The organism is Amycolatopsis sp. H20-H5 (genome assembly GCF_035828755.1).
GTDB lineage: Bacteria > Actinomycetota > Actinomycetes > Mycobacteriales > Pseudonocardiaceae > Amycolatopsis.
Map to the genome: position 1 here is coordinate 1 of NZ_JAYMZS010000085.1, position 42,039 is coordinate 42,039.

Below are 42,039 nucleotides of genomic sequence, written 5' to 3' on the forward strand. Positions count from 1 at the left end.
GGCTAAACGTGCTCGCGCGAGCACGTTTAGCCCGCTAAACGCACTCGGCGGGGGCCGGGTGGGGACGTTTAGCCCGCTAAACGCGAGCGCTAGGGGGTTTGGGGGTGGACTGCTTGCGCCGCGCCGTGTGCATCACGAACACCGTGATCAGGAGCGCGACCAGGCCGCCACCGGCGCCGGCGAGCGCCACGACGATCGGGGTCCAGTCGCGGCCGTCCGCGGGCGGCAGGTCCGCGATCGACTGCACCGGCTTGATCGACGGCATGGCGTCGTTCGACACGTTGGAGGTCAGCGCCGCCATCGGGTCGATCACGCCGTAACCCACGAAGTTGTCCCGCCCGCCCGGCGCCGCCGGGTGCTGAGCGGTGCTCTTGATCCGCTGCATCACGTCCCTGGCGTTCAACGCCGGATACTTCGCACGCACGAGCGCCGCGACGCCCGCGACATACGGTGCGGCGAAGCTGGTGCCCTGGATCTGTCCTGGCTGGTTGCCGCCCTCGATCGTCAGGTTCGCCAGCCCCGTCGAATTGGGGGCCGGGTCCAGCGAGGTGATCTCGGTGCCCGGTGCGGCGACGCTGACCCACGGCCCGTTGACGCTGAAGCTCGCGACCCCGCCGGAAGTGTCGATCGCCCCGACCGACAGCACGTCGTCGGAGAACCACGGCGGGGTGACGATCGTCTTCGGCTGCTGCGGGTTCAACTGGTCGTTCTGCTTGCAGGTGTCGGTGATGTTGCCCGCGGCCGCGACCACGACCACGTTCTTCACCTCCACCGCATAGTGCATCGCGGCCTGCAGCGCACGTTCCGGATCACTGATCTTGCCGTCGGCCAGACGGCAGCTGTCCACCGACATGTTGATGACGCTCGCACCGGCGTTGGCCGCTCTGACCACGGCCTGGGACAGCGTGTTCAGCGACCCCGCGGTACCGGGCTGCGACTGCTGCCTGCCACCGTTCGTCTGGCCGGGCTGCGTCCCGCCGAGATCGGACTGGCCACTGCCACTGCCGGTCGACTTCTGGGTCGGCGGGATCTCCGAACCCGAAGTCGGCTTCTGGCTCTCACCGGTCGACGTCGGGACGTTCGACGAACTCGCCGCCGGAGTGCTGGTCTGGTCTTTCTTGGAGTAGTTCTGGCTGGACTGCCGGATCGACAGGATGGTCGCGTCCGGCGCGACGCCCTTGAACCCGATGCCTTTGTCCTTGTCGGGGTTCGCGGCGATGATCCCGGCGACCTCGGTGCCGTGGCCGTCGCAATCCTCGAGGCCGGGCGGGAGCTTCGATGGGGTCGCCACGTAGTCGCCGCCGCTTTCGACGCGGTCCTGGAAGTACGGGTGCTGCCGGACCCCGGTGTCGATCACCGCGACCTTGATGCCCTTCCCGGCGCTCCCCGTCGCCGCCCGGACGATCTCCTGCAGCTTGTCGATCTGCAGGTACTCCTGGCCCCAGGGCCGGCTCTTGATGTCGATGTGCTCGCCGAGGCCGCTACTGACACAGCCCTTGGACATCTCGTAGGTTTCATCCGGCTTGCCGGAGTCGGCCGGTACCGGAAAGCCGTCGAGCGGTGGCGCGGTGGCGTAGTAACCGCCGTCGTCCGGCGCGACCGTGGTCGGCTGGGCCCAGGCTGGCAGGACCCCGGCACCGGGCGAGAGCATCCCGATCCCGGCCGCGAGCAGGACTGTCGTGGCCCGTCCGGTACGGCCGAGGTGGCGGACGCGCGTCCCCCTGGACTTCCACGCTGCGGCCATCAGTACATCATCCGATCCGTGCGAGCCGGGGTCACTTGAGGTTGAGGTGGCGCAGCGTCGCGTAGAGATCCATGACGCCGAGCGCGAGCGGGAGGACCGTCGCGATGCAGATGGCTTCGATGATCTCCACCGTGCGCCGCAGCGGCGGCGAGAACCGCTGATTCGGGAAGATCACGCCGACCACCAGCGCGCCGGCGCTGACGATGATCAGCGCGCCGAACACGAACAGGACCCGGTCCAGCGCGCTCGACGTCCACAGCCAGCCGAGCAGGATGCCCGCGCCGGAGACCATGCCGGTGGTGAGCAGCGCGACGGCCTGGCTTCCGTTGGCGTACGCGCGGGCCCGCAGGAGCAGCACGAGCGTGGCGACCACGCCCAGGATCTTGCCGAACACGCTCGGCGCGGTCGCGGCGATGATCGAGGCGATCGCCGTGGCGGTACCGCAGCCGATCATCAGGCCGGTCATGTAGTTGTGCGCCACCGCGGTCCGCTGCTCGATGGCCCGGTAGTCGGGGAAGCCCGAGTCCTCCTTGAGCTCCTCCGCGCTGCCGGGGACGTGCGGCAGCGGCAGCTTCGCCAGCCAGATCGTCGCGCGCGGCAGGATCGAGATGCAGCCGAGCGCGACGGCGGCGGTGCCCGCCGCGATCCCGGGCGCCGGGTGGGCCACGAAAGTGGCGAAGAGGAACGCCACGGCGCCGAAGCCCGCCGCGGTGGCCGCGGCGATGAAGGTGGTGATGCCCGCGCCGATGACGAGGATGCAGACCGCGGCGACGATGACGACGAGGGTGCTGCCGAGCAGCAGGTTCGCCCGCAGGGTCAGCTGGGGCACGATGTAGAACCCGCTGACGAAGGCCAGCGGCAGGCCGCCCGCCGCGGCGATCAGCACCCCGGTGGCCTCGGACTGGTAGGCCTTGGCGAGAGTGGCGCCGACCGCGACGCACGCGATGGCGCCGATCCCGCCGGCGACGGCCGCGGCGATCGAGTTGCCGCCGTAGAGCGAGCCGCTCATGAACAGCGCGATCGACGCGAAGATGAGCGCCAGCCCGCCGGCCACGTGGCCGAACCGCTGCGCTGTCTCCTTCGTCCACGGCTTGAAGCTGTCCGGCGAGGACTCCGCGATCGCGTCCACCACGTCGTCGTACAGCGGCGGCGGGGGGTTCTCGTTGCGGCGCCGCAGCTGCAGCAGCTCGCCGTCGATCACCCCGAGGGACGCGAGCGTCCGGCTCGGGTCCAGCGGCGAATCGCCGAGTTTCGCCAATGCCCAGCCGCCGTGGCGGGCGCCGCCGTCGGGCGTCGCCTCCTTCGCCATTTCCAGCAGCATGGGCAACAGGTCCGCCACCGCGACGTCAGCCGGCAAAGCCACGTCGATGCGAGTGCGCGGCGCCACCACCGTCACCCTGCTGAATACCGTCGTGCCCGTTGCCACCTGCGTGTCCCCCTGCCCTGAGAGTCGTCTCCCGGGGCAACTTATACCGAACCCGGGTGCCGACATCATCGACTATCGGAAAATGACTGGCAAAGTAACCCGTCCGGCACCGGAGCGGGGGCAGGCGGCGCGTCCGGGCACCCGCGTTCGCGGTTAGCCCGCTAAACGCGCTCGCCGTGCAGGCGGGACGGGTGGTGGTCTTCTGTCGCTCTTGTCGGTGGTCGGTCCTACACTGCAGAGCAGATCTGTCGAAACCGCGTCCTGCCTGGTCGAGTGCTGTTCTCGACGTTGGCCGGATTTCGCCTGCGAGGTTCGATAGGTTGTCTCGCGCACCAGTACGCGCACAGCACCACATCAAACGGTGGCCGCCATCGTCGAGTGTGAAGAGGGGTCCTTCGATGAGCACGCTGCAGTTCAAGAAGTCACCACGCCTGGCGGCGCCGCGCCCGCCCGGCGGTGAGGTGCACCTCGAGCCGCCGCCCGAAGTGCCGCGCACGATCCCCGGCAGCATCGTGATGAAGCTGCTTCCCGTGGTCATGATCGTGGCCTCGCTCGGGATGATGGTCTTCATGTTCACCGCGGGTGGCAAGAACCCGATGATGCTCATGATGGGCGGGATGATGGTGATGGGCACCGTCGGCATGATGGCCGGCGGTGGCGGCAAGGGCGGCGGGGCCAAGAAGGCCGAGATGGACGAGGACCGCAAGGACTACCTGCGCTACCTCGGCCAGATGCGCGACCGGGCCCGCGAGGCGATGGTCGACCAGCGCGCGGCACTCGAATGGGTACACCCCGACCCGCAGACGCTGTGGTCGCTCGCCGCGAGCCGCCGCATGTGGGAGCGCCGCCAGAACGACCAGGACTTCCTGCACCTGCGCGTCGGCCGCAGCTCGCACCGGCTGGCGACGCGGCTGGTGCCGCCGCAGACCGGCCCGGTCGACGAGCTGGAGCCGATCGCCACCCTCGCGCTGCGCCGGTTCGTGCGCGCGCACTCGATCGTGCCCGATCTCCCCACCCAGATCACACTGCGCGGGTTCGCCGCGGTCAGCATGCAGGGGGACCGGACGCTCACCCGCGGCCTGACCCGCGCGCTGCTCACCCAGCTCGTCACCTTCCACAGTCCCGACGACGTGCTCATCGCCGTCGCGACAGCGGGCCGCGCGAAGGAGGAGTGGGAGTGGGTGAAGTGGCTGCCGCACGCGCAGCACCCCACCCTCGCCGACGGCATCGGCCAGCTGCGCATGATGGCGGGCTCGCTCGCCCAGATCGAGCAGTGGCTCGACGAGGAGCTGCGCGACCGCCAGCGGTTCTCCCGCAACGCCACGCCCGCGCCGGACCAGCCGCACGTCGTCATCATCGTCGACGACGCCGAGGTCACCCGCGAGGAGCAGATCATCCTGGAGGAGGGCCTGGTCGGCGTCACGCTGATCGACCTTTCGGACTCCATCGGCAACCTCGCCGCCCGCCGTGGCCTGCGGCTGGTCGTCGAGGAGGACCGCCTCGGCGCCCGCAGCGCCGGCGGCGTCGAGTGGTTCGGCCGCCCGGACAAGCTCAGCGTCGTCGAGGCCGAGGCGCTCGCCCGGCTCATCGCGCCGTACCGCGTCGGCACGGCCGCGGCGGAGGCCCACGAGGACGAGCCGCTGCTGTCCAACCCGACACTCCTGGAACTGCTGGGGATCCCCGGCGACCCGATGACCTTCGACGTGCAGCAGGCCTGGCGCCCGCGCCCGGTCCGCGACCGTTACCGCGTGCCGTTCGGCGTCGGCGAATACGGCCAGCAGGTCGAGCTGGACATCAAGGAAGCCGCGATGGAGGGCATGGGCCCGCACGGCCTGTGCATCGGCGCGACCGGTTCCGGTAAGTCGGAGTTCCTCCGCACGCTGGTGCTCGGCATGCTCGCGACGCACTCGTCGACGACGCTCAACTTCGTCCTCGTCGACTTCAAGGGCGGCGCGACCTTCCTCGGGCTGGACTCCGCGCCGCACGTCTCGGCGACGATCACCAACCTCGCGGACGAGGTCACGCTGGTCGACCGCATGAAAGACGCGCTGGCGGGCGAGATGAACCGCCGCCAGGAAGCGCTCAAGAACGGCGGTAACTTCAAGAACGTCTGGGAATACGAGAAAGCCCGTGAGAACGGCGCCGACCTCGACCCGCTGCCCGCGCTGTTCATCGTGGTCGACGAGTTCTCCGAACTGCTCGCCGCGAAGCCGGACTTCATCGACCTGTTCGTCGCCATCGGCCGGCTGGGCCGGTCGCTGCAGATGCACATGCTGCTCGCCTCGCAGCGGCTGGAAGAGGGCAAGCTGCGCGGGCTCGACTCGCACCTGTCCTACCGGATCGGCCTGAAGACGTTCTCCGCGGCCGAATCCCGCGCGGCGATCGGCGTGCCCGACGCGTTCGAGCTGCCGTCGATCCCGGGTTCGGGCTACCTCAAGTTCGACACCTCGACGATGGTGCGCTTCAAGGCGTCCTACGTCTCGGGCGCCTACCGGCCCGCCGGGATCAAGGCCGCCGGTCCCGCCGCCGCGGTGGTGCGCGCGGACAAGCGCCCCCAGCTGTTCGTGCCGGACTTCATCGAGCTGCCCAAGGAGCCGGAGCCGCAGATCGAAGCGGTGGCGCCGGTCCAGGAGGAGCGCCAGCCCGAGGAGGCCGTAGAGCCCAGTGAGCTCGACGTCATCGTCGGCAGGCTCGTCGGCCAGGGCCCGCCCGCCCACGAAGTCTGGCTGCCGCCGTTGAACGAGCCGAACTCGCTCGACACCCTGCTCCCGAACCTCAACCCGACCGACGACCGGGGCCTGTCCCCGGTCGGGTTCTTCGGCAACGGCAGGCTCCAGGTGCCGATGGGCATCGTCGACCGGCCGTACGAGCAGCGCCGCGACCTGCTCTGGGCCGACTTCTCCGGTGCCGCCGGGCACGGCGTGCTGGTCGGCGGCCCGCAGTCGGGCAAGTCGACCATGCTCCGGACGCTGATCATGTCGATGGCGCTGACCCACACCCCGGAAGAGGCCCAGTTCTACTGTCTTGACCTCGGTGGCGGCACGCTCGCCGCGCTGTCGGAGCTGCCGCACGTCGGCGGTGTCGCGGTCGCGCGGCGCGAGCCGGACAAGGCTCGCCGGATCGTCGCCGAGCTGACCACCCTGCTGACCGAGCGCGAAGGTCGGTTCGGGCAGCTGGGCATCGACTCGATGAACGAGTTCCGCAACCGGAAACGCCGCGGCGAGATCAAGCCCGAGCAGGACCCCTTCGGCGACGCGTTCCTCATCATCGACGGCTGGAAGGCGCTGCGGGAGGACTTCGAGGAGCTCGAAGCCGCGATCACCCGGCTCGCCACCCAGGGGCTGTCGTACGGCGTGCACGTGTTCATCGCCGCGAACCGCTGGGCGGACCTCCGCCCGGCGATCAAGGACATGATCGGCACCCGGTTCGAGCTGCGCCTCGGTGACACCAGCGAGTCCGACATCGACCGCCGGGTCGCGGTGAACGTCCCGGTCGGCCGTCCAGGGCGGGGCCTGACCAGGGACAAGCTCCACCTGCTGACCGGGCTGCCCCGGATCGACGGGTCGAGCGACGCCAACGACCTCGCCGCGGGCGTGGCCGACGCGGTCGCCAAGATCAAGAGTGCCTGGCGTGGCCGGGTGGCGCCGCAGGTCCGCCTGCTGCCGGAGATGATCAGCCACGAGGACATGCTCAAACTGGACACCCAGCCCAACACGAAGCTGGTCCCGATCGGGGTCAACGAGGACGACCTCGCCCCGATCTACCTCGACTTCAACGCCGACCCGCACTTCTACGCGTTCGCGGACGGCGAGTCGGGCAAGACGAACCTGCTGCGCCAGATCACCCGCGGCATCTCGCAGCGGTTCACCTCGGAAGAGGCCGTGATCATCCTCGTCGACTACCGGCGCACGATGCTCGGGTTCTTCGCCCCCGACGACGATCAGCTGCTCGGCTACGCGGTCTCCGCCAAACAGCTGGAGAGCATGGTCACCGACGTCTACGGCTCGATGACCCGGCGCCTGCCCGGCCCGGACGTCACCCAGCAGGAGCTGCGGACCCGGTCCTGGTGGACGGGGCCGGACCTGTTCGTCATCGTCGACGACTACGACCTGGTGGCGACTTCGGCCAGCAACCCGCTCAAGCCGCTGTCGGAGTTCCTGGCGCAGGCCAAGGACGTCGGGCTGCACCTCATCGTGGTGCGGCGTACCGGTGGTGCGAGCAAGGCCATGTACGACCCGATCCTCGGCAAGCTCAAGGAGATCGCGGCGCCCGGCCTGGTCATGAACGGCTCACGCGACGAAGGCACGCTGGTCGGCAACGTCCGGGCGAGCACCATGCCGCCGGGCCGGGGCACACTCGTCACCCGGAAGTACGGCAAGCAGCTCATGCAGGCCTCGTGGATCCAGCCGGAGTGAGGCCCGCGGGCCCGGATGAGCGAGACATGAAGACGAGGATCTGCGGGGGTTGCTGGTGACGTTGCGGGTTGCGGTGGACTTCGGGACATCAAGCACCTGCGTCGTCGCTTCGATCAACGGCCGTGAGCCGCAGGTCGTGGTGGTCGACGGGCAGCCGCTGATGTCGTCGGCGGTGTACGCGGCCGCCGACGGGACGCTGTTCGTCGGCCAGGAGGCCGAGCGGCAGGCGGCGGTGGACCCGTCGCGGTACGAGCCGAACCCGAAGCGGCGGATCGACGAGGGTGACCTGCTGCTGGGTGACACCGTGCTGCGGGTCACCGACGTGGTGCACGCCGTGCTGCTGCGCGCGGTGACCGAGGCCCGGCGGCTCGCCGGGGACGCCGAGGTCGACCTCCTCGTGCTGACCCACCCCGCGGACTGGGGCGCCATCCGCACTCGGCTGCTCCGCCAGGCGGCGGGGCGGCTCGCGCGCGAGGTCGCGCTCGTGCCGGAGCCGGTCGCGGCGGCGGTGTACCACGCGGCGACCTTCGCCCCGGCCGAGCTGAACTTCGAGCGCACGGTCGAATTCAGCGGACGCCCAGGGGACGCGCTGGCCGTGCTGGACCTGGGCGGCGGCACCGTCGACGTCAGCGTCGTCCAGCGGCTTCCCACCACGGGAGCGGGACGGCCCCAGCGCGGCGGGTTCCAGGTGCTGGCGACGAGGGGCGACCCGAGTTTCGGCGGCGCGGACGTGGACCAGGTGCTGCTGGAGCACGTGGGCTCGCTCGTTTCGTCCGTGGATCCGGACGCATGGCTCCAGCTGGTCGAGGGCCGCGCGCTGACCGACAGGCGGCGTCGCCGGGTGCTGCGGCAGGACGTCCGGGGCGCGAAGGAGACGTTGTCCCGGCACGCGTACACCGATGTCCCGATGCCGCCGCCGTTCGCGGACGCGCACGTGACGCGAGAGGACCTCGAACGGCTCATCGCGGCCCCGCTGGGGCGGGCCGTCGAGCTGACCAGCGCCGCGATCGCCGAGGCCGGGCTGCGGGCCAAGCAACTGACCGCGATCTTCCTGGTCGGCGGGTCCAGCCGGATCCCGATGGTGTCCCGGCTGGTGCACGAGCGGACCGGCGTGGTGCCGACGACCCTGGACCAGCCGGAGACCGTGGTCGCGCGGGGCGCGTTGCGCGCGGTGCTCGTCGACTCCGACCGCACCGGCTCGCTCCCGGGCTCGTCCGTCGCCAGACTCGGCGCGTCCGGTCAGCCCTCCCCGGCGGAGCAGCGCACGGAAGTCGTCCGCTCCTCCTTCACCCCGCCGCCCCCGCCTCCGGCGAATGCGTTTAGCGGGCTAACTGTAAGTCGCCCGGCGCCACCCCGAGGTCAGGCCGCGGTGGCGCCGCAGCGGCCGCCGCAGCACCAGGGGCACCCGCAGGGGCAGCAGGCGACGATGCGGCAGCCGCAGTGGCAGCCGCCCGAGTCGAAGGAGCCCGCGCGCCGAGGCCGGGGCAAGCTGCCCTGGCTCGTCGGTGGTGCGCTGGCCTTGGTGGCGGTGGTCGCCGCGGGCCTGATCTTCGCGCTCAACAAGGGTGACAACCCGCAGCCCGGCCGCTCCTACGCCCAGTACGACTACCGTTTCGACGCCCCGGCGGACTGGGTGCAGACTGACGACAGGGTCGCCAAACGCCAGGTCGTGATCCACCCCGGCGAGGTCCCCGCCGGCGACGACCTGGTCGTCGTCCAGGAATACGCCATGGACTACGACGCCACCGCCGACCCCCAGAAGCTGATCGACAACCTGCGGGGCGAGGCGGCCGCGCAGCCCTCGGTCTACTCGGGGTTCAACCCGGCGCTTGCGTACAGCGGCAAGAACGTCATCTACTACCAGGAAGCCAAGCCGACGGCGAAGGTCGACTGGTACGTCCACGCCCAGGGCCGCATCCGGGTCCACGTCGGCTGCCAGTACGGCGACCCGCGGTTCCAGCCGCGGGTGAGCGCCGCCTGTGAACAGGTCGTCCGCACGCTCGCGGTCGTCAACTGAGAGGGAGGCCGATGCCACCCGAGCCGGAGACCGCCGCCGCCGCGTTCACCCGCACCGGGCAGGACGCCGTCACCCACGCCCGCCGGGTCGCCGGCGAGGCGCGGGCGCGCAACCAGAAGCAGCGCGGAGAGAACGCCGAACTGATCAAGCAGTTCGGCCGGATCAAGTCGGCCGCCGCCGAACCCGGTTCGGGCGCCGTGCGGAGCGCCGCGAAACGGTTCCGTGCGGCGAACGGGTATCCGGTTCCCACTCCGCCGCCGCGTCCGGAATCGGTTCCCCCAAGCCAGAAGCCCGCCGCGTCACCCGCCCGATCGGGTGATGACGAGGAGGACTTTTCGCAGTCGCGAATCATGCGCCGCGGCGACTGACTACGTCGTCCAGGCTGTTTGCTGTTGCTAAATCCGCAGGTGAAACCGGCTTTTTTCACCCTGTTCAGCAGAAAGCGCCGAGCGGCCGGCGGGCGGTTCCCGGGAACCGCGTTCACGCAAGCAACTACTTGCGAGCAAATCGCGACAAGGCGGAACCAGACATGGCAGGGTCTTCGTCGTAGGCCCGTACGAAACAAACACAAGCTTGTACGGGCACCACTTACGAAGGGGGCAAGTCCCATGTCTGGCGGTTTTCAGGGAACACCGGAGCAGTTCACCGCTTCGGAGAAGCACGTTACCGAGGTTCGGGTTTCCATGGACCAGAACCTGAACACGCTTCGCGACAACATCGAAGCCACCGCAGCGGGTTGGGGTGGCGAGGCGGCCACGGCCTTCAACAACATCATGACGAAGTTCGACGAGGACGCGCGCGGCCTGAACCAGGCGCTGCAGCGTATCGGCGACCTGCTTCAGGATGCCGGCTCGAAGTACGCCCGTACTGAGGCCGAGCAGCAGGAGATCATGCACTCGCTGAACGCCGGCTTCCACCGGCTCGGCTGATTCTTTTCTCGCTCTGATCCGCTCCACACAAGACTTTTTCTCATACCTGGGAGGGTAAAATGCCTGAGGGCATGAAGGTTGATTACGCCACCATCCACCGCGCCGCGCAGGACTGCGAAGACACCACCAAGCAGCTGCAGGGCCAGTTCGACCAGCTCAAGCAGGACCTGAACCCGCTGACCCACGACTGGACCGGCGACGCGAAGACCCAGTACCTCCACGCGCAGACGCAGTGGGACCAGAAGTTCGAAGACCTCAAGCAGGTTCTGGCGAAGATCGCCATCGCGCTGCCCCAGGTCGCGGATGGTTACCAGAGCACCGACAAGGGCGTCCAGGACCTCTTCTGAGTCGTTCCGGCGAATCACGGTGGGCCGGCACTTCGGTGCCGGGCCCACCGTTTTCGTTTGTACGGAAAGTCTTTCCGTGGCCACTGAGCGCGCGCGGCGCTCAGTGCGGGGCGCCGACCTCGAATTGCGCCTGATCATTCAGCACTCGCACGGTCACCTTCTTCGACTGTCCACCGATCTGCACCGTGCAGTCGAAGCTGGTCCCGTTTTCAATGCTTTCCCCTGCCGGGCAGGCCGCGTTCCGTACATCGGGCTCGCCGTAGTTTTCGTTCAGCACGTGGGTGACGCCGTCCTGAACGGATTTCTGGTCGAGAACGTCGCCGGAGAAGGCGCCGAGGAGCCAAGCGCCCACGCCGCCGGCGACCACCACGAGCACCCCGATCCCGCCGAAGATCAACGGTTTCTTCGAGCGCTCCCTCTTCGGCCCGGGTTCGGGCGTGAACGCGCCGAGCCCGCCGTACTGCGAAGGCTGGAACCCGCCGCCGAACTGTCCCCGCGGCGGGGTCTCCGGTGCTGCTTGCTGGGGCTGCCACTGGCCGGGGGCCTGCGGTTGCTGCCACTGCCCGGGAGCGCCCGGCGCGGGCGGCTGGCCGGGTTGCTGCTGCCACGGGCCCGAGAACGACCCGGTGACCCCTGGTTGCTGCCACTGGCCGGTGTAGGAGCCCATGGCGCCCGCCTGCTCCGGGCTCTGCTGCCACTGGCCTGTATGAGGTCCTGTCGGGGCCTGCTGCTCCGGCGTCCATCCGGTCTGGGGAACGCCGGGGCCCGCCGGTGGCTGCCACCACGGCGGCTGTGGCGGGTTGGGCGGCTGGCTCATCGGAAGTCACCTCGAGTGTTCGTCGCCGTGCCGGTCGGTCGGGGCGTGCGGGGCCGGTTCACTGCAGGTCGCCGAGGCGCCGGTAGAAGTCGTCCCGCGCCGCCTTGTCCGGCAGGACCGTCACCTGGGCGGCGTCCGGTGTCTTCGGGAGGTCCTGCGTGCTCGCCTTGCCGGTGAACGCGAAGGTGTAGCGCAGCTCGACCTTGTGCCCGTCGCCCTCGAACTTGGCGTCCATCACGATCTGGTCGAGCGTGCCGTCCGCGTTCACCGTGACCTTGGTCGGGACGACGGCCTTGTGCAGCTCGTCCTTGATCTTGCTCGTGATCGACTCCGGCAGGACCTCGACCCGGTTCGAGACGAACGAGTCGAAGGTCACGTCCGCGGTGAGCTCGGTCTTGCCGTCCGGCAGGCTCTTCGCGCCCTTGACCGTCTTTTTGTCCTTGTTGTACGACACCGCCACCGCGTCGCCCATCTTGCAGGCGACCTGGATCCCGGCCCAGTTGCACTTGTTGAGCATCCCGGTCTCGGGCTTCGGCATCGACACCCACGGCGTCGGCGCGAGGCTCTTGTAGGCCGGACCCAGGTACATGTACTCGACGGTGCCCTCGCCCGGCGTGAAGGAGTCGAGCGCTTCGTCGGGGTTCTTCTGCGAGTGGTTGCGGGACACCCGGCTCTCCGGGTCGCCGGTGCGCGCCGCGGTGATCAGGTTGTGCACCCACTTGTCGTCGAACCTGAAGTAGGCGTCGAGCGAGGTGGTGACGTTCCGCTGGTCGCCGACGGTGTCCTTCATCTTGTTCATGGTGTTCTCGAACTTGGCGCCGACGTACGCGGTGGCTTCGTCGCCCCTCGGGACGGCAGTGCCTGCCCGCGCCTGGCCGCAGGCCGTGGCCAGCGCCAGCACCGCTCCCGCCCAGCACAAGATGGTCGTTGGCCGTCGTTTCATCGCCGTTCCCCTGATCGAGTCTGCCCGGTCCGCGCGCCCGGATCGTCTCATCCTTCCCCTTCAAGGGGGGCGGTGTGGGTGCTTCCGGAGGACCGGACGGTAGAGTCCGGGTGCGCCCGACGGTTCGGGACCCTAATATGGGAGATCGGACCGACCCCCGCCGCAGACCTCTATCGGGCGTGGGGGTATCTTCATATGTCGTTGTGCGCTGCGGCGCGTAAGCGCTAGGCCCGCACAGAAACCACACGCAATGTTGACGACGAGGTAGACCCTTGCCCACGTACAGCCCCAAGCCCGGCGACGTCACTCGTGCCTGGCACGTGATCGATGCCGAGGATGTCGTGCTCGGCCGGCTCGCGACCGAGGTCGCCACGCTGCTGCGCGGCAAGCACAAGCCGACCTTCGCCCCGCACGTGGACACCGGTGACTTCGTCATCATCGTCAACGCCGAGAAGGTCGCGCTCACCGGTAACAAGCGCGAGCAGAAGTTCGCGTACCGCCACAGCGGTTACCCCGGCGGACTGCGGAAGCGCTCCTTCGGCGAGCTCCTGGACACCAAGCCCGAGCACCTGCTCGAGAAGGTCGTCAAGGGCATGCTGCCGAAGAACAAGCTCGGCCGTGCACAGGGAAAGAAGCTCAAGGTCTACGCAGGCCCTGCGCACCCGCACGCCGCACAGCAGCCGCAAGCGCACGAGATCATCAAGGTTGCGCAGGTCGCGCAGTGAGTGAGGAACAGTCTGTGACCACCCCCGAGACCGAGGCCCCCGTGGTCGCGACGACGGAGACCCCCGCGGTCGCCGAGGCTGTCGCGACCAGCGAGACGGCAGCGGCCCCGCGTCCGTCGCGCGCCGCTGGCGGCAACGCCGTGACCGTCGGCCGTCGTAAAGAGGCCGTCGTCCGGGTGCGCGTCGTTCCCGGCACCGGTGAGTTCAAGCTCAACGGCCGTACGCTCGAGGACTACTTCCCGAACAAGGTCCACCAGCAGCTCATCCGTGAGCCCCTGGTCACCGTCGAGAAGCCGGACTCGTTCGACATCTTCGCCCGCCTCCACGGCGGTGGCATCTCCGGCCAGGCCGGCGCGCTGCGCCTCGCGATCGCTCGCGCGCTCGTCGAGGTCGACGGTGACGACCGCCCGGTGCTGAAGAAGGCCGGCTTCCTCAAGCGCGACGCGCGTGCCGTCGAGCGCAAGAAGTACGGCCTCAAGAAGGCCCGTAAGGCTCCGCAGTACAGCAAGCGCTGATTTTCGCGCCGGCTGGAGCAACCACGGAAGCGCTCATCCGTCCATCGGGTGGGCGCTTCCGTGCTTTCCAAGGTGCGCTCCAGTCACTTTCCCATCGTCCCCACCTGCCCCCTGCGCCTCCGGCGTTTCCGTTTAGCGGGCTAACCGTGCTCGCGCGAGTGCGTTTAGCGGGCTAAACGTCCCCGGGGGCGAGGTGGCGAGGGTGGTCGCTAGGTTGTCGTGGTGGTCGTACAAGGAGGTCGACAGATGGCTCGTCTATTCGGTACCGACGGGGTCCGTGGCCTCGCGAACGCCGAGCTGACCCCGGAGCTCGCCCTGTCCCTCGCGGCCAGCGCGGCCCGCGTGCTCGCCGCCCACGACCGCTCCCACCGGCCCGTCGCCGTGGTCGGCCGCGACCCGCGCGCCAGCGGCGAGATGCTCGAGGCCGCCGTGGTCGCCGGGCTCGCCTCGGCCGGCGCCGACGTGCTCCGCCTCGGCGTGCTGCCCACCCCGGCCGTCGCCTACCTGGTCGGCGCGCTCGACGCGGATCTCGGCGTGATGATCTCCGCCTCGCACAACCCGATGCCCGACAACGGCATCAAGCTGTTCGCGGCCGGTGGGCACAAGCTGCCCGACGGCATCGAGGACGAGATCGAAGCAGGCCTCCCCGCGCCTGCGATCCGCCCGACCGGCTCCGGCGTCGGCCGCGTGTCGGACGTCCCGGACGCCGTCGAGCGCTACGTCGAGCACCTGCTCGCCGCCACCCCGAACCCGCTGACCGGCCTCAAAATCGTCGTCGACTGCGCCAACGGCGCGTCGTCGGCCGCCGCGCCCGAGGTCTACCGCCGCGCGGGCGCCGAGGTCATCGCGATCCACGCCGACCCCGACGGCGTCAACATCAACGAGCACTGTGGCTCCAATCACCCGGAGCTCCTCTGCGAGGCCGTCGTCAAGCACGGCGCCGACCTGGGGATCGCCCACGACGGCGACGCCGACCGCTGCGTCGCGGTCGACGCGGCGGGCGAGCTGATCGACGGCGACCAGATCATGGCTGTCCTCGCGCTCGCGCTCGCCGACGCCGGCGAGCTGACCGACGACACCCTCGTCGCCACCGTCATGAGCAACCTCGGCCTGCACCTGGCCATGCGCGCCCACGGCATCAACGTCGTCACCACCGCGGTCGGTGACCGCTACGTGCTCGAAAAGATCCGCGCGAGCGGTCTCGCGCTTGGCGGTGAGCAGTCCGGCCACATCCTGCTGCCCGCCTACGCGACCACCGGCGACGGCCTTCTCACCGCGCTGCGCCTGATGAGCCGCATGGCGGCCACCGGCAAACCCCTCGTCGAACTCGCCGGAGTGATGAACCGCCTCCCGCAGGTCCTCGTCAACGTCCGTGTGGCGGACAAGGCCGCTGTCGCAGGCTCGTCCGCCGTCCGCGACGCCGTGGGCGCCGTCGAGGCCGAGCTGGGCGAACGGGGCCGTGTCCTGTTACGTCCGTCCGGCACCGAGCAACTCGTCCGGGTGATGGTCGAGGCCCCCGCCCAGGACACCGCCCAGGCCGCGGCCGACCGTCTCGCCGGAGTCGTCTCCGCCGCTTCCTGACTGTCTGGCCGGGCGGCCGCGGCAGCACCGAATCTGATGAACCACCTGCGCGACCAGTCACTCGCCCGGTACATTCCGCATGCGTGTGCGGCTGTTTTGCGCGACACTCACCGTCGCTGCCCGCACCGTGAGGTCCGACATGACGGGGGAGATCGATGTTCGCGCAAGACGGCGTAAACCCACTGTTCGCCCGTAGCCTTGCCGCGATGGAAGAGGCGAGCGCGCAGTACCGGGCCGACCGCGAACGCACTCTTTCCGACGACGAGCAGCGGCAGGCCGCGTTCGCGAAGATGGCCGAGGAAAACCGGGCCAAGGACGAGAAGACGCTCGCCGAAATCGCCGAGTTCAAGAAGTCGGTGGGAACCGCGGCCGACCCGGCGACGTCACAGCAGGCAGAGCAGGCCGCCCGGCTGGCGGCCGAGAAAGCCAAGGACGGCGCCATATTCCAGTTCGAGGACGATGCGCCCACTGGCAGGCTGCCCGCACCGGGGACGCCCCCGTTCGTGGCGCCCGATCCCGTGCTTCCGCCCGCCGTGACACCGCCGGCACCGCCACCACCGGTGAAAGCCCGTCACCGGGCCGAGCGGGTCGACGAGGATGATGATTTTTCGAGCACGAACTGGGTAAACGCCGACTGAAGTTGCTCCCGCGCGCGAGGGGAAGGGTGCGATGGCCGACCTACATATCGAGCCTGATCAGGTCAAGAAGGTAGCTGGGGAGGTGTCGTCCATGGCGACGTCCTTCGACGAGATGAAGAGCTACACGGCGAAGTCCCAGCTGGCTGCTTCGCACTTCGGGAAGATCCCGGGGTTGTCCGAATCCGCTGGCGCCTATGTCGCCAAGGCTCAGGAATTGGGGGCGTCGGTGGCCAAAGCCGGCGCATTCCTGAAGGACTACGCGACCAGGCTCAACCAGTCTGCGACGCTCCATGGTGAGCATGAGCAGGAGGCCACGTGGGGCATCAACAAGACCGGTAAGGATCTCTGATGGCGGAACAGGGTTCCGGCCGGCTCGGTGACGCGATCATCGCTCCGTTGAAAGACCCCGCGGACGTTCACCTTGACGACACTTCGGACGCGATTCTCGAGCACCTCGCGCCTTTCCGGGACAAGATGACCGGAAAGCTGCGTGACTTGTACAAGAAATGGATCACTCATCCGTCGCGGAACCTCGGTATCGCGTTCCAGCCCGCTTTCGGTGAGGGCAGCGAAGAAAACCAGCTGATCAACGAGCTGCACGGGTTTGGTTTCGGATATTTCTTCGGTGCGAGCGGCCGGGCCGCCAATCTGGCCGCCGCTGCGAAAGCGGCGCAGGACGCCGAAACGCAGGTGAAGCAGGAGCTTTCCGCGGCCTGGTCCGGAAAGGCCGCTGACGCCGCGTCGGAGAAGCTGGACGATCTGACGAAGGCGCTGGGTGAGTACAACGGCTACGTCGGCGGCTTCGGCCAGTTGATGCGGCATCTCTGGGACGCCACCCGCAAGCCGATCGTGGACCTGTCGGAGATACCGGACGGCGGCAGCCCCAAGGTCTTCCTCGACGCGCACAACCCGGACGACTGCGATGGCATGGGCATGTTCATCGACCGTCTCAACGACGCCATTAACTGGGGTCGGAAGGGGCCTGCTAATGCGGAAGTTGCGTTAAGTGCGAAATATAGCACCGGGCCGATAGCGGCACAGGATATTCGACGCATGTCCATCGATCTTGACACCGGTTTCGACTCCAAGTGGTCCGACATGCTGTGCAATCAGATGGACGAGTATTCGCAGCAGTACTCGAACGCGATGGCGACTTTCCGCGAAGCGATCAGGAACACGCACACCGCCGTGCAGAACGCGCTTCGTGCTTTTTCCGACGGCCTGAACGTCCCGACCGACCCGTTCGGTTCGCTCCACCTTGGCAAGGGCGGCACGCCAGGTAACACCAAACCGAGCGACACTGGTGGTGGCGGGCGTGACACCGGCGGTGGTGGCGGTACCCAGACACCGCCTCCGGTCAGTCCGCCGCCCACGGCGGTGGAGCCGCCGAAACCGCCCGATCCGAACGTCAACCCGGTCACGCACAAGCCGCTGGAGACGAACCCGGAGACCGGGCAGCCGTACCCGATCGACCCCAAGACCGGGGATGCGATCAAAGGCGACATGACCCAGCCCGAGACGATGACCGTCGAGCAGGGCAAGGACAAGATCTCCATGGCCGAGCCGGACAAGGACGGCAAGATGGAGGTCACCGTCGACGACGGCAGCGGTCATCCCAAGGACTACAAGCTGGACTTCGACGACGACAAGGCGAAGCCGCAGGCGGACGGGACGCCCCAGCCGGGCGCCCAGGACAAGGACGCCGCGGGCGGCGCCATCCATCGTGACACGGCTCAGAACCAGGCGAATCCCCCCGGTACGCCGGGCGCCCAGGACTCCGCCGCCCAGGGTTATCATCCCGGTCCCGACGGGAAGATCCACATCGAGGACGGCAACCTCAAGATCACCGCCGAGCGGCCGGACGGCCCTGGCGGGCCGACGGTGGTGACCGTGGACAACGGTTCGGGGGATCCGACCAAGTACACCCTCGGCCAGCATGCCGCCGTGGACGGCAAGACCGATGCCGTCGCTCAGGCGACCGAGCCGGACACCACGGGTCAGGGAGCCGGCCGTCATGCCGCGGTGCCCGCTGGGCAGAACCTGCAGGACCAGGCTGTCCAGCACAGTGGCGAGCTGCCGGTAGAGCCGCAGGGCCGTCACCATGTGGAACAGATGGCCCAGGAAGGCGCGGCCGGCGGGACCGGCGGTTTCCACGAGACGGCCTCCGCCGACGCGCCCGCGACCGGCGACACCTCGGCGGCAGGCAGCGCCGATCCGGCGGCCGCGAGCTCGGATTCGACGTCTCCGCAGTCGCTCGCCGATCCGCTGGCCGGTCACGACGACCTGCGCGAGGGCAGCCAGAGCGGCTCCGTCGACGTCGACCCGTCGGTGGCCGCGAACAGTGGAGCGGACGCTCACGCCGGTTCCGGTCTGGGTGCGGCGCCCGGCGGCACGGGCCAGCCCGCGGCGGGCGGCATGGGCATGATGGGCGGCGGGATGATGGGTGGCATGGGTGGCGCGGCCAACGGCGGGGGCGGCGGCGAGGAGCAGCAGCGCGGCTCCAGCCCTTACCGGGTGGACGGCGGCCTGTTCGAAGCCGCGAGCACGGCCAGCCGGATCAGCGGCTCCCTTGACGACGACGAAGGCGTCATCGGCCAGCGCTAGCTTTCGGTCGATCACGGGGCTGGGCGGGCACCACGTGCCGCCCAGCCCCGACGTCTGTCCACCGCGCCCCGCCCGCGCCTACGGTTAGCCCGCTAAACGCGCACCGCCGACTACGGTTAGCCCGCTAAACGCAGGTCGCGGGGCACAGTTAGCCCGCTAAACGCGTTCGGCGGGGGTCAGGCGGCGGGTTCGTCCAGCAGCTCGATCGACGCTCGTTTGACGTCGGAGTCGAGCAGGGCCAGGTACTGGTCCGTGCCGGTCAAGTGGGTCAGGAAGAACGCGGTGAACAGCGCCCTGGTGAGCTGCTGGGTGCCGCGATGTGGCTTGCCGTGCAGCAGCAGCTGGCTCCAGTGCTTGCCCTCGGTGACGCCGAGGTGCGACGACTTGCCGAGCGTCCGCAGCTGGACCGGCCCGGCCCAGGCGTTCGCGATGGCCTCGGCGTGGCCGATCGCGGGGGCGACCAGGTCCTCGTCCGCGGCCAGGTGCAGGCCGGGGGCGGTGATGGCGCGGGCGGCGTCGGTGGCGGCGGGGAGGGTCTGTGCGGCGGTGATGGTGGCCACAGCCTGGATGCGCGGCTTGGCCGCGGCGCCTTCCGGCACCGGTTCCGCAGACTGGGCGGCCGCGAGCACGGCCGAGCCGCCGCCCGTGGAATGCCCGGCGAGGCCGAGGTGGGCCGGGTCGACGCTGATGCCGTCCGGGCCGAGCCGGACCGTCGTGATGACGTCGAGAGTGGTCAGCAGGTCCGAGGCGAGCAGCCGGTGCGAGGGCAGCGGGCCGCGCTGGGTGGCCGGCGCGGCGGCGACGATGCCCCAGCTCGCCAGGTGGCGGAGCAGATCGCGGTAGCGGCCGGTGGGCTGCAGCCAGCCGTGGCCGAACGCGATCGCGGCCAGGCCGAGGCCCGAGCGGGGGGTGTAGACGACTCCGGGCAGCCCGACCAGGGCGAGATTGCCGCGGAGGACCTCGTGCGGACCGGGGTGCGACAGCTCCGCGAGCAGCTGTTTGGGCTTGCTGGCCATGGCCGTGACCCTACTGCCCGTACCCCGGCCCGGCCCGCTCGCCGCCCCGGCGAACGCGTTTAGCGGGCTAACCGCGTTCCTTAGCATGCCTAAGCGCTACGTTTAGCCCGCTAAACGCAAGTGCCGGGGGCGGGGCGCGGTGCCGGGTGAGGGGGCGTGAGGTGCCTCGTTACGCTGGCGGACGTGTGTGGAATCGTGGGATACGTCGGACATCGCCCGGCACTGGACGTCGTTCTCGGCGGACTCCGGCGGATGGAGTACCGCGGCTACGACTCGGCCGGGGTCGCCGTCCTGGACGGTGCGGGCGGGCTGAACGTCGAGCGCAAGGCCGGTCGCCTGGCCAACCTGGAGGCCCAGCTCGACGTCGTCGGCCGGGAGACCTTCGTCGGCACGGCCGGGATGGGGCACACCCGCTGGGCGACGCACGGCGCCCCGGTCGACCGCAACTCCCACCCCCACCGTGACGCCTCCGGTCATGTCGCCGTCGTGCACAACGGCATCATCGAGAACTTCGCGAGCCTGCGCGCCGAGCTGGAAGCCGACGGCGTCGAGATGGCCAGCGACACCGACAGCGAGACCGCCGCGCACCTGATCGCGCGCACCTACGCCACCGGCGACACCAAGGGCGACTTCGCCGCCAGCGTCGCCGCGGTCTGCCGCCGCCTCGAAGGCGCGTTCACCCTGGTCGTCACCCTCGCCGACCAGCCCGACACGATCGTCGCCGCGCGCCGGTCGTCGCCGCTGGTCGTCGGTGTCGGCGACGGCGAGACCTTCGTCGCTTCCGACGTCGCCGCGTTCATCGAGCACACCCGCGAGGCCGTCGAGCTCGGCCAGGACCAGCTCGTCGTGATCACCCGCGACGGTTACGAGGTCACCGACTTCCACGGCGACGCCGCGCAGGCGAAGCCGTTCACCGTCGACTGGGACCTTTCCGCCGCCGAAAAGGGCGGCCACGAGTACTTCATGCTCAAGGAGATCGAAGAGCAGCCCGAGGCGCTGGCGAACACGCTTCGCGGGCACTTCGACAGCGGCCGGATCATCCTCGACGAGCAGCGCATCTCCGACCAGGACCTGCGCGACATCGACAAGGTGTTCGTCATCGCCTGTGGTTCGGCGTATCACTCCGGCCTGGTCGCCAAGTACGCGATCGAGCACTGGACGCGGCTCCCGGTCGAGGTCGAGCTGGCCAGCGAGTTCCGCTACCGCGACCCGGTCCTGGACCGCGCCACGCTCGTCGTCGCCGTGTCGCAGTCCGGTGAAACCGCCGACACGCTCGAGGCCGTCCGTCACGCGCGTGAGCAGAAGGCGCGCGTCCTGGCCGTCTGCAACACGAACGGCGCGCAGATCCCGCGCGAGTCGGACGCGGTGCTCTACACCCACGCCGGGCCGGAGATCGGCGTCGCGTCGACCAAGGCGTTCCTGGCGCAGATCGCCGCCAACTACCTGGTCGGCTTGGCCCTGGCGCAGGCCCGCGGCACCAAATACCCGGACGAGGTCGCCCGCGAGTTCGCCGAGCTCGAGGCCATGCCCGCCGCGGTGCAGAAGGTCCTGTCCGCGACGGAGCAGGTCCAGGACCTCGGCCGCCGCATCGCCGACTCGAAGGCCATCCTGTTCCTCGGCCGCCACGTCGGGTTCCCGGTCGCGCTGGAAGGCGCGCTCAAGCTCAAGGAACTCGCGTACATGCACGCCGAGGGCTTCGCCGCCGGTGAGCTCAAGCACGGCCCGATCGCGCTGATCGAAGAGGGCCTGCCGGTCGTCATCGTGATGCCGTCGCCGAAGGGCCGCGCGGTGCTGCACTCCAAGCTGCTGTCGAACATCAGCGAGATCCAGGCGCGTGGTGCCCGCACGATCGTGATCGCCGAAGAGGGCGACGAGACCGTGCGGCCGTTCGCCGACGAGCTGATCGAGATCCCCGCGGTCCCGACGCTGCTCCAGCCGCTGGTCTCGACGGTTCCGCTGCAAATCCTGGCCGCGGAGATCGCCCGCACGCGCGGGTACGACGTCGACAAGCCGCGTAACCTGGCGAAGTCCGTCACCGTCGAGTAAGTACCCGGAGGCGCCGCCGTGCAGGGAATCTGGACCACGAAACGGATTCGCGCGGCGGAGGACAAGCTGCTCGCCGTCACCGCTGACGGCGCGCTCATGCGCAAGGCCGCGTTCGGGCTTTCGGTGCAGGCCGCGGACATGCTCGCGGAGCACACCGGCACCGTGTCCGGGCGACGCGTGATCCTGCTGGTCGGCTCCGGGAACAACGGTGGTGACGCGCTCTGGGCGGGCGCCTTCCTACGACGTCGCAACGTCGCCGTCTGCGCTGTGCTGCTCAAGCCCGATCGCGCGCACGTGGCGGGATTGGCCGCACTGCTGCGATCCGGCGGGCGTGCGGTGTCCATTGAGGACAGTCTCCAGTGGATCCGCAACGCGGATCTCGTCGTCGACGGGATCGTCGGTATCTCCGCGCACGGTTCGTTGCGGCCCGACGCGGCCGCGTTGCTGGAGCACGTCAGCGCGCCCGTGCTGGCGGTGGACCTGCCCAGCGGGGTGGACCCCGATACCGGGGCCGTCGACGGCCCCGCCGTGACGGCCGACCGGACGGTGACTTTCGGCGCGTTGAAGCCGGTGCACGTGCTCGCTCCCACACACTGCGGCGACGTCGTGCTCGTCGACATCGGCTTGCGTCCCGAGCTCGGCGATCCCGACCTCGAGCGGCTCGACACCGCGGACGTCGCGGCCCTGTGGCCGGTGCCCGGCCCGGCCGATGACAAGTACAGCCAGGGTGTCGTCGGTATCGCGGCGGGCTCGGCGACCTATCCCGGCGCGGCCGTGCTCGCGAGCGGGTCTGCGGTGCACGCGACGTCGGGCCTGGTCAGGTATGCGGGGCACGCCGCGGACGCCGTGCGGGCGCACTGGCCGGACGTCATCGCGACCGGTTCGGTGACCGACGCCGGGCGCGTCCAGGCGTGGGTGGTCGGGCCGGGGATCGGGACTGGGCAGGAGGGGCGCGAGATGGTGCGGCACGTGCTCGGGCAGGGCGTGCCGGTGTGCGCCGACGCCGACGCGACCACGATCATCGCGCGGTCGCCGGACGTGCTGGACGCTCGCGACCCGGACACCCCGCTGGTGCTGACGCCGCACGCGGGCGAGTACGAGCGGCTGATGGGGGTGGCCCCCGGCGCGGACCGGATCGCCGCCGCCCGCGCGGCCGCGCGCCGCTACAACGCGTACGTCCTGTTGAAGGGAAACTGCACGATCGTGGCCGCTCCGGACGGGCGTGCTCTGGTGAACACGCCGCGTGGGTCCTGGCTGGCGACGGCGGGCTCGGGTGACGTTCTGTCCGGGCTGGTCGGCTCGTTGCTCGCGGCGGGGCTCGACCCGTGGCTCGCCGCGGGCGCGGCGGCCCACGTCCACTCGCTCGCCGGTGCCCTCGCCGCCGACGGCGCGCCGACGCACGCGTCCGGGGTGCTCGCCTCGGTCTCGGCGGCCATCCGCTCGGTCCGCTCCCTGTCCTCCTGACCCCTCGCGCCCCCTCATGACCGCCACACCAGTCACTTCAGCCCCACGCGCCCCCATTTAGCCCGCTAACTGCACACTCGCGAGCACGGTTAGCCCGCTAAACGCGCTCGACGGGGGCGGGGGAGCGGGTGGCGGGTGAGCGGGAAGTTATCGGGTTATGTGTTAACAATGGGCGAGATCTCTGGTAAGAATCTCGTGTGAGCGACGACACCATGAAGGTCTCCGTGTTGAACGGGGTCCGTGATGTGACGCTCGAGCGGCGTCCGGTGCCGGTTCCCGGGCCGCGCGAGGTGCTCGTCAAGGTCGCCGCCGTGGGGACCTGCGGGTCGGACGTCCACTACTACGAGCACGGCCGCATCGGTGATCACGTCGTCCGCGCGCCGCTCGTTCTCGGGCACGAGCCCGGCGGCGTCGTCGTCGCGGCCGGCGCGCGGGCGACCCGGCACGAAGTCGGCACCCGCGTCGCGCTCGAGCCGGGCGTCCCCTGCTCGGCTTGCGCCCAGTGCAAGGCCGGTCGCTACAACCTCTGCCCCGACATGCGCTTCTTCGGCACCCCGCCGTTCGACGGCGCCTTCTGCGAGTACGTCGTCCTCCGCGAGGACTTCGCCCACCCGATCCCCGACAGGCTCTCCGACGAGGCCGCCGGGCTGCTCGAGCCGCTGTCGGTTGGCGTCTGGGCGAGCCGCAAAGCCCGCGTCGGGCCCGGCAGCCGCGTCCTGATCACCGGCGCGGGACCGATCGGCCTGGTCGCGACGCAGGCGGCAAGGGCCTTCGGCGCCGCGGAAATCGTCGTCACCGACGTCAACCGCAAACGCTTGCACGTGGCCGAAGAGCTCGGCGCGCACGGAATCCACGCGGACGACCTCGCCGACTCGGACTTCGAACCCGACGTCCTGCTCGAGTGCTCCGGCAACGGCCGCGCCACCGCGCAGGGCATCCGCAAGGTCGGCCGCGCGGGCCGCGTCGTGCTCGTCGGCATGGGCGGAGACGAGCTCGCGCTCCCGCTGTCACACCTGCAGAACTTCGAGCTCGAGCTCACCGGCACGTTCCGCTACGCCAACACCTGGCCCACCGCCATCAGCCTGGCGACCTCCGGCGAGATCGACCTCGACCGTCTGGTCACCCACCGTTTCGGCCTCGACGACGTCGAGCAGGCCCTCACCATCGGCGCCCGCGACGACTCGGTGATCAAGGCCGTCGTCCTCCCGCAGGTCGCCCATGCCTAGGACCCGCCAGAGCGAAGCGGCCGTCGAGCGGCGTCGTCAGGAGATCCTCGAGCACGTCATCGGGCGTGGCGAGGTCCGCATCGACGACCTCACGGAACGCTTCGGCGTCAGTCTGATGACCATCCACCGCGACCTCGACGACCTCGACGAGCGGCAGCTCGTGCGCAAGCTTCGCGGCAAGGTCGAGGCCTTCCCCGCGCTCACCATGGAGACCGCGACGCGGTTCCGCGACGGCCTCAACCCGGCCGAGAAGGAAGCCCTCGCCGAGGCCGCCATCCGCCAGGTCCAGTCCGGGCAGACGGTCTTCGTCGACGACTCGACCACGCTGTTCCCGCTGGTCCACAAGCTGGCCGAGGTCGAACGCCTCACCGTCATCACCAACTCGCTGCGGGTCGCGCGCATCCTCGGGCCGTCCGAAAACGCCGAGGTCCTGCTCACCGGTGGCCGCTATTACAGCGAGTTCGATTCCTGCATCGGCCCGGACGTGCTGGCCGCGCTCGACCGCACCCGCGCCGACGTCGCGTTCGTCTCGGTCACCGCGGTCGCCGTCGGCAGGCTGTTCCACCCGGTGCGGGACTACGCCGAGCTCAAGAAGGCCGCCCTGCGCTCGGCCAACCACAACGTGCTCGTGGTCGACCACTCGAAGTTCGGCCGCACCGCTACCTATGCCCACGGCCTCGTCGCCGACTACGACCTGATGATCACCGACGAGGCGACCCCCACCGAGGAGATCGAGGCCGCGCTGAACTCCGGCACGGCCGTGGAGGTTGTCGAATGCGTCTCGGAGGAACTGCTCTATGACACGTGAGCCGCTCGTCGCCGGGGTCGATTCGTCGACCCAGTCGACCAAGGTCGTGGTGTGCGACGCGCACACCGGCGAGATCGTGCGCACCGGCCGCGCCGCGCATCCCGACGGCACCGAGGTCGACCCCGCCGCCTGGTGGGACGCGTTTTCCCAGGCCTCAGACGGCCTGCTGGACGGCGTCTCGGCGATCGGCGTCGCCGGTCAGCAGCACGGACTCGTGACGCTGGACGAGGCTGGCGAAGTCGTACGCCCGGCGCTGCTGTGGAACGACACTCGCTCGGCGAAGGCCGCGGAGCAGCTCAGCGACGAGCTCGGCGGGCCGCAGGCGTGGGCCAAGGCCGTCGGTTCGGTGCCGGTCGCGAGCTTCACCGTCACCAAGCTGCGCTGGATGGCCGAGCACGAGCCGGAGCTCGCCGACCGCGTCGCCCGCGTCCTCCTGCCGCACGACTGGCTCACTTGGCGTCTGCTTGGGACGTCCGCGCAGCCGGTCACCGACCGCGGTGACGCCTCGGGCACCGGCTATTTCTCCCCGGCCGACAACGCTTACCGCACCGACCTGCTCGCGCACGCGTTCGGCGGCCGCACCCCGGAACTGCCCAGGGTGCTGGGTCCCGCCGAGGCCGCCGGGCGCACCCCGGACGGCATGCTCGTGTCCGCGGGCACCGGCGACAACATGGCCGCCGCGCTCGCCCTGGAGCTCGAGCCCGGCGATGTCGTGGTCTCGCTCGGCACGAGCGGCACGGTGTTCGGCGTCTCCGAGTCCGCCAGCGCCGACGCGACCGGGACGGTCGCGGGGTTCGCCGACGCGACCGGACGTTTCCTGCCGCTCGCCTGCACGCTCAACGCCGCACGCGTCCTCAGGGCGACTGCCACGATGCTCGGCGCCGAACTGGCCGAGTTCGACAGGCTCGCGCTCGGCGCCGAGGCGGGCTCAGGCGGTCTGACTTTCCTGCCGTACCTCGACGGCGAGCGCACCCCGAACCTGCCGGACGCCACCGGCTCCCTGACCGGCCTGACCAGGTCGAACATGACGCCCCAGAACCTCGCGCGCTGCGCTGTCGAAGGCATGCTCTGTGGGCTCAGGGCCGGGATGGACGCTGTCCGCGCCCACGGCCTCGACGTCCGCCGCGTGCTGCTGATCGGCGGCGGCGCGCAGTCCGCGGCCGTCCGGGCGGTGGCGCCGATCGTGTTCGGCGTGCCCGTCGTCATCCCCGAGATCGCCGAATACGTCGCGGCCGGTGCCGCGCGGCAGGCGGCCTGGGCCCTCGCTTCCAGTACGGAACCCCCGACCTGGCAAGGAAAACACGGCAAAGCGCGGCTCGAGCTGGACGAGCCCACCGAGGCGGACCGCGCCGAGGGCCACCGGATCCAGTCACGACACCTCGAAGCCCGAGAGCTCGGGCACGGAATTTCCGCGTGAGCGGGAGAGGACGAACCGATGGCCACCATCACCTATGACAAGGCGACCCGCCGCTACGCGGGTTCCGAGCGGCCCGCCGTGGACGCGCTGGAGCTGGAGATCGCCGACGGCGAGTTCCTCGTGCTCGTCGGCCCGTCGGGCTGCGGCAAGTCGACCAGCCTCCGCATGCTCGCCGGGCTCGAGGACATCGACGACGGCGCCGTCTGGATCGGCGACCGCGACGTTACCCAGCTCCCGCCGCGCTCGCGCGACATCGCGATGGTCTTCCAGAACTACGCGCTGTACCCGCACATGACGGTCGGCCAGAACATGGGCTTCGCGCTCAAGATCGCCGGGCGGCCCGCGTCGGAGATCAAGCAGAAGGTGCTCGACGCCGCCAAGCTGCTCGACATCGAGGACTACCTCGACCGCAAGCCGAAAGCGCTTTCCGGTGGCCAGCGCCAGCGCGTCGCGATGGGCCGCGCGATCGTGCGTGAGCCGCAGGTGTTCCTGATGGACGAGCCACTGTCCAACCTGGACGCGAAGCTCCGCGTGTCCACCCGCACGCAGATCGCCGCGCTGCAGCGCCGGCTCAACGTCACCACCGTCTACGTGACCCACGACCAGGTCGAGGCCATGACGATGGGTGACCGCGTCGCGGTGCTTTCGGACGGTCTCCTGCAGCAGTGCGACACCCCGCGCGCGCTGTACGACCGGCCCGCCAACGCGTTCGTCGCCGGTTTCATCGGCTCGCCCGCGATGAACCTGGTGACCGCGAAGCTGGCCGATGACGGAGCGGTGGTCGGTGGCGCTCACATCCCCCTTTCGCGTGAGGTCATCGCGGCGGCGGACGGCGACTCGGTCACGATCGGTTTCCGGCCGGAGTCGCTTTCGGTGACCTCGGACACGGACGGCACCGTGCCGATCAAGGTCGAACTGGTCGAGGAGCTCGGCTCGGACGCGTACGTCTACGGCAAGCTTGCCGAGACCGACGCCGAGGGCTCGAAGTCCAACGTCGTCGCGCGCGTCGACCCGCGGCAGCCGCCGTCCATGGGCGACACGCTGCACCTGCGGATCCGCCCGGACGAGCTGCACGTGTTCTCCGCCACCTCCGGGGCACGCCTGTCCTGACCCGGCGCTATGGGAAACTGGTAGTCGTTATGACTGCTGTTTCCCGTCGCGCCGAGGTCGTGATCGACCTGTCCTCCGTCCGGCACAACGTCGCCCTGCTCGCCTCCCGTGCCGCCCTTTCGGGCGCGGAGACGATGGTGGTGGTGAAGGCCGACGGGTACGGCCACGGCGCGCTGCCGATCGCGCGTGCCGCGGTCGAGGCGGGCGCGACCTGGCTGGGGACGTGCTCGCTGAACGAGGCGCTGGAGCTGCGGCGGGCGGGTGTCACCGCCCGCCTGTTCAGCTGGCTCGACACCCCGGACGTGGATTTCGCGCCCGGCATCGCCGAGGGCGTCGACCTCGCGGCCAGCTCGCTCGGTGAGCTGAACCGCATCGCCGACGCCGCTCGGCGGGCCGGGCTGCCCGCCAATGTGCATCTGAAGATCGACACCGGGCTGTCCCGCAACGGGTGCCCGCTTGCTGATTGGCCCGTACTGGTCGCGGCGGCCGCGGCGGATCCGCGGGTCGAGGTCGTCGCCATCTGGTCGCATCTGGCGTGCGCGGACGAGCCCAGGCACCCGTCGATCGACGCCCAGGCCAAGCGGTTCCAGGACGCCTACGACGTCGCGCGCGCCGCCGGGCTCGATCCGAAGCGGCACCTGGCGAACTCGGCGGCACTGCTGACCAGGCCGGATCTGCACTTCGACCTCGTCCGGCCCGGGATCGCGATGTACGGGCTGAACCCGGTGCCCCAGGCCGAGGATCTCCGCCCGGCGATGACCTTCCGGTCCTCGGTCGTGCTCACCAAACGGATCGCGGCCGGTGAGTCCGTCTCCTATGGACACACGTGGACCGCGGCTCGGGACACCACGCTCGCGCTGGTCCCGGTCGGTTATGCCGACGGGGTGCCGCGAAGCCTGTCCGGCCGGATGGACGTGTGGCTCGGCGGACGGCGGCGTCCGGTGGTGGGGCGGGTCTGCATGGACCAGCTGCTGGTCGACTGCGGGGACGACGAGCTCGAGGCCGGCGCGGAGGTCGTGCTGTTCGGGGACGGCGCCGGCGGCGGGCCCACCGCGCGGGAATGGGCGGACAAGCTGGGCACCATCGACTACGAGATCGTGACCGCGATGTACCGCCCCCGGGTGCGGCGGACGTATCTGGAGGCCGGGTCTTGACTCCTTCACGACGACTGCTGGCCATCATCGGCGGGGTCGGGGCGGTGGCCACCGGCACCGCCGCGGCCGCCATCGCCGTCGCGGCACAGCAACGGCGCCACAGTGAGGACCCGTTCGTGGACGAGCCGCTGGGGGAGCTGAAGCCGGACCGGACGTCGACGGTCGCGGCCGACGACGGCACGCCGCTTTCGGTCGAGGAGATCGATCCGGCGGACGGCGGCGAGCCGGATCTGACGGTCGTCGGCGTGCACGGGTTCGCGCTTTCACGGCGTTCGTGGCATTTCCAGCGGCGTGACCTCGCGTCGCTGACGTTGCCGCGGGTGCGGCAGGTGTACTACGACCATCGGGGGCACGGGCAGTCCGGCCCGGCGACCGCGGAAACGAGCACCATCGAGCAGCTCGCGCGCGACCTCGACGACGTGTTGCGCGCGGTGGTGCCCGAGGGTCCCGTGGTGCTGATGGGGCATTCGATGGGGGGCATGGTGATCATGGAGCTCGCCGCCGAGTTCCCGGAGATCTTCGAAAAGCGCGTCGAGGGCGTCGCGCTGATCGCGACGGCGGCGGGCGAGGTCGGCGCGCGCGGGCTGCCGCGTTCGCTGCTGTCCAAGTACAACCCGCTCACGCGCGGGGTCGGCGGGCTCGCCGGGTGGCAGCCCGGGTTGGTGGAGTTCGTGCGCGCGGCCGGTGGGCAGCTGACGCGGTCCGCGGTGCGGCGGCTGGCGTTCGGCAGCCGGGAGGTCAGCCCGCGGCTGGTCGATTTCATGCTGGACATGCTGGAGGTCACGCCGGTGCGCGGGCTGGTGAACTTCATCAGCACGCTCGGCAGTCACAACCGGTACGCCGCGCTGGCCGGGCTCAAGCACGCGCACGTGCTCGTGATCAGTGGCGATTCCGACCGGTTCACGCCGTACTCGCACGCGGAGCGCATCGCGTCCGAGCTGCCCGACGCCGATCTGGTGCGGGTGCGCGGCGCGGGGCACATGGTGCTGCTGGAGCAGCCGGAGCTGGTCAACAGCCACCTGATCGACCTGATCCAAAGCTGTTCCGGCGTGGACGGCGAAACCCCTTACCGGCGGACATGGTGGTGGCAACGCTGATGAAGTTCGAGCTCTCGACGCCCGAAGCGACGATGGGGTTCGGGCACGCGCTCGGGCGCTCGCTGCTGGCGGGCGACGTCGTACTGCTCGCGGGCCCGCTCGGCGCCGGGAAGACGACGTTGACCAGGGGGATCGCCGACGGCATGGGCGTCGGCGGGCGGGTCAGCTCGCCGACGTTCGTGATCGCGCGGGTGCACCCGGCGGGTCCGTCCGGCGTCGCGCTGGTGCACGTCGACGCGTACCGGCTCGGCGGGGACCTGGCGCAGCTGGACGACCTGGACCTCGACACGGACCTCGAGCGCTCGGCGATCGTGGTCGAGTGGGGCGAAGGCGCGGCCGAGCGCCTGTCCGCCGACTACCTCGTCGTCCGCCTCGACCGCCGCGACGACGACGTCCGCCTGGTCACCCTCGAGCCCCACGGCACCTGGCTCCCCCGCGCCCCGGACCTGCGTTTAGCGGGCTAACTGTCCCCGCGTGAACGCGTTTAGCGGGCTAACCGTAGCGCTGAGCGTTGCTAAGTAATCCGGCCCGCCCGGCCGCCCCCGAGCCCCCCGACTTGCGTTTAGCGGGCTAACCGTCCCCGCGAGAGTGCGTTTAGCGGGCTAAATGGGGGCACGTGGGGCGGGTGGTGCTGGTGTGACGACGCCGCGGGCGATGCCGAGGGTCACGAGGTCCTGGGGCCGCAGGTGCAAGCGGTCCGCGAGGTCGGGCACCGAGGACGGCGGCTGCTTCAGGATGGCCGCGGCGGCTTCGGGCGACGTGACCGAGAAGTACGAGTCCGGCGTCACCCACGTGGCGCCCGGCGCCGCGAACGCGAGTGCGCCGCCCGAGCCGCCTTCGCCGATCACGAGCGTCGTGATCGGCACGGCCGCGGTCGCGACGGCCTCGAACAGCTCCGCGATCGCCGGGCCCGCGCCCGAGCGCTCGGCGGCGGCGTCGTTGGCCGCGCCGGGAGTGTCCACGAGCGTGAGCACCGGCACACCCAGCCGCGAAGCCAGCCGGACCAGCCGCGCCGCGATCCGGAATCCCGACGGCGACGTCGGCGTCCCGCACTGCGCCGCGTACGCGATCACCCGCCCGCCGCGCCGTCCGAATCCACACGACACGCCAGGGTCCACGCCGCCGCAGCGGTCGCCGCTGATGTCCTCACGCCAGTCGAAGTAGGCGTCCAGATAGCTCGCTGCCCGCGGACGTCCCGGCGCGCGAGCCGCGAGAACCGCGTCCCAGCCCGTCTCCGGCAGTGCGTCGGAACCCAGCGCCGCGGGTGGTTCAGCGGGCGCGGCCGAACGGGAAGTCAGCAGGTCCAGCCATCGCACGAGGCGGGAACCGAGCTCGCCGGGCGGGACGAGCCGGTCGACCTGACCCCACGCGAACTTCGCCTCGGCCGTGTACGCCTCCGGATCGGCCGCGGGGCGGACCCGCGAACCGGCGAAACCGACCTGCGCACCGGTCAGCGCCAGCACCACGTCCGCGCCTGCTCCCAGCGTCGCCCACCCGCCGCCGGTCGTCGGATCGCGCAGCACCGAAAGCTGCACGACGCCCGCCGCGCGCGCCAGCGTGGCCGCGCGGGTGATCCGCTGCAGCTGGGTCAGGGCGAACATGCCCTGCTGCATGCGGCTGCCGCCGGTCGCGATCAGCGACACCACCGGCACGCCGAGCTCGGTCGCCCGGCTGAACGCGGCTTCGACGCGGTCACCGGTCCGGCGGCCGATCGAGCCGCCGAGAAAGCCGAACTCGAACGCGATGAGCACGACGTCGTTCGCGCCGATCCTCGCCGTTCCGCAGAGCACCGACTCGGCCTCAGCGGTCCGCTCGCTCGCTGCCTGACGCGCTTCGCCGTAGCCAGGCCAGTCGATCGGACCATCCGCGGGTTCGTCGGACAAGGGCGTCGAGAGCTCCTCGAAGCCCGTCGCCAGCCTCTCGACGACCTCCCGTGCGGAAGCTTTACTCACCCAGCGCCCGCTTCAGCACCTTGCCCATGTCGTTGCGCGGCAACGCGTCGAGGTAGTGGACGACGCGCGGCCGTTTGTGCGGAGTGAGCAGCCGCGCGACGTGATCAGCGAGCTCCTTCTCGCCGGGCCGCTCGCCCTGGGGCACGATCCACGCGACGATCCGCTCCCCGAGGTCTTCGTCCGGCTCGCCGGTCACGGCGACCTCCGCGACACCGGGGTGCTCCATCAGCGCGTTTTCGATCTCGCCCGCGCCGATCTTGTAGCCGCCGCTCTTGATGATGTCGGTGGCCTTGCGGCCGACGATCCGCACATAGCCGTCGGTGTCGCGGGTGGCCATGTCCCCGGTGCGGAACCAGCCCTCGTCGAACGCCGCCGCCGTCGCGTCCGGCCGGTTGAGGTACTCGGTGAACAGGTTCGGCCCGCGGACCTGGATCTCGCCGACGGATTCGGTGTCGCTCACCAACTCGCCACCGTCGCCCACCAGCCGCAGCGCGACACCGCTCAGCGGCACGCCGACGGTTCCCGGCTTGCGGGTGCCGTCCGCGCGGACGCTGGTGTTCATCAGCGTTTCCGTCATCCCGTACCGCTCGACCACCTGCTGCCCGGTCGCGGCCGTGATGCGCTCGTGGTCGCGCACCGGCAGCGCGGCCGACCCGGAGACCAGCAGCCGCGCGCCGCTGAGCGCCTTGGCCAGCGCCGCGTTCTCGCCGATCTCGTCGGCGATCCGGTGATACATCGTCGGGACGCCGAACATCATCGTCGCGCCGCCGGACAGCTCCTTCGTGACGCCTTCGGTCGAGAACCGCCCGAGGTGACGCACCGAGCCGCCCCGCCGCAGCGGTCCGAGGATCCCGAGGATCAGCCCGTGCACGTGGAACAGCGGCAGGGCGTGCACCAGGACGTCGTCCGCGGTCCACTGCCAGGCGTCCTCCAGCGCGTCCAGCGTGGTGGACAGCGCGCGCCGGGGCAGGACCACGCCCTTGGGCGGACCGGTCGTGCCCGAGGTGTAGACGATCAGCCCAGGCGCCTCGTCGTCCGGTTCGCCGGGCAGCGGGCCGGGCTCGCCTTCCAGGAGGACGTCCCGCCGGGGGAGCGCGGCGAGGCCGCCAGGCAGGTCGGTGCCGGATTCCGCGAGCACCAAGGCGGGCTCGCTGTCGGCCAGGATGTGCCCGAGCTCGCGCTCGCCGATCTTCGGGTTGATCGGCACCACGGGGATCCCGGCGAGCAGCGCCGCGACCACGGCGACGCTGGTGTGCAGGGTCGAGGTCGCCCAAACGGCCACGCGTCCGGGCGGCAGGGTGCGGGCCAGCGAACCGGCCACGGCCGCCAGTTCGCGGTAACTCAAAGTGAGATCGCCGAAACGGAGAGCCTCTTTCTCCGAGCCGCTGGACAGCGCGGGGAACAACCGATCGGGCACCTGGGACCTCCTGCGTCTGACCACTCCGGGCCGGGGACTGCGGTCCCCTCGGCGCCCTTGATCGCACGGTACCGCTCCGCGTCACCGAGCACCTGCGACGCGATTCACCCCACCCCGGAGCCCCCGCGTTTGCGTTTAGCGGGCTAACCGCGCTCGTTAGCATGCCTAAGCGCTACGTTTAGCCCGCTAAACGCAAGCGCGGGCGCTGGTCGTAGGCTTGGCCACCGTGTTAGTACTGGCGATCGACACCTCGACCCCGGCGGTGACCGCGGGCATCGTTGCCGTGGACGAGGCCGGGATCACCCCGCGCGCCGAGCGCGTCACGGTTGACCCGCGCGCCCACGGCGAACTGATCACCCCCCACACGATCGATGCGGCCAAGGCAGCCGGGATCACCCTGCGTGACCTCGACGCCGTCGTGTGCGGCGTCGGCCCTGGCCCCTTCACCGGCCTGCGCGCCGGGATGGCCACCGCGGCCGCGCTCGCCCACGCGCTCGGCATCCCCGCGTACCCTGTCTGCAGCCTCGACGCGATCGCCGCGGGCGTCGTGTCCGGCGGCGAACCCTTCCTCGTGCTCACCGACGCCCGTCGCCGCGAGGTCTACTGGGCCGCGTACGACGCCGACGGAGTGCGGACCGACGGCCCGAACGTCCAGCGGCCCGCCGAACTGGCGAGCACCGTCAGGGTCGCGGCCGGCGACGGAGCCGTTCTCTACCTCGGCGAGCTCGGGCTCCAGCCGATCGAGCCCCGCTTCCCGTCGCCGTCCGGCCTCGTCGCCGCGGCCCGCGACGTGCTCCTGGTGGGGGCCGCCCCGGCACCGCTCACCCCGCTCTACCTCCGGCGCCCCGACGCCGTCGAGCCGTCGCCCCGCAAGCGGGTGACCCTCCAATGAGGCTGGAACCATTGCACCGCAAGGACATCGGCCGGTGCGTGGAGATCGAGAAGATCCTGTTCCCCGGTGACGACCCCTGGAACGCCCGTGCTTTCCAGTCCGAGCTCGACGCCGGGGGCTTCTACCTGTCCGCCCATCCGGACGACTCCGACGAGCTCATCGGCTACGCCGGGCTCGCCGTGGTCGGCCGTCCGGGCGAGTACGAGGCGAGCGTGCACACGATCGGGGTCGAACCCGGCTCCCAGAAGCACGGGGTCGGCACGGCGCTGCTGCTGGCGTTGCTCGTCCGCGCAGACGAGCTGTCCGCGCCCGTCTTCCTTGAGGTCCGCACGGACAACGACGCGGCGATCGGGCTCTACGAGCGGCACGGCTTCGAGCGGCTCGGCCTGCGCAAGCGGTATTACCAGCCCTCCGGCGCGGACGCTTACACGATGGGACGCCCGGTGCAGGTTCGAAACGAGGTGGCGGGCTGATGTCACGCATCATCATGGGTATCGAGAGCTCCTGCGACGAGACTGGCGTCGGGCTCGTTCGCCTGCACGACGACAACAGCCTCGAACTGCTGGCCGACGAGGTCGCGTCCAGTGTGGAGCAGCACGCGCGGTTCGGCGGCGTCGTGCCCGAGGTGGCCAGCCGCGCACACCTCGAGGCCATGGTCCCGACCGTCGAGCGCGCGTTCGCCACGGCAGGCCTCGCACTGTCCGATGTGGACGCCATCGCGGTGACGGCCGGTCCCGGGCTCACCGGCGCGCTGCTGGTGGGCGTCGCCGCCGCCAAGGCCTACGCCGCCGCGCTCGGCGTCCCGCTCTACGGGGTCAATCACCTCGCCGGGCATATCGCCGTGGACACGCTGCAGCACGGCCCGTTGCCCACGCCGTGCCTCGCGCTGCTGGTCTCCGGTGGGCACACACAGCTGCTGCGGGTGGACGACATCGCCTCGGAGATCACTGAGCTGGGGTCCACTGTGGACGACGCGGCCGGTGAGGCGTACGACAAGGTCGCCCGGCTGCTTGGGCTGCCCTATCCCGGTGGGCCGCCGATCGACAAGGCGGCCGCCAAAGGTGACCCGAAGGCCATCGCGTTCCCCCGGGGCATGACCGGCCCCAGGGACGCCAAGTTCGACTTTTCCTTCTCCGGCTTGAAAACCTCCGTCGCCCGGTGGGTCGAGAGCGCCGAACGGCGCGGCGAGAAAATCCCCGTCGACGACGTGGCGGCCTCGTTCCAGGAGGCGGTGGCGGACGTGCTGACCACCAAAGCGATCCGCGCCGCGAAGGAACAGGGCATCGGGACACTGGTGATTTCCGGTGGGGTGGCGGCGAATTCCCGTCTGTCCACTTTGGCCGCAGAGCGCTGCGCCGTAGCCGGGATCGAGCTGCGCGTGCCGCGGCCAAGGCTGTGCACGGACAACGGAGCGATGATCGCCGCCCTCGGCGCACACGTCGTGGCCGCGAAGCGCCCACCCGCGTCGCTGGACTTCTCCGCGAACCCGGCGCTGCCGGTCAACATCGTCTCGCTCTGATCGGACTGGCCCTGCGCCGGGTTTCGAGTACGGCGGCCACGAAACGACGCGAGCAGCGGGCGGTGGTCCCGCTCGACCCAGGCCAGCACGAGACGGCTGGGCGGCGCGTCGGTCACCGGGACGCGGACCAGACCGGCCGGGGCCGGTTCCACCAGCGAGCGGGGCAGGATCCCGATCATCCGGCCCGCCCTGCCGACCGCCCCGGTGACCGCCGGGGATCTGGTGCTGGCCCACGAACTCCGCGAAATCCTGCGCGCGCTGGCACTCGCGGCGGTGGCCGCCGACCCGCTGCCCCCCACCGCCGCGCTGACCCGCTTCCTGGCGACCCACGAGAACCCGGTCCTCCTGACGGCGAAGGAGCGCCTGTTCCGCGACCCGCCACCGACGGCGTCAGCGGCGCTGAGCCGCATCGCGCACCAGGCGGCGGACCACCTGACGGGCACGGAACGGCACAACCTCGCGGTCTGCCCCGAGCAAGACTGCCGGGGCGTGTTCACCAACCACGGCGCGCGCCGCCGCTGGTGCCCCGACAGCGCCGGTTGGGCGATCGAAAGCCGGACGGCGGCCCGCCCGAAATGCAGCTCCTCAGCGACCGCGATGACGTACTCGAGAGGAGGCCATTCCGGTACAGATCGCGACCGCGATCGTGCAGGTCACCCTCGCCGACACCGACGCGCTGGCGAAAGCGTTCACCGCGCCCGGCCTGCACGAGGTCATCGGCCACTGGCAGTCGCGGTATCCGTACAGGGTCGCTTGGGCCAACCATGAGCCGCTGGGATGAGCGGTCCGGTCCGGTCCGCAAGGCAGGGCTGGTCAGCGGTAGTGGCGTCGGGCGTGCGACGGCACTGGAGTTCGGCCGCGGCGGCGCTGAGGGCGCCGCGTACGTGGGCCTTGTGCGGGTTTTTGGTTTAGTCCTGAGGTGTGGCTAGAAGCCTGTGTTTTTTGGCCAGCGCGCTCACAAACTCGCGCCGCCAGGTCGCCCCGACTTCCAGCGTAAGTGCGGCTTTTGTTTGTAGGGGGGCGACCTACCGTCGCGAGTTGGGGCGGCCTGGCGGCCGCGAAAGAGGGCGCGCGGCGGTGAAGTCTCCGCTCGCAGGGCTCGCGGAGACGCTGTGGTGCTGGACCACAGTTGGGGTTGGGTTTTGTGGCTGGGGGTGGGGGTTTTTTGTGTCATGAAAGGGTCATTGGGGGCAATTTTTGTCTTGAATGACCCTTTCATGACGTTTAGAATGCGGGGAGTAGGCGGATGTCTTCGGCTTTTACGTAGGCTATGCGGTGGCCGAACTGGATTTGGATGTAGCGGGTTTTGCCTTTGACCACTACGTGGTCGGCCTGGTTGAACGTTGTTGCCGAGTAGTACTCCGAGCCGAGGATGTTGCCTACGGAGTAGCGCTGGCCCGCTGAGAGTGTGTACGGCAGGGGCGTGACCGGCTGGGCGGGTACTGTGGTCGGGTAGGCGGTGGGTTCGGGGTAGGCGCGGCCGTAGACCGGGATTGTGGCGAGGCCCTGTTTCGGAGTTGCCACCAAGCCGAATGTGGGGCTTGTGGCGTGGGTGCCGCGGAACCAGCCTTTTTGGCCCAGGTACCAGATTGCTGTCCAGTCGTCGCGGGTTTCCGCCACTACGTATTTCTGGCCCGTTTCTACTCGGCTGCCGACGTCGGAGACGCCCATTGTGGTTGCTGAGCCGTCTGGGTGCAGGCCGATGTCCTTCAGCAGCGGGGCGGTGTCGCTGGGTTCGGTGTGCAGCACGATTGAGCCGGAACCTCTTGCTGCGCAAGGGGTTCCTGGGGTCAGGCAGCCGGTGAAGATCGGCTGGTTCGTGGCGAAGTCAGGGGTGATCGTTATCAGGGGGGAACCTGGGCGGCCGATTCCGGTCAGGGGTGCGTGCAGGAGGTCGAAGTAGTGGGACCAGTCCCAGTAGGGGCCCGGGTCCCAGTGCATGCCGGCGATCGTCGAAGGGATCGTGCCCGGGACGTTGTCGTGGCCGATGATGTGCGCCCGGTCCAAGGGGATGTCGTACTTGTGCGCCAGGTAGCCGACCAGCTTCGACGACGCGCGGTACATCGCCTCGGTGTACCACGTGCCCTTCGCGGCGAAGCCCTCGTGCTCGATGCCGATGGACTTTGCGTTGACGAACCAGTTGCCCGCGTGCCAGGCCACGTCCTTGGTCGGCACGTGCTGCGCTATCTGGCCGTCGGCCGAGCGGATCGTGTAATGCCAGCTGACGTACGTCGGGTCCTGGATCAGCCGCATCGCCGTGTCCCAGTAACCCTCGGTGTCGTGGATGACGATGTAGTCGATCTTCTGACTCTGCGGCCGGTTCGCCAGGTCGTGGTTGCCGTAATCGTTGTTCGGCAGCTCCTGGTACGGCGCCGGGACGGACAGGCACGCGACGGTCTTCGGGCATTCGGTCCCCGGCTGCGGCGCGCTCGGCTTGAGGCCCAGGCTCCGGAGCTGCTCGCGGGCGGGCGTGACACCCGGCGTCGCGTTCAGGGTCAGGCGCTGGCCGTCGTCCGTGGTGCGGGACATGCCCGTGCTGATCGTGGCGAAGACTTCGTCGGCGAAGGCGGACGCGGCGGCCGTGTCGTCCGCGCCGCTGTAGCGAGCGACGGCGCCGTACCAGTCCTTCGCGTCAGGGGCGCTGTTGTGCTGGTAGCTGGATAGCAGCGCTGCGCCCCCGCGGATGTTCTGGACGGTGTCGGTGCGTAGCACCTTCGCGTCCGCGCCGATGAGCGCGGCGGCGGTGTCGATGGTCTGCAGGTTCGGCGGTGGCGCTTGAGGAGGCGGAGCCTGCGGATGGAGCGCGGGCCGGGCTTCGTCGCCGCGGGCGTCTTCGGTGCCCTCGTCGTGGTGGGTGCCGCCGGTGCCTGCCTCCCGCACGTCGGTGAGGTGCATCGGGCCGTAACCGGCCGCGGTGCTGGGCGTGCCCGCGTTGTAGTCCCAGCGGGACTCGAGGTAGGAGACGGCCAGCAGGACGTTCTCCGGGACGCCGAACTCGTGGGCGGCCGCGGCGAAGGTCTGCTGTCTTTGGGCGTCGGCGGCTTGGGCCTGCGCGGGGACGGCGCCCAGCAGTCCGGCCGCGAGGGCGCAGGTGGCGAACAGGGTCAACGGACGTCGAGACATGGTGGGGACCCCCAGCGTCTGGTTCCAGTGGTGAGAACTTAACAAGGAACTCACCTCTCCCGTAAGACCCCGACGAGCACGTTTAGCGGGCTAACCGTGCTCGCTGGCAGAATGGGGGCATGGCTGAGGTGGGAGAGCTGCTGGCCGCACGTGACCACGTGTTCCTCGACTTCGACGGGCCGGTCTGCGCGGTGTTCGCCGCGGTGCCCGCACTCGAGGTGGCGGAGCGGCTCAAACCGCTGGTCGGCCATGCGCTGCCCGCCGAGATCGTCGCCACCGGCGATCCGCTCGACGTGCTCGCGTACGCCGCGACCTGTGGGCCGAGCACCGCGAGGGTCGTCGAGCGGCAGCTGGGCAGGCTCGAGCAGGAGGCCGTCACCTCCGCGACACCGACACCGGGCGTCGAGGAGCTTCTCGAGGCGCTGGTCGCCAGGGGCTTCACGGTGACGATCGTCAGCAACAACTCCGCCGACGCCGTCCGGTCCTTCCTTGTCCTGCGCGACCTCGCGCGGCACGTGCGCGGGATCAGCGCGCGCACCACGGCCGATCCGGCCGTCCTGAAGCCGAGTCCGGCGCTGCTGGAGGCGGCCATGCGGTCGGTCGGCGCGGCGCCGCGCCAGTGCGTGATGGTCGGCGATTCGGCCAGGGACCTCGAAGCGGCGCGGGCCGCGGGTGTGGCGTCGATCGCCTTCGCTCCCGACCCCGCCCGGCGCGCGAAGCTCGAGGCGCTGTGTCCGGACGCCGTCGTCGGCACCCTCGCTGACCTGCGTTTAGCGGGCTAAACGTAGTCGCCGGGGGGCGAACCGCAGGTGGGCGCGTGTGAAGCCGGTGTCAGGTGTGACGGTGGGGTAAACCCGCCGGTCAGGTAGCCGGGGAGGGCTTTTCCACTTTCTGGCCGACCCTGGTTGCACGGCTGGCACTCACGTGGCTAGAGTGCTAATTGCACGGCACTGACACGCCCCGGCACCCGCGACGGCGGGGGTGGTAGGAGCCGTAACTCATCCTGCCAACGCTTTCGACGACCGTGGAGGTCAACCCGGTGAGCGTGAACATCAAGCCGCTCGAGGACAAGATTGTTGTCCAGACGAGCGAAGCCGAGGAGACGACCGCTTCCGGTCTCGTCATCCCCGACACCGCCAAGGAGAAGCCCCAGGAGGGCAAGGTTCTGGCCGTGGGCCCGGGCCGGATCGACGACAAGGGCAACCGCGTCCCGCTGGACGTGGCTGTCGGCGACGTCGTCATCTACTCCAAGTACGGCGGCACCGAAGTCAAGTACAACGGTGAGGACTACTTGATCCTTTCCGCCCGCGACGTGCTGGCCGTCATCAACTGACGTCCGCTCAAAGCGCATGACGCCCCGGGCCCCGCATATGCCGGGGGCCGGGGCGTTCGTGCTTTCTAACACGCGCTTTCAAACACTGGAAGGTAAGCGGAACAGGCTATGCCTAAGCAGATCAGTTTCGACGAGGACGCTCGTCGTGCGCTCGAGCGCGGGGTCGACAAGCTGGCCAACGCGGTCAAGGTCACCCTCGGCCCGCGCGGCCGGCACGTGGTTCTGGACAAGAAGTTCGGCGGCCCGACCATCACCCTCGACGGTGTCACCGTCGCTCGTGAGATCGAGCTCGAGGACCCGTTCGAGAACCTCGGCGCGCAGCTCGCGAAGAGCGTCGCCACCAAGACCAACGACGTCGCCGGCGACGGCACCACCACCGCGACCGTGCTCGCGCAGTCGCTGGTGAAGGTCGGCCTGCGCAACGTCGCGGCCGGGGCCAACCCGAACTCGATCGGACGCGGCATCGAAGCCGCCGCGGCCAAGGTCATCGAGGTCCTGAAGTCCAAGGCCACCCCGGTCAAGGGGCGCGAGAACATCGCCCAGGTCGGCACCGTCACCTCGCGTGACGCGGCCATCGGCGCCCTGCTCGGCGAAGCCGTCGAGCGGGTCGGCGAAGACGGCGTCATCACGATCGAGGAGTCGTCCACGCTGGCGACCGAGCTCGTGATCACCGAGGGCGTGCAGTTCGACAAGGGTTTCCTGTCGGCGCACTTCGCCACCAACCCCGAGGACCAGAAGGCGACCCTCGAGGACGCCTACATCCTCATCAGCCGCGAGAAGATCTCGTCGCTGGCGGACCTGCTCCCCGTGCTGGAGAAGGTCGTCGAGGCGAAGAAGCCGCTGCTGATCATCGCCGAGGACGTCGACGGCGAAGCGCTGTCCACCCTCGTGGTGAACTCGCTGCGCAAGACGATCACCGCCGTCGCCGTCAAGGCGCCGTTCTTCGGTGACCGCCGCAAGGCGTTCCTGGACGACCTCGCGGTCGTCACGGGCGCCGAGGTCATCTCGTCCGAGATCGGCATGAAGCTGTCCGAGGCCGACCTGAGCTCGCTCGGGTCCGCGCGGCGCATCGTCGTCACCAAGGACGTCACCACGATCGTCGACGGCGCGGGCTCCAAGGACGCGATGTCGGCCCGTACCGCCCAGATCCGCAAGGAAATCGAGTCCACGGACTCGGACTGGGACCGCGAGAAGCTGCAGGAGCGCCTCGCGAAGCTCGGCGGCGGTGTCGCGGTGATCAAGGTCGGCGCGGCCACCGAGACCGAGCTCAACGAGCGCAAGCACCGCATCGAGGACGCCGTCGCGGCGACCAAGGCGGCTGTCGAAGAGGGCATCGTCCCCGGCGGCGGTTCCGCACTGGTCCACGCCGTGAAGGAGCTCGAGGGTGGCCTCGGCCTCACCGGCGACGAGGCGACCGGTGTCCGGATCGTCCGTGACGCGCTGTCCGCACCGCTGTTCTGGATCGCGACCAACGCGGGCCACGAGGGCGCTGTCATCGTGAACAAGGTCAAGGAGCAGGAGTGGGGCCACGGCTTCAACGCCGCCACCGGTGAGCTCACCGACCTACTGGCCGCCGGCATCGTCGACCCGGTCAAGGTGACCCGGTCCGCGGTGGCGAACGCCGCCTCCATCGCCCGGCTCGTGCTCACCACGGAAAGCGCCGTGGTCGAGAAGCCTGCCGACGAGGAGTACTCCGCGGGTGGCCACGGCCACTCGCACTAGGCACCACGCACGTCCCCAAGCGGGGCGGCACTCCCTCTGGAG

At 70.1% G+C, this 42,039-nt stretch carries 35 protein-coding genes and 1 pseudogene; 28 read left to right on the plus strand and 8 right to left on the minus strand.

Translation table 11 applies throughout. The features are described 5' to 3' along the window. Positions 1-76: 76 nt before the first annotated feature. Together QMK34_RS33710 and eccD are read right to left on the minus strand one after the other, a co-directional pair. Complete coding sequence (locus tag QMK34_RS33710) at positions 77-1,744, minus strand: S8 family serine peptidase (RefSeq protein WP_326418726.1); 1,668 nt, start codon at positions 1,742-1,744, stop codon at positions 77-79. A gap of 31 nt (positions 1,745-1,775) precedes the next feature. Beyond that, positions 1,776-3,140, minus strand: coding sequence for a type VII secretion integral membrane protein EccD (gene eccD / locus QMK34_RS33715; protein ID WP_326418760.1), 1,365 nt, complete (start codon positions 3,138-3,140; stop codon positions 1,776-1,778). Between the two features lie 428 nt (positions 3,141-3,568). On the opposite strand from eccD, the gene eccCa reads away from it, so the two are divergent. The 5 genes from eccCa (at position 3,569) to QMK34_RS33740 (ending at position 10,878) form a co-directional block, all read left to right on the plus strand. After that, positions 3,569-7,585, plus strand: a complete 4,017-nt coding sequence (gene eccCa, locus QMK34_RS33720) for a type VII secretion protein EccCa (RefSeq protein WP_326418727.1) — start codon at positions 3,569-3,571, stop codon at positions 7,583-7,585. A gap of 55 nt (positions 7,586-7,640) precedes the next feature. Continuing rightward, positions 7,641-9,602: a type VII secretion-associated protein gene (locus QMK34_RS33725; RefSeq protein ID WP_326418728.1), complete on the plus strand. Its 1,962-nt coding sequence runs from the start codon at positions 7,641-7,643 to the stop codon at positions 9,600-9,602. 11 nt (positions 9,603-9,613) lie between these two features. Further along, positions 9,614-9,970 (plus strand): hypothetical protein, encoded by a 357-nt coding sequence (locus tag QMK34_RS33730; protein WP_326418729.1) that lies wholly within the window; start codon positions 9,614-9,616, stop codon positions 9,968-9,970. Positions 9,971-10,210: 240 nt separating this feature from the next. Continuing rightward, positions 10,211-10,531, plus strand: coding sequence for a WXG100 family type VII secretion target (locus tag QMK34_RS33735; RefSeq protein ID WP_326418731.1), 321 nt, complete (start codon positions 10,211-10,213; stop codon positions 10,529-10,531). Positions 10,532-10,590: 59 nt separating this feature from the next. Then, positions 10,591-10,878 (plus strand): WXG100 family type VII secretion target, encoded by a 288-nt coding sequence (locus QMK34_RS33740; RefSeq protein WP_326418732.1) that lies wholly within the window; start codon positions 10,591-10,593, stop codon positions 10,876-10,878. Between the two features lie 100 nt (positions 10,879-10,978). On the opposite strand, the gene QMK34_RS33745 is transcribed toward QMK34_RS33740, so the two are convergent. Together QMK34_RS33745 and QMK34_RS33750 are read right to left on the minus strand one after the other, a co-directional pair. Then, a complete protein-coding gene (locus QMK34_RS33745) occupies positions 10,979-11,695 on the minus strand; it encodes a DUF4333 domain-containing protein (RefSeq protein ID WP_326418733.1) in 717 nt (238 codons plus the stop codon). Between the two features lie 58 nt (positions 11,696-11,753). Next, a complete protein-coding gene (locus QMK34_RS33750; protein ID WP_326418734.1) occupies positions 11,754-12,638 on the minus strand; it encodes a hypothetical protein in 885 nt (294 codons plus the stop codon). Between the two features lie 272 nt (positions 12,639-12,910). Between QMK34_RS33750 and rplM the strand changes: the two genes are divergently transcribed. From rplM to QMK34_RS33780, 6 genes are all read left to right on the plus strand, one after another. After that, a complete protein-coding gene (gene rplM, locus QMK34_RS33755) occupies positions 12,911-13,363 on the plus strand; it encodes a 50S ribosomal protein L13 (protein ID WP_326418735.1) in 453 nt (150 codons plus the stop codon). 14 nt (positions 13,364-13,377) lie between these two features. Further along, on the plus strand, positions 13,378-13,878 hold the full coding sequence (gene rpsI, locus QMK34_RS33760) for a 30S ribosomal protein S9 (protein WP_326418736.1): 501 nt from the start codon (positions 13,378-13,380) through the stop codon (positions 13,876-13,878). 246 nt (positions 13,879-14,124) lie between these two features. Beyond that, positions 14,125-15,459, plus strand: a complete 1,335-nt coding sequence (glmM, locus tag QMK34_RS33765; RefSeq protein WP_326418737.1) for a phosphoglucosamine mutase — start codon at positions 14,125-14,127, stop codon at positions 15,457-15,459. 155 nt (positions 15,460-15,614) lie between these two features. Beyond that, on the plus strand, positions 15,615-16,097 hold the full coding sequence (locus QMK34_RS33770) for a hypothetical protein (RefSeq protein ID WP_326418738.1): 483 nt from the start codon (positions 15,615-15,617) through the stop codon (positions 16,095-16,097). Between the two features lie 31 nt (positions 16,098-16,128). Next, the gene (locus QMK34_RS33775; protein WP_326418739.1) at positions 16,129-16,446 is read left to right on the plus strand and encodes a hypothetical protein; all 318 of its coding nucleotides are present in this window, start codon (positions 16,129-16,131) and stop codon (positions 16,444-16,446) included. Further along, the gene (locus QMK34_RS33780; protein WP_326418740.1) at positions 16,446-18,701 is read left to right on the plus strand and encodes a hypothetical protein; all 2,256 of its coding nucleotides are present in this window, start codon (positions 16,446-16,448) and stop codon (positions 18,699-18,701) included. Before QMK34_RS33775 ends, QMK34_RS33780 begins: the two co-directional genes overlap by 1 nt. Before the next feature lie 176 nt (positions 18,702-18,877). Here QMK34_RS33780 and QMK34_RS33785 read toward each other — a convergent pair whose 3' ends face one another. Next, positions 18,878-19,717 carry a dienelactone hydrolase family protein gene (locus QMK34_RS33785; protein WP_326418741.1) on the minus strand — a complete coding sequence of 280 codons (840 nt, stop codon included), beginning with the start codon at positions 19,715-19,717 and terminating at the stop codon, positions 18,878-18,880. Positions 19,718-19,900: 183 nt separating this feature from the next. Here QMK34_RS33785 and glmS point away from each other — a divergent pair, with 183 nt between their 5' ends. The 9 genes from glmS to tsaE all read left to right on the plus strand — a co-directional run bounded on the left by glmS (position 19,901) and on the right by tsaE (position 30,503). Continuing rightward, a complete protein-coding gene (glmS, locus tag QMK34_RS33790) occupies positions 19,901-21,763 on the plus strand; it encodes a glutamine--fructose-6-phosphate transaminase (isomerizing) (RefSeq protein ID WP_326418742.1) in 1,863 nt (620 codons plus the stop codon). Between the two features lie 18 nt (positions 21,764-21,781). Continuing rightward, positions 21,782-23,227: an NAD(P)H-hydrate dehydratase gene (locus tag QMK34_RS33795; RefSeq protein WP_326418744.1), complete on the plus strand. Its 1,446-nt coding sequence runs from the start codon at positions 21,782-21,784 to the stop codon at positions 23,225-23,227. Between the two features lie 212 nt (positions 23,228-23,439). Beyond that, positions 23,440-24,453: an NAD(P)-dependent alcohol dehydrogenase gene (locus QMK34_RS33800; RefSeq protein ID WP_326418761.1), complete on the plus strand. Its 1,014-nt coding sequence runs from the start codon at positions 23,440-23,442 to the stop codon at positions 24,451-24,453. Next, entirely contained in the window at positions 24,446-25,261 is an 816-nt protein-coding gene (locus QMK34_RS33805) for a DeoR/GlpR family DNA-binding transcription regulator (protein WP_326418745.1), read from the plus strand. The genes QMK34_RS33800 and QMK34_RS33805 overlap by 8 nt, the downstream gene beginning before the upstream one ends. Then, positions 25,251-26,678 (plus strand): xylulokinase, encoded by a 1,428-nt coding sequence (gene xylB, locus QMK34_RS33810; protein WP_326418746.1) that lies wholly within the window; start codon positions 25,251-25,253, stop codon positions 26,676-26,678. Before QMK34_RS33805 ends, xylB begins: the two co-directional genes overlap by 11 nt. A gap of 18 nt (positions 26,679-26,696) precedes the next feature. Further along, positions 26,697-27,788, plus strand: a complete 1,092-nt coding sequence (locus QMK34_RS33815) for an ABC transporter ATP-binding protein (RefSeq protein WP_326418747.1) — start codon at positions 26,697-26,699, stop codon at positions 27,786-27,788. 29 nt (positions 27,789-27,817) lie between these two features. Continuing rightward, positions 27,818-28,942 carry an alanine racemase gene (gene alr, locus QMK34_RS33820; RefSeq protein WP_326418748.1) on the plus strand — a complete coding sequence of 375 codons (1,125 nt, stop codon included), beginning with the start codon at positions 27,818-27,820 and terminating at the stop codon, positions 28,940-28,942. After that, the gene (locus QMK34_RS33825) at positions 28,939-30,039 is read left to right on the plus strand and encodes an alpha/beta fold hydrolase (RefSeq protein ID WP_326418749.1); all 1,101 of its coding nucleotides are present in this window, start codon (positions 28,939-28,941) and stop codon (positions 30,037-30,039) included. The genes alr and QMK34_RS33825 overlap by 4 nt, the downstream gene beginning before the upstream one ends. Continuing rightward, positions 30,039-30,503 carry a tRNA (adenosine(37)-N6)-threonylcarbamoyltransferase complex ATPase subunit type 1 TsaE gene (gene tsaE, locus QMK34_RS33830; protein WP_326418750.1) on the plus strand — a complete coding sequence of 155 codons (465 nt, stop codon included), beginning with the start codon at positions 30,039-30,041 and terminating at the stop codon, positions 30,501-30,503. Before QMK34_RS33825 ends, tsaE begins: the two co-directional genes overlap by 1 nt. A 138-nt stretch (positions 30,504-30,641) precedes the next feature. Here tsaE and QMK34_RS33835 read toward each other — a convergent pair whose 3' ends face one another. Next, positions 30,642-31,991, minus strand: coding sequence for a carboxyl transferase domain-containing protein (locus QMK34_RS33835; RefSeq protein WP_326418751.1), 1,350 nt, complete (start codon positions 31,989-31,991; stop codon positions 30,642-30,644). Continuing rightward, complete coding sequence (locus QMK34_RS33840; protein WP_326418752.1) at positions 31,984-33,408, minus strand: acyl-CoA synthetase; 1,425 nt, start codon at positions 33,406-33,408, stop codon at positions 31,984-31,986. The genes QMK34_RS33835 and QMK34_RS33840 overlap by 8 nt, the downstream gene beginning before the upstream one ends. A gap of 226 nt (positions 33,409-33,634) precedes the next feature. Here QMK34_RS33840 and tsaB point away from each other — a divergent pair, with 226 nt between their 5' ends. The 5 genes and pseudogenes from tsaB (at position 33,635) to QMK34_RS33865 (ending at position 36,600) form a co-directional block, all read left to right on the plus strand. Continuing rightward, positions 33,635-34,300: a tRNA (adenosine(37)-N6)-threonylcarbamoyltransferase complex dimerization subunit type 1 TsaB gene (gene tsaB, locus QMK34_RS33845; protein WP_326418753.1), complete on the plus strand. Its 666-nt coding sequence runs from the start codon at positions 33,635-33,637 to the stop codon at positions 34,298-34,300. Continuing rightward, positions 34,297-34,773, plus strand: coding sequence for a ribosomal protein S18-alanine N-acetyltransferase (gene rimI / locus QMK34_RS33850; RefSeq protein WP_326418754.1), 477 nt, complete (start codon positions 34,297-34,299; stop codon positions 34,771-34,773). Before tsaB ends, rimI begins: the two co-directional genes overlap by 4 nt. Next, the gene (gene tsaD, locus QMK34_RS33855; RefSeq protein WP_326418755.1) at positions 34,773-35,819 is read left to right on the plus strand and encodes a tRNA (adenosine(37)-N6)-threonylcarbamoyltransferase complex transferase subunit TsaD; all 1,047 of its coding nucleotides are present in this window, start codon (positions 34,773-34,775) and stop codon (positions 35,817-35,819) included. Before rimI ends, tsaD begins: the two co-directional genes overlap by 1 nt. Positions 35,820-36,023: 204 nt before the next feature. Beyond that, positions 36,024-36,248 (plus strand): annotated as a pseudogene (locus QMK34_RS33860) (hypothetical protein); the annotation flags it as partial. A gap of 217 nt (positions 36,249-36,465) precedes the next feature. Next, complete coding sequence (locus tag QMK34_RS33865; protein WP_326418762.1) at positions 36,466-36,600, plus strand: hypothetical protein; 135 nt, start codon at positions 36,466-36,468, stop codon at positions 36,598-36,600. Positions 36,601-37,043: 443 nt separating this feature from the next. Here the strand turns inward: QMK34_RS33865 and QMK34_RS33870 are convergent, their stop codons facing one another. Continuing rightward, positions 37,044-38,942 carry an N-acetylmuramoyl-L-alanine amidase gene (locus QMK34_RS33870; protein ID WP_326418756.1) on the minus strand — a complete coding sequence of 633 codons (1,899 nt, stop codon included), beginning with the start codon at positions 38,940-38,942 and terminating at the stop codon, positions 37,044-37,046. Between the two features lie 119 nt (positions 38,943-39,061). Between QMK34_RS33870 and QMK34_RS33875 the strand changes: the two genes are divergently transcribed. The 3 genes from QMK34_RS33875 (at position 39,062) to groL (ending at position 41,997) form a co-directional block, all read left to right on the plus strand. Then, positions 39,062-39,724, plus strand: a complete 663-nt coding sequence (locus QMK34_RS33875) for an HAD family hydrolase (RefSeq protein WP_326418757.1) — start codon at positions 39,062-39,064, stop codon at positions 39,722-39,724. Positions 39,725-39,981: 257 nt separating this feature from the next. Next, positions 39,982-40,275, plus strand: coding sequence for a co-chaperone GroES (groES, locus tag QMK34_RS33880; protein ID WP_009072407.1), 294 nt, complete (start codon positions 39,982-39,984; stop codon positions 40,273-40,275). 108 nt (positions 40,276-40,383) lie between these two features. After that, on the plus strand, positions 40,384-41,997 hold the full coding sequence (gene groL, locus QMK34_RS33885; RefSeq protein WP_326418759.1) for a chaperonin GroEL: 1,614 nt from the start codon (positions 40,384-40,386) through the stop codon (positions 41,995-41,997). The last annotated feature ends 42 nt before the right edge of the window (positions 41,998-42,039 follow it).

What these genes read in the sequence shown, in the direction of transcription:
- QMK34_RS33770 (WP_326418738.1), top strand. Translation starts at nt 15,615, where the DNA reads ATGTTCGCGCAAGACGGCGTAAACCCACTGTTCGCCCGTAGCCTTGCC.
- QMK34_RS33775 (WP_326418739.1), top strand. Translation starts at nt 16,129, where the DNA reads ATGGCCGACCTACATATCGAGCCTGATCAGGTCAAGAAGGTAGCTGGG.
- tsaD (WP_326418755.1), top strand. Translation starts at nt 34,773, where the DNA reads ATGTCACGCATCATCATGGGTATCGAGAGCTCCTGCGACGAGACTGGC.
- tsaE (WP_326418750.1), top strand. Translation starts at nt 30,039, where the DNA reads ATGAAGTTCGAGCTCTCGACGCCCGAAGCGACGATGGGGTTCGGGCAC.
- rimI (WP_326418754.1), top strand. Translation starts at nt 34,297, where the DNA reads ATGAGGCTGGAACCATTGCACCGCAAGGACATCGGCCGGTGCGTGGAG.
- QMK34_RS33815 (WP_326418747.1), top strand. Translation starts at nt 26,697, where the DNA reads ATGGCCACCATCACCTATGACAAGGCGACCCGCCGCTACGCGGGTTCC.
- QMK34_RS33750 (WP_326418734.1), bottom strand. Translation starts at nt 12,638, where the DNA reads ATGAAACGACGGCCAACGACCATCTTGTGCTGGGCGGGAGCGGTGCTG.
- xylB (WP_326418746.1), top strand. Translation starts at nt 25,251, where the DNA reads ATGACACGTGAGCCGCTCGTCGCCGGGGTCGATTCGTCGACCCAGTCG.
- glmM (WP_326418737.1), top strand. Translation starts at nt 14,125, where the DNA reads ATGGCTCGTCTATTCGGTACCGACGGGGTCCGTGGCCTCGCGAACGCC.
- QMK34_RS33875 (WP_326418757.1), top strand. Translation starts at nt 39,062, where the DNA reads ATGGCTGAGGTGGGAGAGCTGCTGGCCGCACGTGACCACGTGTTCCTC.
- QMK34_RS33780 (WP_326418740.1), top strand. Translation starts at nt 16,446, where the DNA reads ATGGCGGAACAGGGTTCCGGCCGGCTCGGTGACGCGATCATCGCTCCG.
- QMK34_RS33710 (WP_326418726.1), bottom strand. Translation starts at nt 1,744, where the DNA reads ATGGCCGCAGCGTGGAAGTCCAGGGGGACGCGCGTCCGCCACCTCGGC.
- QMK34_RS33730 (WP_326418729.1), top strand. Translation starts at nt 9,614, where the DNA reads ATGCCACCCGAGCCGGAGACCGCCGCCGCCGCGTTCACCCGCACCGGG.
- groL (WP_326418759.1), top strand. Translation starts at nt 40,384, where the DNA reads ATGCCTAAGCAGATCAGTTTCGACGAGGACGCTCGTCGTGCGCTCGAG.
- QMK34_RS33805 (WP_326418745.1), top strand. Translation starts at nt 24,446, where the DNA reads ATGCCTAGGACCCGCCAGAGCGAAGCGGCCGTCGAGCGGCGTCGTCAG.
- QMK34_RS33785 (WP_326418741.1), bottom strand. Translation starts at nt 19,717, where the DNA reads ATGGCCAGCAAGCCCAAACAGCTGCTCGCGGAGCTGTCGCACCCCGGT.
- QMK34_RS33735 (WP_326418731.1), top strand. Translation starts at nt 10,211, where the DNA reads ATGTCTGGCGGTTTTCAGGGAACACCGGAGCAGTTCACCGCTTCGGAG.
- QMK34_RS33740 (WP_326418732.1), top strand. Translation starts at nt 10,591, where the DNA reads ATGCCTGAGGGCATGAAGGTTGATTACGCCACCATCCACCGCGCCGCG.
- eccCa (WP_326418727.1), top strand. Translation starts at nt 3,569, where the DNA reads ATGAGCACGCTGCAGTTCAAGAAGTCACCACGCCTGGCGGCGCCGCGC.
- QMK34_RS33800 (WP_326418761.1), top strand. Translation starts at nt 23,440, where the DNA reads ATGAAGGTCTCCGTGTTGAACGGGGTCCGTGATGTGACGCTCGAGCGG.
- QMK34_RS33870 (WP_326418756.1), bottom strand. Translation starts at nt 38,942, where the DNA reads ATGTCTCGACGTCCGTTGACCCTGTTCGCCACCTGCGCCCTCGCGGCC.
- QMK34_RS33745 (WP_326418733.1), bottom strand. Translation starts at nt 11,695, where the DNA reads ATGAGCCAGCCGCCCAACCCGCCACAGCCGCCGTGGTGGCAGCCACCG.
- alr (WP_326418748.1), top strand. Translation starts at nt 27,818, where the DNA reads ATGACTGCTGTTTCCCGTCGCGCCGAGGTCGTGATCGACCTGTCCTCC.